General features: G+C 71.7%; 49 protein-coding genes and 1 pseudogene (2 of these 50 running past the window's edge). 27 read left to right on the forward strand and 23 right to left on the reverse strand.

Annotated features, from left to right (window positions below; translation table 11 throughout):
• Positions 1 to 55 carry the 3' portion of a sigma-70 family RNA polymerase sigma factor gene (locus AB0B86_RS11220; protein WP_357401886.1) on the forward strand. Its footprint begins 524 nt before the window's first position, so only the last 55 of its 579 coding nucleotides appear in the window; its start codon lies beyond the left edge, outside the window; it ends in the stop codon at positions 53 to 55.
• 110 nt (positions 56 to 165) lie between these two features.
• On the opposite strand, the gene AB0B86_RS11225 is transcribed toward AB0B86_RS11220, so the two are convergent.
• Positions 166 to 5628, reverse strand: a complete 5463-nt coding sequence (locus AB0B86_RS11225; protein ID WP_357417556.1) for a carboxyl transferase domain-containing protein — start codon at positions 5626 to 5628, stop codon at positions 166 to 168.
• A gap of 523 nt (positions 5629 to 6151) precedes the next feature.
• On the opposite strand from AB0B86_RS11225, the gene AB0B86_RS11230 reads away from it, so the two are divergent.
• The gene (locus tag AB0B86_RS11230) at positions 6152 to 6889 is read left to right on the forward strand and encodes a cellulose binding domain-containing protein (protein ID WP_357401882.1); all 738 of its coding nucleotides are present in this window, start codon (positions 6152 to 6154) and stop codon (positions 6887 to 6889) included.
• Between the two features lie 73 nt (positions 6890 to 6962).
• On the opposite strand, the gene AB0B86_RS11235 is transcribed toward AB0B86_RS11230, so the two are convergent.
• Genes AB0B86_RS11235 through AB0B86_RS11245 form a run of 3 tightly spaced genes read right to left on the reverse strand, consistent with a single transcriptional unit; the run spans position 6963 to position 10921 of the window.
• Positions 6963 to 7619 carry a response regulator transcription factor gene (locus AB0B86_RS11235; RefSeq protein ID WP_357401880.1) on the reverse strand — a complete coding sequence of 219 codons (657 nt, stop codon included), beginning with the start codon at positions 7617 to 7619 and terminating at the stop codon, positions 6963 to 6965.
• Positions 7616 to 8911, reverse strand: coding sequence for a histidine kinase (locus AB0B86_RS11240; protein ID WP_357401878.1), 1296 nt, complete (start codon positions 8909 to 8911; stop codon positions 7616 to 7618). Before AB0B86_RS11240 ends, AB0B86_RS11235 begins: the two co-directional genes overlap by 4 nt.
• A gap of 42 nt (positions 8912 to 8953) precedes the next feature.
• Positions 8954 to 10921 (reverse strand): serine hydrolase domain-containing protein, encoded by a 1968-nt coding sequence (locus AB0B86_RS11245; protein WP_357401876.1) that lies wholly within the window; start codon positions 10919 to 10921, stop codon positions 8954 to 8956.
• A gap of 316 nt (positions 10922 to 11237) precedes the next feature.
• On the opposite strand from AB0B86_RS11245, the gene AB0B86_RS11250 reads away from it, so the two are divergent.
• The gene (locus AB0B86_RS11250) at positions 11238 to 11936 is read left to right on the forward strand and encodes a hypothetical protein (RefSeq protein ID WP_357401874.1); all 699 of its coding nucleotides are present in this window, start codon (positions 11238 to 11240) and stop codon (positions 11934 to 11936) included.
• Here AB0B86_RS11250 and AB0B86_RS11255 read toward each other — a convergent pair.
• Positions 11933 to 13300 (reverse strand): serine/threonine-protein kinase, encoded by a 1368-nt coding sequence (locus AB0B86_RS11255; protein WP_357401872.1) that lies wholly within the window; start codon positions 13298 to 13300, stop codon positions 11933 to 11935. The two genes, AB0B86_RS11250 and AB0B86_RS11255, sit on opposite strands and share 4 nt — an antisense overlap.
• Positions 13301 to 13329: 29 nt before the next feature.
• On the opposite strand from AB0B86_RS11255, the gene AB0B86_RS11260 reads away from it, so the two are divergent.
• Complete coding sequence (locus AB0B86_RS11260; protein WP_357401870.1) at positions 13330 to 13905, forward strand: RNA polymerase sigma factor; 576 nt, start codon at positions 13330 to 13332, stop codon at positions 13903 to 13905.
• Positions 13906 to 13944: 39 nt separating this feature from the next.
• Here the strand turns inward: AB0B86_RS11260 and helR are convergent, their stop codons facing one another.
• Both helR and AB0B86_RS11270 read right to left on the reverse strand, forming a co-directional pair.
• A complete protein-coding gene (gene helR, locus AB0B86_RS11265; protein ID WP_357401868.1) occupies positions 13945 to 16074 on the reverse strand; it encodes an RNA polymerase recycling motor ATPase HelR in 2130 nt (709 codons plus the stop codon).
• A 152-nt stretch (positions 16075 to 16226) separates the two neighbouring features.
• Positions 16227 to 16607, reverse strand: a complete 381-nt coding sequence (locus AB0B86_RS11270; RefSeq protein WP_357401866.1) for a YccF domain-containing protein — start codon at positions 16605 to 16607, stop codon at positions 16227 to 16229.
• A 164-nt stretch (positions 16608 to 16771) separates the two neighbouring features.
• On the opposite strand from AB0B86_RS11270, the gene AB0B86_RS11275 reads away from it, so the two are divergent.
• Positions 16772 to 17365 (forward strand): hypothetical protein, encoded by a 594-nt coding sequence (locus AB0B86_RS11275; RefSeq protein ID WP_357401864.1) that lies wholly within the window; start codon positions 16772 to 16774, stop codon positions 17363 to 17365.
• A 130-nt stretch (positions 17366 to 17495) separates the two neighbouring features.
• On the forward strand, positions 17496 to 18092 hold the full coding sequence (locus AB0B86_RS11280; RefSeq protein ID WP_357401862.1) for a hypothetical protein: 597 nt from the start codon (positions 17496 to 17498) through the stop codon (positions 18090 to 18092).
• 8 nt (positions 18093 to 18100) lie between these two features.
• Here AB0B86_RS11280 and AB0B86_RS11285 read toward each other — a convergent pair whose 3' ends face one another.
• The 6 genes from AB0B86_RS11285 to AB0B86_RS11310 form a co-directional block, all read right to left on the reverse strand.
• The gene (locus AB0B86_RS11285; RefSeq protein ID WP_357417560.1) at positions 18101 to 18841 is read right to left on the reverse strand and encodes a cellulose binding domain-containing protein; all 741 of its coding nucleotides are present in this window, start codon (positions 18839 to 18841) and stop codon (positions 18101 to 18103) included.
• 74 nt (positions 18842 to 18915) lie between these two features.
• On the reverse strand, positions 18916 to 19296 hold the full coding sequence (locus AB0B86_RS11290; protein ID WP_357417562.1) for a DUF742 domain-containing protein: 381 nt from the start codon (positions 19294 to 19296) through the stop codon (positions 18916 to 18918).
• Positions 19274 to 19723, reverse strand: coding sequence for a roadblock/LC7 domain-containing protein (locus AB0B86_RS11295; protein ID WP_357417564.1), 450 nt, complete (start codon positions 19721 to 19723; stop codon positions 19274 to 19276). The genes AB0B86_RS11290 and AB0B86_RS11295 overlap by 23 nt, the downstream gene beginning before the upstream one ends.
• Complete coding sequence (locus tag AB0B86_RS11300; protein ID WP_357417566.1) at positions 19720 to 21675, reverse strand: nitrate- and nitrite sensing domain-containing protein; 1956 nt, start codon at positions 21673 to 21675, stop codon at positions 19720 to 19722. The genes AB0B86_RS11295 and AB0B86_RS11300 overlap by 4 nt, the downstream gene beginning before the upstream one ends.
• A 40-nt stretch (positions 21676 to 21715) precedes the next feature.
• Positions 21716 to 24283, reverse strand: coding sequence for a LuxR C-terminal-related transcriptional regulator (locus AB0B86_RS11305; protein WP_357417568.1), 2568 nt, complete (start codon positions 24281 to 24283; stop codon positions 21716 to 21718).
• 5 nt (positions 24284 to 24288) lie between these two features.
• Entirely contained in the window at positions 24289 to 25545 is a 1257-nt protein-coding gene (locus AB0B86_RS11310) for an Hsp70 family protein (RefSeq protein ID WP_357417570.1), read from the reverse strand.
• Positions 25546 to 25841: 296 nt separating this feature from the next.
• Here AB0B86_RS11310 and AB0B86_RS11315 point away from each other — a divergent pair, with 296 nt between their 5' ends.
• The 4 genes from AB0B86_RS11315 (at position 25842) to AB0B86_RS11330 (ending at position 34283) form a co-directional block, all read left to right on the forward strand.
• Positions 25842 to 26717, forward strand: coding sequence for an IniB N-terminal domain-containing protein (locus tag AB0B86_RS11315; RefSeq protein ID WP_357417573.1), 876 nt, complete (start codon positions 25842 to 25844; stop codon positions 26715 to 26717).
• A gap of 103 nt (positions 26718 to 26820) precedes the next feature.
• On the forward strand, positions 26821 to 28668 hold the full coding sequence (locus AB0B86_RS11320) for a dynamin family protein (protein WP_357417619.1): 1848 nt from the start codon (positions 26821 to 26823) through the stop codon (positions 28666 to 28668).
• Positions 28665 to 30125, forward strand: coding sequence for a hypothetical protein (locus tag AB0B86_RS11325; protein ID WP_357401848.1), 1461 nt, complete (start codon positions 28665 to 28667; stop codon positions 30123 to 30125). The genes AB0B86_RS11320 and AB0B86_RS11325 overlap by 4 nt, the downstream gene beginning before the upstream one ends.
• A gap of 228 nt (positions 30126 to 30353) precedes the next feature.
• Positions 30354 to 34283: a ThuA domain-containing protein gene (locus AB0B86_RS11330; protein WP_357417576.1), complete on the forward strand. Its 3930-nt coding sequence runs from the start codon at positions 30354 to 30356 to the stop codon at positions 34281 to 34283.
• A gap of 55 nt (positions 34284 to 34338) precedes the next feature.
• Here the strand turns inward: AB0B86_RS11330 and AB0B86_RS11335 are convergent, their stop codons facing one another.
• A complete protein-coding gene (locus tag AB0B86_RS11335) occupies positions 34339 to 34749 on the reverse strand; it encodes a hypothetical protein (RefSeq protein WP_357401844.1) in 411 nt (136 codons plus the stop codon).
• An 86-nt stretch (positions 34750 to 34835) separates the two neighbouring features.
• On the opposite strand from AB0B86_RS11335, the gene AB0B86_RS11340 reads away from it, so the two are divergent.
• Positions 34836 to 35183, forward strand: a complete 348-nt coding sequence (locus AB0B86_RS11340) for a PadR family transcriptional regulator (protein WP_357401842.1) — start codon at positions 34836 to 34838, stop codon at positions 35181 to 35183.
• Positions 35180 to 36262, forward strand: coding sequence for a hypothetical protein (locus AB0B86_RS11345; RefSeq protein ID WP_357401840.1), 1083 nt, complete (start codon positions 35180 to 35182; stop codon positions 36260 to 36262). Before AB0B86_RS11340 ends, AB0B86_RS11345 begins: the two co-directional genes overlap by 4 nt.
• Positions 36263 to 36287: 25 nt before the next feature.
• On the opposite strand, the gene AB0B86_RS11350 is transcribed toward AB0B86_RS11345, so the two are convergent.
• Positions 36288 to 36752, reverse strand: coding sequence for a septum formation initiator (locus AB0B86_RS11350; protein WP_357401838.1), 465 nt, complete (start codon positions 36750 to 36752; stop codon positions 36288 to 36290).
• A gap of 102 nt (positions 36753 to 36854) precedes the next feature.
• Between AB0B86_RS11350 and AB0B86_RS11355 the strand changes: the two genes are divergently transcribed.
• From AB0B86_RS11355 to AB0B86_RS11365, 3 genes are read left to right on the forward strand one after another with little or no spacing between them, the layout of a single operon-like run.
• A complete protein-coding gene (locus AB0B86_RS11355) occupies positions 36855 to 37550 on the forward strand; it encodes a response regulator transcription factor (protein ID WP_357401836.1) in 696 nt (231 codons plus the stop codon).
• Positions 37547 to 38836, forward strand: coding sequence for a HAMP domain-containing sensor histidine kinase (locus AB0B86_RS11360; RefSeq protein WP_357401834.1), 1290 nt, complete (start codon positions 37547 to 37549; stop codon positions 38834 to 38836). Before AB0B86_RS11355 ends, AB0B86_RS11360 begins: the two co-directional genes overlap by 4 nt.
• A 28-nt stretch (positions 38837 to 38864) precedes the next feature.
• A complete protein-coding gene (locus AB0B86_RS11365) occupies positions 38865 to 39419 on the forward strand; it encodes a DUF5872 domain-containing protein (protein WP_357417578.1) in 555 nt (184 codons plus the stop codon).
• Positions 39420 to 39428: 9 nt separating this feature from the next.
• On the opposite strand, the gene AB0B86_RS11370 is transcribed toward AB0B86_RS11365, so the two are convergent.
• Positions 39429 to 40310, reverse strand: coding sequence for a LysR substrate-binding domain-containing protein (locus AB0B86_RS11370; protein WP_357401830.1), 882 nt, complete (start codon positions 40308 to 40310; stop codon positions 39429 to 39431).
• A 100-nt stretch (positions 40311 to 40410) separates the two neighbouring features.
• On the opposite strand from AB0B86_RS11370, the gene AB0B86_RS11375 reads away from it, so the two are divergent.
• The 3 genes from AB0B86_RS11375 (at position 40411) to AB0B86_RS11385 (ending at position 42196) form a co-directional block, all read left to right on the forward strand.
• Positions 40411 to 40860 carry a GNAT family N-acetyltransferase gene (locus AB0B86_RS11375; RefSeq protein ID WP_357401828.1) on the forward strand — a complete coding sequence of 150 codons (450 nt, stop codon included), beginning with the start codon at positions 40411 to 40413 and terminating at the stop codon, positions 40858 to 40860.
• A gap of 118 nt (positions 40861 to 40978) precedes the next feature.
• On the forward strand, positions 40979 to 41521 hold the full coding sequence (locus AB0B86_RS11380) for a PepSY domain-containing protein (RefSeq protein WP_357417581.1): 543 nt from the start codon (positions 40979 to 40981) through the stop codon (positions 41519 to 41521).
• A gap of 243 nt (positions 41522 to 41764) precedes the next feature.
• Complete coding sequence (locus AB0B86_RS11385; RefSeq protein ID WP_357402391.1) at positions 41765 to 42196, forward strand: cold shock domain-containing protein; 432 nt, start codon at positions 41765 to 41767, stop codon at positions 42194 to 42196.
• A 13-nt stretch (positions 42197 to 42209) separates the two neighbouring features.
• Here the strand turns inward: AB0B86_RS11385 and trxA are convergent, their stop codons facing one another.
• The 3 genes from trxA to AB0B86_RS11400 form a co-directional block, all read right to left on the reverse strand.
• Complete coding sequence (gene trxA, locus AB0B86_RS11390; protein WP_357401824.1) at positions 42210 to 42557, reverse strand: thioredoxin; 348 nt, start codon at positions 42555 to 42557, stop codon at positions 42210 to 42212.
• On the reverse strand, positions 42527 to 42919 hold the full coding sequence (locus AB0B86_RS11395; protein WP_357401822.1) for a MerR family transcriptional regulator: 393 nt from the start codon (positions 42917 to 42919) through the stop codon (positions 42527 to 42529). The genes trxA and AB0B86_RS11395 overlap by 31 nt, the downstream gene beginning before the upstream one ends.
• A gap of 132 nt (positions 42920 to 43051) precedes the next feature.
• Complete coding sequence (locus AB0B86_RS11400; protein ID WP_357401820.1) at positions 43052 to 44353, reverse strand: chitosanase; 1302 nt, start codon at positions 44351 to 44353, stop codon at positions 43052 to 43054.
• A 216-nt stretch (positions 44354 to 44569) separates the two neighbouring features.
• Here AB0B86_RS11400 and AB0B86_RS11405 point away from each other — a divergent pair, with 216 nt between their 5' ends.
• On the forward strand, positions 44570 to 45184 hold the full coding sequence (locus AB0B86_RS11405) for a hypothetical protein (RefSeq protein ID WP_357401818.1): 615 nt from the start codon (positions 44570 to 44572) through the stop codon (positions 45182 to 45184).
• A gap of 49 nt (positions 45185 to 45233) precedes the next feature.
• On the opposite strand, the gene AB0B86_RS11410 is transcribed toward AB0B86_RS11405, so the two are convergent.
• Entirely contained in the window at positions 45234 to 46856 is a 1623-nt protein-coding gene (locus AB0B86_RS11410; RefSeq protein WP_357401816.1) for a glycoside hydrolase family 43 protein, read from the reverse strand.
• A gap of 248 nt (positions 46857 to 47104) precedes the next feature.
• Here AB0B86_RS11410 and AB0B86_RS11415 point away from each other — a divergent pair, with 248 nt between their 5' ends.
• The 6 genes and pseudogenes from AB0B86_RS11415 to AB0B86_RS11440 form a co-directional block, all read left to right on the forward strand.
• Complete coding sequence (locus AB0B86_RS11415) at positions 47105 to 48400, forward strand: extracellular solute-binding protein (RefSeq protein WP_357401814.1); 1296 nt, start codon at positions 47105 to 47107, stop codon at positions 48398 to 48400.
• 52 nt (positions 48401 to 48452) lie between these two features.
• Positions 48453 to 49451 (forward strand): sugar ABC transporter permease, encoded by a 999-nt coding sequence (locus AB0B86_RS11420; RefSeq protein WP_357401812.1) that lies wholly within the window; start codon positions 48453 to 48455, stop codon positions 49449 to 49451.
• The gene (locus tag AB0B86_RS11425; protein ID WP_357401810.1) at positions 49448 to 50284 is read left to right on the forward strand and encodes a carbohydrate ABC transporter permease; all 837 of its coding nucleotides are present in this window, start codon (positions 49448 to 49450) and stop codon (positions 50282 to 50284) included. Before AB0B86_RS11420 ends, AB0B86_RS11425 begins: the two co-directional genes overlap by 4 nt.
• A 54-nt stretch (positions 50285 to 50338) precedes the next feature.
• Positions 50339 to 51385 carry a LacI family DNA-binding transcriptional regulator gene (locus AB0B86_RS11430; protein WP_357401808.1) on the forward strand — a complete coding sequence of 349 codons (1047 nt, stop codon included), beginning with the start codon at positions 50339 to 50341 and terminating at the stop codon, positions 51383 to 51385.
• 56 nt (positions 51386 to 51441) lie between these two features.
• Entirely contained in the window at positions 51442 to 51855 is a 414-nt protein-coding gene (locus AB0B86_RS11435) for a hypothetical protein (RefSeq protein WP_357401806.1), read from the forward strand.
• Positions 51856 to 52155: 300 nt separating this feature from the next.
• Positions 52156 to 52269: pseudogene (locus AB0B86_RS11440) on the forward strand (arabinofuranosidase catalytic domain-containing protein); the annotation flags it as partial.
• 128 nt (positions 52270 to 52397) lie between these two features.
• On the opposite strand, the gene AB0B86_RS11445 reads toward AB0B86_RS11440, so the two are convergent.
• Entirely contained in the window at positions 52398 to 53753 is a 1356-nt protein-coding gene (locus tag AB0B86_RS11445; RefSeq protein WP_357401803.1) for a PHB depolymerase family esterase, read from the reverse strand.
• Positions 53754 to 54198: 445 nt separating this feature from the next.
• On the opposite strand from AB0B86_RS11445, the gene AB0B86_RS11450 reads away from it, so the two are divergent.
• The gene (locus AB0B86_RS11450; RefSeq protein ID WP_357401801.1) at positions 54199 to 56259 is read left to right on the forward strand and encodes a cellulose binding domain-containing protein; all 2061 of its coding nucleotides are present in this window, start codon (positions 54199 to 54201) and stop codon (positions 56257 to 56259) included.
• 50 nt (positions 56260 to 56309) lie between these two features.
• Here the strand turns inward: AB0B86_RS11450 and AB0B86_RS11455 are convergent, their stop codons facing one another.
• The gene (locus AB0B86_RS11455; protein ID WP_357417585.1) at positions 56310 to 56783 is read right to left on the reverse strand and encodes a hypothetical protein; all 474 of its coding nucleotides are present in this window, start codon (positions 56781 to 56783) and stop codon (positions 56310 to 56312) included.
• A 231-nt stretch (positions 56784 to 57014) separates the two neighbouring features.
• Here AB0B86_RS11455 and AB0B86_RS11460 point away from each other — a divergent pair, with 231 nt between their 5' ends.
• On the forward strand, positions 57015 to 57440 hold the full coding sequence (locus AB0B86_RS11460) for a hypothetical protein (protein WP_357401797.1): 426 nt from the start codon (positions 57015 to 57017) through the stop codon (positions 57438 to 57440).
• 75 nt (positions 57441 to 57515) lie between these two features.
• Here AB0B86_RS11460 and AB0B86_RS11465 read toward each other — a convergent pair whose 3' ends face one another.
• Positions 57516 to 57671 carry the end of a M14 family zinc carboxypeptidase gene (locus AB0B86_RS11465; RefSeq protein ID WP_357401795.1) on the reverse strand. The gene runs 2649 nt beyond the window's last position, so only the last 156 of its 2805 coding nucleotides appear in the window; its start codon lies off the right edge, out of view; it ends in the stop codon at positions 57516 to 57518.

Here is a 57671-nt window from a genome sequence, read left to right on the forward strand (position 1 = left end):
CGTCGCCGCCTGGCAGGCCGACACCGACCCGAGCCACGAGCGACGAACCGGCTGAGGCCGCCTACTCGACGGGCAAGCGTCGCCATCCCGGTCGCGGTCGTCGAGCAGGCGCCGCGCGGAGATCCGCGCGGCGCCCTCTCTCGTCCCGGTCCGGTCCCGCCGCCCTTACCCCAGCCGGGCCTCGATGGCCTCGATGATGCGCGGACGTAGCTCGGCGGCGCGGATGACGGCGTCCACCGAGCCGACCTCCACGGCGCGCTGGATGTTGTGCACCCTGTCGAACTCCGTGGCCACCTCGCCGAGCTTTTCCGCGCGTACCGACGCGCGTAGTTCGTCGAGTTCCGCGGTCAGCGCGGCGCGTTCGGCGCCAGCCACGGCGGCGGCGCGCGCCTCCAGGTCCCGCACCCGGAGGTCGGCCGCCGTACGGGCGTTGACGTCGGCGGAGAACACCACAGCGGCGGCGGGTGCGCCACCGAGCACCGACGCGAACGAACCCTCCAGGGCGAGCACCGTCATGTTCGGGTTCAACGCCTTCGAGAACACCACGAACGCACCGCCGTGGTAGCGCGAGATCACACAGAAGACGATCGGCCCGTCGAAGTTGACGATCGCCCGACCGATCTCGGCGCCGTACTCCAGTTGCAGCTTGCGCATCGACTCCGGTGAGCCGTCGAAGCCGGACAGGTTCGCCAGCACCACCAGGGGCCGGTTGCCGCTGGCCGCGTTGATCGCCCGCGCCGCCTTCTTCGACGAGCGGGGGAACAGCGTGCCCGCCGTGTAGGTGTCCGGGCCGTCGGTGGGCGGGAAGCCGTGCCGCGGCACCGACCGGGACTCGATGCCGAGCAGGCACACCGGGATGCCACCGAGGTGGATGTCCTGCACGACAGCGGTGTCCGCGTCGGCCATGCCCGCCCAACGCTCCAGCACCGGGTGGTCCTGGTCGGAGAGGGCCCGCATCACCGTACGGATGTCGAACGGCTTCTTGCGGTCCGGGTTGTGCGCGACGGAGAAGATCTCCCCGACGGTACGGAAGGCGCTGCCCGCCACGTCGTGCGGGAAGTCGGAGATGTCGCGGTCGGTGGGGTCGGTGGTGACCGCCCGCCGGGGTGCGTCCTCACCGGGCGCGACGTACGTGTGGTCGTAGTGCGACATCACCACGTCCCGCGCGGCCGTCAGGTTCGGCGCCCAGTACTGCGCCTGCCCGTTCGGCCCCATCACCCGGTCGTAGCCGCCGATGCCGAAGTTGTCCTCGGCGGACACGCCACCGGAGAAGTCGAGCGACTGCTTGCCGGTGAGCACCATCGCCGAGTCCGGCGTCATCACCAGGATGCCCTTGGTGTGCATGAGCATCGTCGCCTCGGCGTTCCAGTACGGCTGCGCGCCGACGTTGATGCCCGCGACCACGATGTTGATCTCACCGCCGGCCTGGGTGAACTCGACGATCCGCTTCAGCGCCGCGGCCACCCAGTCCATGTTCTCCGTACCGGTGGTCATCGAGATGCGTGCCCCGGCGGAGAGCGCCCACCACTCCAGCGGCACGTTCATCCGCTCGGCGAGGTCCAGTGCGGCGATCACGCGCCGGCACTCCGGCTCCGACAGGGCGCCCAACGCCTTGGTCGGGTCGCCGAGCAGCACCACCCGGGTGACGCCCTGCGGGTGCCGCTCGGTGCGCGTGGTGACCACCCCGGCCACGATGGCGGCGCTGTTGCGCCCCTTCGGCCGCTGCACCGGCACCAGCACGTGCTCGTCGTCGAGGTCGTGCTCGACGAAGTCGCCGAGCCGGCCGGTCAGCTCGTACGGGTACACGGTGTTGCGGCTGCTGGCCCGGAGCACCTTGAGCCGGTACTCGTCGAGCGGCTCGATCGGCTCGACCGGCGGCTCGCCGACGGCCAGCTCCGCGCCGCCCGCGGCGTCGAACGAGATCCGTACGGCGATCTTGGTCAGCTCGCCGGTGCGGCGGTCGCGCTGCCGCGCGATGAACAGGATCTCCTCCAGGCCGGCCCCCGCTGTCGTCGGGCGCACCCGCCCGGCGATCATCTCCATCTCCTCGCGGGTCAGCTCGCTCGGCGGCCACACGTAGACCACGATCCGGTTGGTGTTGAAGCGGGTCTTCGACGGCCGCAGCGACTGGGCGCGGCGGATCGAGTCGAGGCAGGCGGCGATGGCGTCCTCGGTGGTCGGCAGGGCGACCAGGCGGCCGTCCTGCTCGCGCAGTTCGGTCAGGTCACGCACCTGCGCGAACGCGACGAGCCGCTCGTCCGACCGGTTCTCGCGCGCCACGCACTGGAAGAGGTAGACCTCCTCGTCCGACGACGGCAGCCGGGTCAGGTCGAACTTGTGCAGCCGCTCCAGCTGCATCCGCTGCGCGATGTACGGGTGCAGGCCACGGATCAGCCGGTCCTCGGTCATCGCGTCGCCGGAGGGGCGGAAGGTGAAGTGGTGGTGCATGACCGCCCCGCCGCGACCGGCGACGGTGGTGGTGACCCGCCGGACCTGCGGCGGCAACGGGTGCGCGGCGACGACCTCGGCCAACGCCGCCGCCATCGCGTCGAAGTCCGCCGGCTGGTTCTCCCAGCCGAGGTAGATGTCGGCGTCGACGGCGTCCTCGCCGGTGGCCAGCTCGGCCAGGCCGCGCAGCGCGCCGCCAAGCGCGTCGAAGCGCACCGCGGCGGAGACCACACTGGAATCGGTGCGCCCGGCCACCACGAACGTGCAGCCCGCGACCTTCTGGGTACGCACGCTGGTGAGCGCCTTGTTGCCGTAGTAACGCCGGGTCAGCACCTCAAGCATCACCGCGTTGTCGAGGTGGTCGCGGACGAGCCGCTGGCCGAGCAGCCGGACCAGTGGTTCGGTGCTGCGGACCATCTCGGCGACGCGCTCGGCGCGGTCGGTCGCCTCCGGGTGGGCGTCCAGGTGCCGCAGGTGCCCACGGACCCCGGCGTAGACGCGGGCGCGGTTGCGGCGCAGCAGCGGCTGGGCGAACCAGGCGAACACCACGCCGCGGGCGAGGTCGGCGAGCGCGGGGAAGCGGACCTGCGTGGCGGCGATCAGCCGTTCCAGCGCGAGGCCGGCGGGTTCGCGGAGTGCCTCGTCCGGCGGGGTCTCCCGCAGCCAGGTGCGCAGCAGCGTCGCGACGACAGTGGCGTCGGCGGAGGCCCGTTGCTGGGCGAGGAAGATCCGGAAGACGGCGGCTTCGAGGGCCGGGGAACGCTCCAGGTCGGTGACACCGTAGTGGCCGAGCGCCTTGGCGAGCTTCGCCTGGAAGGCGTCCGGCAGCCCGGCCCGCTCGACGTCGAGGCTCTGCAGGTAGGTGTGGAAGTACTCCCTGGCGCTGTGCACGTGCGCGGCGCCGCCGTCCTCGCCGGTGGGCCGGTTGCGGCTCAACTCGGCGAGGTCGGCGAACACCTCGATCAGATCGAGTTCCGCGGCCAGCGGCCGGGGGCCCGCCTCGGTGGCGGCCCGACGGGCCGTGAGGTAGCCGTCGAGCACCCGACGGTCGTCGTGCGGGTCGACGTCGAAGCCGAGCAGCAGGCCGCGCAGGTTCTCCTGGCCGCGCCTGCTGCGCTCGCCTGCCGGCATGTCCTCGGCGGCGGTGGGCAGGTCCAGTTCGACGGCCTCGCCTGTCGGTCCGGCAGTGGTCTCGGCGGCCTCGTCCGCGAGCGGCTCCAGGCGCAGCAGCGGCGCACCCGCCTCCACCTGGCTGCCCACCGAGACGGCGCACTCCTTCAGGCGCGCCTTGAACGGCGCCCGCAGCACCGTCTCCATCTTCATCGCTTCCAGCACCAGCACCGGTGCGCCCGCCTCGACCTCGGCACCGATCTCCAGTGGCGTGGCGACGACAAGCGCGGGCATCGGGGAGCGCAGCACGCCGCCCTCGTCGCGGCTGACCCGGTGCGTGACGCCGTCCACCTCGACCAGGTGGGTCGGCCCGTGGGTGCCGGTGAGCAGGCGGTACCGGATGCCGTTGACGACGATCTGACCGGTGTGCCTGTCGAAGCGGTCCAGCTCGACGTCCGCGGTGCGCACGGCGGCGCCCGCCTCGATGCCGACCCGGAAGCGGTGCGCGCCGACCCGCGCCACGCGGGTGCGGTAGCCGACGCCGCGCAGCTTGAGGTCCAACGGTCGGCCGCTGGCGTGCTGCACCTGCGGGCGTCCCCCGGACGCCGTCGAGAGCAGCCGCTGGCGCTCGATGCGCTCGTCCTCCTCGTACGCCTCGATGGCGGCGGCGGCGAGCGCGACAGCGGAGTGTCGGTGCGTGACGAGTCGGCCCTCGCCGCGGACGCGGTCGATCCAGCCGGTGTCCGCGCTGGCGTCGATGACCTCGGGCTGGTCGAGCAGGTCGAGCACGAAGCTCTTGTTCGTCGCGCCGCCCTCGATGATCACCGTGGTGTTCGCCATCGCCCGCCGGAGCTTGCCGAGCGCCTCGTCGCGGTCGCGGCCGTACGCGATGATCTTCGCGATCATCGAGTCGAAGTCGGCCGGGATGGTGTCGCCCTCGCTGACGCCGGTGTCCACCCGGATGCCCGGGCCGCTGGGCAGGTCCAGCCGCGCGATGCGGCCCGGCGACGGCGCGAAGTCGCGGTCGGGGTCCTCGGCGTTCAGCCGCGCCTCGATGGCGTGCCCGCGCTCGGCCGGCGGCGCACCGTCGAGGCGTCCGCCGGAGGCGACGTGCAGCTGCGCCTTGACCAGGTCGAAACCGGTGGTCAACTCGGTGATCGGGTGCTCGACCTGCAGGCGGGTGTTGACCTCGAGGAATGCGAACAGTCGGTCGCCGGGGTGGTAGAGGAACTCGACGGTCGCCGCCCCCCGGTAGCCGACAGCGATGGCCAGGCGCTCGGCCGACGTCTTGAGTTCGGCGGCCTGGGCCGGATCGAGCACCGGCGACGCCGACTCCTCGATGACCTTCTGGTTGCGTCGCTGCACCGAGCAGTCCCGGACGCCGAGCGCCCACGCGGTGCCCTGCCCGTCGGCGATGACCTGGACCTCGACGTGCCGGGCGCCGGTGACCAGGCGCTCCAGGAACACGATGCCGCTGCCGAAGGCCCGCGCCGCCTCCTGGCTGGTGCGCTCGTAGGCGTCCACCAGCTCGGCCTCGTCGCGGATCACGCGGATGCCGCGTCCGCCGCCGCCTGCGGTCGCCTTCAGCATCAGCGGGTAGCCGACCTCCGCCGCCGAGGCACGGGCGGCGTCCAGGGTCTCCACGGCGCCACGGCTCCACGGTGCGACCGGCACGCCGACCTTCTCCGCGATCAGCTTCGAGCCGATCTTGTCGCCGAGTTGGCGCATGGCGTCCGCGCTCGGTCCGACGAAGGTGACGCCGATCTTCTCGCACAGCTCGGCGAAGGCCGGATCCTCGGCGACGAACCCCCAGCCGACCCATGCGGCGTCGGCCCCGGTCTCGATGAGCGCCCGCTCAAGCAGGGCGTGGTTGAGGTACGGGCGGGCGGAGGCCGGACCGAGGTCGTAGGCGATGTCCGCTTCGCGGACGAAGGTGGCGGTGCGGTCGACGTCGGTGTAGAGAGCGACGGTTTCGAGCCTTCTGCCGGTTTCCGCAGCCAGCTCGCGGACCGCGTGGATGAGCCGCATGGCGGCTTCACCTCGGTTGACGATGGCGACACGGTTGAACACCCGACTGACCCCTTAGCTAGACCTCAGAACTGCGTGCCGCGAGACGACGGCTCCCAGCAGTGATCACCCTTCCGGCTGGCGGCGGCCAGCGCTATGGCGCAACCACCGAACCCACCGTCGCTCAGTTGTAGGAAGTGCACAAAAGTTTTTGGCACCCGGCGCAGCCCATGCCTCGGCGGCAACCGTATCCGGACCGGGCACACCGTCACCTCCACCGAGCAGCCACTGACCGGTCCGTCCGGCACGAATTCGCCTCGCCCCGGTGTCGCCGGTGCGGGGCGGATTCGCGCACTGCCCGCCGCGGCCGGCCCGACGCCATCTCCTTGTATCGATGTTGGTCGAGTGCGATGCTGTGCTTCGGTAGTGCCTGGGAGCCAGCGCGCACCACAACTTCTCCGGCCCGCGGGGCGCACGAGGTGGCGTGGCCACCCGTGCCGGGCAGCCCTCGTCGGCAGCCGGACACCCGAGCGCGGCACCGGCCACCACCTCGGTCACCGGTGCCCGGCGAACCACGGAGGCACCGATGCTTCGCACCTTCCTCGCTGTCACGACAATGGCACTGGCCGGCTGGGCCGGGACCGCCGTCACCGAGTCGGCACCGGCGCCGGCGGCCATGTCCACACCCAGTCCCGTGCCCACGCCGGCGCCCACCTGCCCGCCGGCGATACCGATCACCGTCGGCGTGGCCGGGGTCACCACCACGAGCGTGACCATCTCGTATTCGATCTTCTTCCGGCCGCCCTGCGGCTACGACCCGCCGATGACCGTCAGCCTCTTCGCCAGCCGCGAGGACGCCCAGCAGTGGCGGGCGCCGGTGGCGTCGGCCGTCTCCGGGCCGGAGCGCACCGGCACTGTGACGATCGACCGGCTGACGCCCGACACCGAGTACTGGTACCGGTTCACCGACGTCGATGGCCGGCGGGATCCGTTCGTGATCGCGTCGACCAGGACCGCTCCGCTGACGTCGTGCCGGGCCACCGCCACGATCGACGCCCACTGGGGCAGTGGCTTCGTCGTCACGGCAACCATCCAGAACATCGGGAGCCAGCCGCTGGACCGGTGGCGCGTCTCGTGGCGGTGGTCCGGAGACGAGCGGATCGAGACGATCTGGGGTGGCGTGCCGGAGACGGTGGGTGCCGACGTCACGGTCCGCAACGCCACGTACAACGGAACGCTGGCTCCGAACGGTGTGGCGAGGCTCGGCCTGGTCGTGTCGACAAGCGTGGTGCCCGACGGGTTGACGCTCACCTGTATCGGGTGACCGACGGCCGCCCCGCTGTCGCCCCCGCCGCGACAGCGGGGCGGACCTGGGCCACCTGAACCGACACGGACCCTCAGCGGTGGACCACCCCGTTCTGGTACGCCCACACGACGGTCTGCAACCGGTCCCGTGCGCCGATCTTGCCCATCGCCCGCCCGAGGTGCGACTTGACAGTGCTGGTCTCGATGAAGAGCCGATCGGCGATCTCGACATTGGACAACCCCTGGGCGAGCAGCTCCACGATCTCGGTTTCCCGTGCGGTGAGCTGGTGGGCCGCCGCGGCGTCCGAGCGGGGCGCCGGGGTGCGCCTGGCGAACTCCGAGATCACCCGGCGGGTGACGGCCTGGTCGACGAGGCCGTACCCGCCGGCGAGCTTACGCACCGCCTCGATGAGGTCGTCGGGCTCGCAGTCCTTGAGGATGAATCCGCTGGCACCGGCCTCCAGCGCGCCGAAGACGTACTCGTCGAGGTCGAACGTCGTCACCACCAGCACCGCCGGTGGCGGTGCGGTGGCGGTTGCGACGATCTGTCGGGTCGCGGTGAGCCCGTCACCGTGCGGCATCCGGACGTCCATGCAGATCACGTCGGGTTGCAGCCGACGGGCCAACTCGACGGCGGCCGTACCGCTCGACGCCTCCGCCACGACCTCGATGTCCCCGGCCTCTTCGAGGATGACGCGGAAGCCGGCGCGCACGACCGCCTGGTCGTCGACGAGCATCACTCTGATCATGCCGGGGCCTCTCCGTTGGGCTGCGACGCGACGGGATCGTTTGTCGGTAGCGTCACGGTGACCGACCAACCACCGGTCGCGGTCGGGCCGGCCGCGAACGTCGCTCCGATCAGCTGCGCGCGCTCGCGCATGCCGACCAGGCCGACACCGCCGGTCCGCGCCGCCGGCACGGTACGCCGGGCGGTGGGTTCGTTCACCACCTCCAGCGCCACCGAGCGGGGCAGGAAGCGGAGCACCACCCGCGCCACCGCACCCGGGGCGTGCTGGCGGACGTTGCTGAGCGACTCCTGCGCGATCCGGTAGAGCGCGACGTCGGCGATCGGCGAGACATCGCGTTGCCGCCCCTCGCGGACGAACTCGACCGGACCGGCGAGGGCGCCGACGGTGCGGACCAGATCGTCGAGCATGGCCAGGCCCGGCACCGGTGCGGCACCGTCGCCGCCCTCGGCTCCCGGGCGGCCACGCAGCACACCGACGACAAGTCGCAGGTTGTCCAGGGTCTCCTTGCCCTGGCTCCGGATCCAGGCCACCCCGGCCTTCGCGGCTGCCGGGTCCCGCTCGATCAATCGTTCGACAGCCGCCGCCTGCACGACCATGCCGGACAGGTGGTGGGCGGCCACGTCGTGCAGCTCCCGGGCCATCCGGGTGCGCTCCGCGCCGATCGCCCCCTGGATCTTCGTCTGCTGTTCCCGGATCGCCTCCTGGGCCCGTAGCTGGACCAACTCGACGTAGCGCCGGGACGTGGCCACGTACCTGCCGACGAATGTCGCGCTGAGGTAGGTCAGAGCGCTCGCGGAGAGGTACGTGACGGCTGTCAGCAGATCGGGGGTCACCATGAGGGCCGCCCCGACCGACTCGACAAGCACTGCCGCGCCGACGGCCAGCAGCGCGCGCCGCAACGGCAGCACCGACCCGATGGTGTACGCCACGACGAACGGTGCGATGCCCCGGACGGTCGCCTCGGGCAGTGAGACGCCGATGACTGGCAGTTGGAGGCCGACGACGAGCGCGAGGCAGAGCAGTGGGCGGACCCGACGCAGGCACAGCAGCATCGCCTGGACGCAGCAGACGGCGACGAGCAGCCACGCCCGCGTCGGGTCGAAGGACACCCCGTCCTGCGGTGCCACGAACCAGACAAGCACTGTCAGAAGGACGAATGTCGTTACGGTGAGCGCCACCGCGAGCAGACAGTCCCGGGGGAACACCCCCGCCACGCCGAGTCGGGTGAGCCGCCCGTCGAGCCACCTCATCAGTCGCGGCGGGCCGGGTTCGGTGCCCGTGTGGTCACTCATGCGGTACGCATCCTTGCTCCGGATCGTCCCGGGTCGGGCGGGTCAGTAGGAAATGCTAGGCGCGAGCAGCCGAAACTCCACGGCGAACCAGCCCGCACCGGCGAGAGCGAGCAGGAGCAGCGCGCTGCCGGCGATCTTCTGCCAGCCGACGTGGCGTCGGACGTCGTCGACCAGCCGGACGGCGGCGGGCAGCACGCCGAGCAGGCCGACCAGTTGCAGCACCTGCACGATGCGCAGGACCGTGCCGGGAACGTCCCGCAGGCCCATGATGCTGCTGACGGCCAGCACCCAGCCGGCGAAGGCGAGGAGCGTACCGGCGACGGCGACGCGGCTCAGGATCCGCGCGGTGCGCCCGGCCCGCTCGCGGGGGGCGCGACCGAGCCGGCGGCGGACGAGCGCGCCGATCGGCCAGGACAGGACGGTGAGCAGCAGCACGACTGTCGACCCGGCGAGCACCGGGACGGCCAGTGCGGAGCCGCGCGCGGGTGCGACAGGCAGCAGCGCGAACGCGGAGTCGAAACCGATCGCCTCGACCCGGTCGTCGGTCGCCCGCATGGCGATAGTGCGTTGGCCACCGACCTCGCGCCAGACCCAGGGCGACACCTCCTCGTAACGGGCCGGCGAGTCGGACAGCGGACCCGGCTCGAACAGCAACCGGTCGTCGTCGACGACGCTCACAGTCGTACGACCGACAAGGCCGATGGTGGTCAGGAAGTTGCTGCGCACGGCGCGTGAGGACTCGTACGTGCCAGCCGCCAGCGCGGCGTGCTCGGCACTGGTCGCCGGGTCGACGGCGGTGCTCGGCGGCCCGTCGTGGGCGGGGAAGTAGCGGTCGGCGAAGCCGTTCACCACCGACTGGCGAAGGTCGTGACTGGCGAGGGCACCGGAGCCGTTGCTGTTGAGGGAGAGGAAGATGCCGGCCCGGTCGTCGGGGTAGATCTGCAGGTGGGTGTGGAAGTACGTGGTGTCACCGCCGTGGCCGAGGATCCGGTGGCCGTTGCGGCTCTCGTCGAAGAAACCGAGCGTCATCCGGGGTCCGTCGGCCAGGGTGCCGAGCGATGTCGCGTCCAGTGCCGGGCGTTGCATCAACTCGCGGGTCGGCTGGTCCAGCAACGGTTCGAAACCGACAGTCTCACCGAGTTGGGCCAGCATGAACCGCGCCATGTCCGTCGCCGGGGCGCTCAGGGCGCCGGGCGGGGGAGTGCCGATGATCTCGAAGGGCGCGGCGGGTCCGTCGGAGGTGTCGTACCCCTTTGACATCCGGTCGCGCAGCGACGCCGGCAGGGGCTGCTCGAAGCTCGACGACGGCATGCCCGCCCGGTCCAGGATGTTGCGCTGCACGTACTCCTCGAAGCGCGTCCCGCTGACGCGTTCCACTATGTAACCGGCGAGCGCGTTGCTGTAGTTGGAGTACGCCGGGACCGTGCCCGGATCGTAGATCTGCTCCGGCGGGTCGGTCACCAGCGCCCGGCGCAGGTTGACGGCGTTGTCGTCGGTGCCGATGAGGCCGGCGATCCGCTCCTCGAAACCGGCGGTGTGCGTCAGCAGGTGCCGCAGGGTGACGGCTCGTTCGTAGCTTCGCGGCAGGCGGAAATCGAGGTACGTCTCGACGTCGGCGTCGAGGTCGAGTTTGCCGCTCTGCACGAGTTGCAGGACGGCCGTGGCGGTGACGAGCTTCGACACCGACCCCATCCGGAAGAGATGCCGGTCCGGGTCGACCGGCACGGCTCCCGCGCCGCCGTCACCGGTGTCGGCGTAGCCGTACCCCCGGGTTGTGATGATCTTGCCGTCGGCCACGACGGCGACAGTCGCGCCGGCGATGCCGGTGCGGTCCAACGCGGCCGGCAGCAGGCCGTCGAGCCAGGCGTTGGCGTCGGTGTCGGTCAGGGCCGGGCCGGTGCCACCCGGGCCGGCGGGAGCGGCCGGAGTGTCGACGGGCGGGGCGGGACTGTCGGGCGACGCGCCGCAGCCCGCGGTGCTCACCGCGACGAGGGCCGTGGCCGCCAGCATCGCGCCGAGTCGGACGATAGTTGCCGTGGGTCGGGGCGAGTGCTGTCGAAGAACTGTGCGAAAGCGCATGTCTGCCGGTGCCTTCCCCGGCGACCGGGTGTCCGGAGCGGGTCCGGACGGCGTCACCCGATGCCGTGACACCAGCCTGTTCGACCGGACGCGCCGAACCATCTGGCGCGGGACGGCAATGCCTCTACGACCTGAGGAGGAGGGCCGGGTGCACCGACGGTCAAAAGATCCACGCTCGATCCGTGAACCAGCGCCGGCCCCGGGGTATCGAATCCGGTGACAGACCCCGCAGAGGAAAGGACCGCCCATGCGCGGAAAACTGCTTGTCGGTACGGCGCTCACCGTGACGTTCGTGGCCGGCTGCACGACGTCGGTCGACCGGGTCGGCGGCGACGCGGCGCCCGCCGGCTCGCCCTCCGGCAGCGCGAGCCCGTCGGTGTCCACCGCACCGACGACCGCCAGCTCGGGCGCGCCGACCACCGGCAGCCCGACCCCGGACGCGCCGGGCACCAGCACCTCCGGGCCGGCCGCCCAGGTGAGCGAGATCAGGCGGACCGACTGGCCCAACGCGGTGATCCGAAAGCTTGACTTCTGTGGCGAGTCCGACGACTCCGTGGCGTTCCGCAACGGGTCCAACGGGTTCGACGTGCCGTGCCGGATCCTGCCGGCCGGCGCGCGGCCGGTGTACGGCGAGTTCATCGTCGAGGAGCCGGCGAACGCGCCGTCGACCGAGGACGCGCTCGTCCTCGTCGAACTGGGCAACCCGAACGCCGCGCGACGCCAGGCGCTCGTGCCCGTGCAGCTCTCGGACAACGGCCGGGGACGGTACGCGTGGCCGGTCATCAAGGGAGACGCGCCCGGTTCCTCCGGCGCCCAGGTCATGACGTTCGTCTCGTACCGGCTGGTGGGCCAGAACGTGGAGGCCACCGTCCGCCGACTCGACGGTGGCACCGAGACCCGCCGGTGGCGCAAGGCCGACGGCAGCGGGAACTGGGAACGGTACTAACCCTGGGTGGCCGTCGCGCCGTCCACCAGTAGCGTGTCCAGGATCTCGTCGGTGCGATCGGCGCCACCGGTCTGTCTGACCTGGACGTAGACGCCGACAGTGGCCCCGGCCGCGATCAGGGTGACCTCACTGAAGGACGTCGCGGTGTCGGCGCACCGCGTCCAGCGCCGGGCGCTCCCGCGGAGGCTGCCGACCGTGATCGTGCGGTCGGCAGCACGCGTGCAACCGGGGTGGTCGGGCAGTGTGGGCTGGACGGCCGTGCCGGTGAGTGCCGGGCTCACCCCGACGAACACCCCGGAGGTAGGACTGTCCACGTCCGCCCAGACCGCGAGGTCCGGCCCGACGAGCAGGCCGGGGGCGTGGCCGCCGGGCAGACCGACCACCGCCGGCCTCCAGCCGCCGTCGCGCAGCTGCCGGGCCCAGTCGTCGGGTACGGCGACGGCGACGGTGCCTGTCACGTCGCGTACCCGGGTCCAGCCCGGTGGGGTGGCGGCGGCGGTGGACGAACCGGCAAGGACCAGCGTCGTGGCCGCCGCGCCGACGGTGCCGAGGGCCCGGCGGGTGCGTCGCAGCGCCGGCCGGCCCGGACGCGTCCGGACGGCGAGCAGGCCCTCCAGCGCTGTGGCGTACGCGGCAGCGGTGGGCCAGCGGCGGTCCGGATCGCGATGCAGGGCCCGACGGACCACCCGCTCGACAGTGGACGGCACGTGCGACGCCGCCTCCATCGGCTGCCCCGGTGGCAGGCCGGTCATCATGTGCTGGGTCAGGGCACCGATCGCGTACACGTCGGCGCGGGCGTCCAGCGGGCCGCCCGCGACGAGCTGTTCCGGTGCCATGTAACCGGGCGTGCCGGCGACAAGCGTGAACCCGGAGGCGTGCGCGAGCGCCTTCGCCAGCCCCAGGTCGGCGACCAGCACCCGGCCTCCGGCGGCGGTCGTGTCGAAGAGGACGTTCGAGGGTTTGAGGTCGCGGTGCAGCACCCCGTTGTCGTGCAGGACGGCCACCGCCCTGGCGATGTCGGCGGCGGTCCGCAGCGCCTCGCGTACCGGCATCGGGCCGTCGGCCAGCCGATCGGCCAGCGTGCCGCCGCCGGCGTACGTCATCACCAGGTATGGCCGGCCGTCGGGCAGCTCGCCGATGTCCAACACGCGGACCAGGTGGTCGGAGTCGACCTGCCGCATGAACCGCGCCTCCTGGCGGAAACGGGCCCGGATGTCGGCCCGCTGCGACCAGTTCTCGGCGAGCACCTTCACGGCCACGGGGGCCTGCAACTCGTCGTCGTACGCCAGCCACACTGTGGCGAACGCACCGGCGCCGACCGGGCGGGCGACGCGGTACCTGCCGATCTGCGGCGGGATGGACACGGCCGTATTATCCGGCAACCGGAGCTGCGGTGTCGCACGAGCGGGGGAGCGCGGTGGTGGAGGCGTCGTCGATCGAGGAGTTGGCCCGCCGGGCGGCGACCGGCGACAGCGCGGCCCTCGACGCGTTGCTGGCCGCGATCGGTCCGCGGGTCCTTGACCAGTGTGGTCGGTTCCTACCCTGCCGGCAGGACGCCGAGGAGGCGGCACAGGACGCGTTGCTGCAGGTGGCCAGGCACATCGGGCGATTCGAGGGTCGGTCGCTCTTCTCGACCTGGCTGCACACCGTGGTCGCGAACTGTGCCCGGCAGACCTATCGGTCACTGCGGCGACGGGCGGCCGAGCGCCCCGGCGCGCTGCTGCCCGTCGAGGTGGTCGACCCGCGCACGACGAGCGTCATCGCCGGGTCGCGTCTCGACCTGCTCGACGCGTTGGACCGGCTGGAGGCACACCGGCCGGAGTTGGTGACGGCACTCGTGCTGCGGGACCTGTGCCAGCTGGACTACCAGGAGATCGCCGGGCAACTGGGCATTCCGGTCGGCACACTGAAGTCCCGGATCCATCACGCCCGCCGGCATGTCCGCGAGTCGTTGCGGGGCGGGGAGTAGGCGCGTCCGCCCGCCATGGAGGTGACCCGTCGCACGCCCTCAGGATCCGGTCAGGATGACGAGTCGCTGGGTCGCCCGGGTCATCGCGACGTAGCGGTCCACCGCACCCTCGACGCCCGTGCCGAACGCGTCCGGGTCGACCAGGACGACCAGGTCGAATTCGAGGCCCTTTGCCTGCTCGGGGCTCAGCGATCGGACGCGCGGCGTGGGCCGGAACGCCGGGTCGCCGATCACGCAGGCGGTCCCCTCGGGGTGCTCGGTGAGCCAGGCGTCGAGGATCGCGCCCAGCTCGGCCGTCGAGCCGTGCCGGACGGGGAGCCCGTTGCCCCGGATGGAGGTCGGCACGTTGGCGTCCGGGAGCACGGCCCGGATGACCGGCTCGGCCTCCGCCATGACCTCCCGCGGGGTCCGGTAGTTGATGCTCAGCGAGGCCAGGCTGATCCGGTCGAGCCCGATCCGCTCAAGGCGTTCCTGCCACGACTCGGTGAACCCGTGTCGGGCCTGCGCGCGGTCACCGACGATCGTGAAACTGCGCGACGGGCACCGGGCCAGCAGCATCTGCCACTGCGCGTCGGTCAGCTCCTGGGCCTCGTCCACGACGATGTGCGCGAACGGGCCGGCCAGCAGGTCCGGGTCGGCGGCGGGTGCCACCGACTCGTCGGCCAGGGCGTCGCGCAGGTCGGGCTGGCGCAGCATCGTCAGCAGGCCCTCGCCGTCGTCGTAGGCGTCGGCCGCGAGCAACTCGTCGAGCACCCGGGCCCGGTGCTCGCGTTCCACAGCGGCGACGCGGTCGTGGCGCTGCGGGCGTCCCGACGCGTCGCCGAGGCGCCGCCGGGCCGCGTCCAGCAGCGGCAGGTCGGACACGGTCCAGGCCCGGGGGTCGTCGCGCCGCAGCTTGCGGACCTCCGCCGGGCTGAGCCAGGGCGCGCAGGTGCGCAGGTACGCGGGCACCGACCACAGGTCCCCGACCAGGTCGGCCGCGTCGAGCACCGGCCAGGCGCTGTTGAACGCGGTGCGCAGCTCCCGGTTGCGGGACAGCGACCTGAGCAGCACGTCGTCCGGCTCGTCGCCGTCGTACCTGCCGACGAGGATGGTGAGCAACTCCGCCCAGATCTCGTCGCGTGCCTCGTTGTGCGGGGTGCCCGGCCCCGGCGCCTGGAACGCGTCGGCCCAGTCGTCGGCGTCCAGCCGGATGTCGGCCTCGTCGGTGCTGACCGTCATCGGTGTGACAGGCGGGTCCTCGTAGAACCGGACCGCCGCGTCGATCGCCCCGACCAGCTCCGCCGAGGACTTCAGTCGAGCCACCTCCGGGTCGGCTTCGACGATCGCCGCGTCGCCCTCCTCGACGAGGTCGCGCAGGGTGCAGGTCTGCACGTCCTCCTCGCCGAGGTTGGGTAGCACGTCGGCGACATAGGCCAGGTAGGGCTGGTGCGGCCCGACGAAGAGCACCCCACCCCGGCGTTGACCCAGGCGGGGGTCGGCGTAGCGCAGGTAGGCGGTGCGGTGCAGTGCGACGACTGTCTTCCCGGTGCCCGGACCGCCGTCCACGACAAGCGCGCCGGCCGATCCCGCCCGGATGATGGCGTCCTGGTCGGCCTGGATGGTGCTGAGCACGTCCCGCATCCGGGCGGATCGGGCGCCGCCCAGGCTGGCGATGAAGGCGGACTGGTCGTCGAGCGCGACGGCGTGCCCCACGAACCCGTCCGGGGTGAAGACCTCGTCCCAGTAGTCGCTGATCCGGCCGCGGGTCCACCGGTATCGGCGTCGGCTGGCCAGGCCCATCGGGTTGGCGTGGGTCGCGCCGAAGAACGGTTCGGCGGCGGGGGAGCGCCAGTCGAGCAGCAGCCGCCGACCCGTGCTGTCGGTGAGGCCACGTCGCCCGACGTACACCGGCTCGGGGTCGTCCGCGGCGACCATGTGGCCGAGACACAGGTCCAGGCCGTAGCGACTCAGCGCACGCAGGTGACCGGTCAGGCGGCGGATCTCCTCGTCCCGGTCCATCGCCTGCCGGCCCTTGCCGCCGGGCGCCCTGCGCTCGGCGGCAAGGCGCTCGGACAGCTCGGCGTTGAGCTGGTCAAGGCGCTGCGCCATGGTGGCGAAATGCCGCTCGTCGCGGGCGACAAGCGTCGGGTCGGCTTTGCGGGAGAGGTGCCCGGGGAGGTCGAACACGGAGGTAGGCGAGGAATTCAAATGATGACTTCCATTTCGGCAGATTCTGGCCTCGGCCGACGATTTTGCGGCACGACCCGGGCCTTGCCGCAAGCCCCCCAGTGCGCTATACGTTAGAAGTGGCAGAGGTCAGGTGACCTCGAATTTCGTGCTCAGGGCGCGTCGACGACCTCGCGGCCGAGCGGCCAGAACGCCGCCGGCACCAGCTTGAAGTTCGCGATGCCGAACGGGATCCCGATGATCGACACGCAGAGGGCGATGCCCGCGACGATGTGGGACAGCGCGAGCCACCAGCCTGCCAGCACCACCCAGAGGATGTTCGCCAACCCGGATGCCACGCCCGCGCCGGGCTTCGGCACCAGGGTGCGGCCGAAGGGCCACAGCGAGTAGACGGCGAGGCGGAGCGACGCCACCCCGAACGGGATGGTGACCACCAGGAGGAAGCAGACGAGCGCGGCCACGCCGTACCCGACCGCCAGCACGATGCCACCGCCGAAGATGAGCCACAGCACATTCAGTACGAATCGAATCACCACCCCAGCATGAGCGATGCCCGCCACCCGGTCGCGCGAGCGGTGATGTGGGGCCACCGCGAAGGTGAGCGCTTGTCAGGCCCCGTCATTATGATCATGGGTCGGTGGCGCGGCGGGCTGACGGCGACGGAGGCTGGCGGCAACTACAAGGAGAAGCGAAGACAATGGATGTGAAGACGTACGCGACGGCCGCCGACGTGTGCCGGCGACTCGTGGGTCGGCTCCCCGACGATGTCCTCGGCTCCGTGGGGGACTTCTACGCCGCGGGTGAGTCCTACCTGGCCGACGCCACCCTCCTGCTCGGCCTGGCGCACTACGGCGTCGGGATCACCAGCGAGGAACGGGCACTGCTGCGCACCTTCATCGGCGAGCCCGACGGGCCCGACCTGGCCGACGTGCCGGCCATCGGGGAGGTGCCGCCGTTGCCGTACCGGTTCAGCGTCGACGGCCCCACTGACGCGCCCGACCCGGTTCCGGCCGACACCCTCCTGTCCGTCCAGGCCCCCCGCCACCACGGCCGCAGCCTGCACCGCGCCTGGCGGACGCCACTGGACGGCGCACCGGACGCGGCGGCCTGGACATACGTGCTACTGGTGGCCGAGGATGCGGATGAGCTCTCGGTGCACTCGGGCGTGATGTCGACACTCTGGGTCGAGCTGCGCCAGAAGTGGCCGGTGGCGGTCACCGCCGCCGACTCGCCACGGACGCCGTACCAGGAGGCCGCGCTCGCCGCCGCCCGACCGATCTGGCCCGCCTGAGGGACGCTCTGACCGGTCAGCGCGCCGGCACCGAGGGTCCGCTCGGTGGAAAACCTGACCCGGAACCCAGGGCTCGTCGAGGGATCTTCCCGGAGGTCGACGGGGCGCCGACGACCAGATGATGACCTGCATGAAACGTGCTGCGCTCTACGTGATCGCCGGACCGGTCGGTATCGCCGCCTACGGCCTGGTCCGCCTGTGGGGTAGGTCCGACGGTCTGTACGGCCCCGGGTTCGACTGGCAGGCGGCGCATCTGGTCGCGCTGGCCGGCATGGTGTGCTTCGTCCCGGGGGTGCTGGCGCTGTCCCGTCTCCTGCCCCGCAGCCCGTGGCGCACCGGGGTGGTGACCCTCACGATGGTGGGGCTCGCCGCGACGGTCGTGCAGTTCGGCGCGGACATCGTGGAGGGCCTCCTGGCCGCGGACCGGGCGGAGATGTCGGCGCTCGGCGCGGACTTCAAGGACATCCCCGGCGTCGAGGTGGCCTTCTACGACGTCGTACCCCAGCTCTTCTTCCTCGGCCTGGTCATCCTCGCCGGCATGCTCGCCGCGAAACGGCGGCTGCCGTGGTGGAGCGCGCCGCTCCTGCTGGCCGGCATCCTCCTGCCGGTCGTCACTCTCGACCTGCTACCCGTCGCCGGCCTGGCCATGCTCGTGGCCCTCGCACCGGCGCTGCCGGCCCTGCGGCAGCAGGCAGACCGGCCCGAGCCGGTCACCACCGTCCGCTGAGGATCAGCTCAGTTCGGCAGGCCGGTGCAGGCGGCGCCGTCGATGACGCACGACTCGGGGGCGGCGCCGGCGGGTGCGCCGTTGACCCGGAACGTCACCCGGACCGACGCGCTGCCGGGCACCGGGCCGGTGCTGCCGTCCGGCACGAACGTCCACACCGCGCCGTCGTGGCTGACCCGCGCGCCCTCGACCGCGCTTACCCGCAGCGTCTCCCGGGGGAATGTGAGCACCAACGTCCACTGTGGTGACGGCAGCTGTCCCGGGTTGGTGATCGTCACGGCCGCGTCGTAACTGAGCAGCGCGGTGTCCTCGATGGCGAAGTCGGCGAGCAGGGCGGCCGGTGTGGCCACGGCGGGCGAACCCGTCGCCGGGGGCCCGGTCGTGGCACTGACGGTCGGTGCGACAGCGGTGACCGAGGCGGCTGGCGGGGGAGCGGCCGGCGGCGGGTTGGTGGCCGCCGGTCGTGCCTGTGCCCGGGAAGTGCCGGCCGGTGGTGTGCCCACCTGATCCACCGACAGTGGCGGGTCGAGCGTCACCGGTGCCAGCTTCTCCGGCGTACGCAGCACCCCGGCGACGAGAACAACTGTCGCTACCAGCACCCCGAGCACCGCGACAACGGCCACCCAGGTGAGCCGCGAGACGCCGGCCCGACCGCTGAGCACCCGGCGGGCAGCCGTGGCGAGCGCCACGATCCGGTCCAGCAGGATGATCGCCACGGTACGGCGTGGCTGGGGTGGTGTCGCCGGCACTGCCTGTCTCCCCTTCGGTTCGTCGCCGGATGCCCGCCCGCGCTGCGTGCGGGTCGCGGCTGACCCCGGCCCGGTCACAGGGCGCGGAGCCCGACGAGGATCGCCTCAAGCAGATCCTCGGTCGGCAGATCCGACAGCATCGGTGGGTCGTGCGTCTCGATCAGTCCGGTCGCGAGCAGGTCACCGAGCAGCACCCGGACGGTCCCCAGCGGGAGGTCCAGCTCGGCGCCGACCTCGGCGACCGACACTGGATGGTGGCACAGCTCGACGATCCGCGCCTGTTCGGGGAAGAGCGGGGTGGGCGGCGTGGCCGACCGCCGGGCGACGACAAGGGTGATCAGGTCGAACTGACCTCGGGCGGGAGTGGTACGCCCGCCGGTCATCGTGTACGGCCGGGCGACCGGGCCCGCGTCGTCGTCGTACCACGCCTCGTCAGCGGTGCCGCTGCTGTGCACCGGTGTCCCCGATCGTCGCGGCGGAGGCGGGCCCCAGCGTGATCGGCAGGTGCCGTTCGGCCTGCCCCACGAAGAGCGCCACCTCGTACGCCATGTCACCCACCTTGACGTCGTCGCCGGCGATCCGCACGGTGAGGATGGTCCCGTTCGGGATGGTGGCGACGAACAGGAAGGCCCGGGCCATCTGCACCACCACCTGTCGCAGACCGCCCGCGTCGCAGGTCCGGGTGGCCGCCAGGCCCAGCGCGATCAGGCCGGCGACGACGCCGGAGATCTGCTCGGTGAGCTTCGTCTCCACCTGCCGGGAACCGCCGATGGGCAACCCGTCCGGGGAGAGCACGACGGCGAACTCCGCGCCGTGCACTCGGTCGACCAGGCGGTCCAGGGCACCGGTCAGGCCGTCGTCGGTGACCACTGCGGAGGTCATGGGTGTCTCCTCGCTGCTCTGGCGACCGGTATCTCGACAGTGTCGAGTCCGGTCCTGCCGGGTTCGGGGCCGGTTGGCCCGGTCTGACGGACCCGCGTCGGCAACGCGCCGTCGCCGCTCGGGGCGGGCCGGTTGGTGCTCTGCTGCGCCGGCGGGTACGGGGTGGGTGGCGCGGCGGAGGGCCGGCGGTCGGTGTCGGGCACCGGAACCAGGTGGGCCGGCAGCAGCACTACCGCCGCCGTCCCACCGCGCCGGCTCGGACGCAGCGAGACGTGGGCGCCACATCGGTGGGCCAGTACGGCGACTGTGTACAGGCCGGTGGGGCCATCGGGTGCAGCCGCCGGCGGTCTGGCGAGCAGGTCGTTCGCGTCGGCAAGCGCGGCGGCGTCCAGGCCGGGCCCGTCGTCGACGACCAGGACGGCGCACCCCTGCGCGCGGGGCTCGCCGCTGACCCGGACCGTGGTGTCCGCCGGGGAGCAGGCGAGCGCGTTCTCGATCAACTCCGCCAGCAGGTGGACGACGTCGGTGACGGCCGGGCCGGCGAGCGACCACGGCCAGTGCGGCGCGATCAGGACCCGGTGGTAGTCCGGCACCTCGGCGACGGCACCGCGGGCGACGTCGAGCAGCGGCACCGAGCGCCGCCAGCGGCGGGCCGGCCTGGCCCCGGCGAGGGCGATCAGCTTCTCCACGTTGCGCCGGACCCGGGTGGCCAGGTGGTCGAGCTGGAACAGCTCGCTGCTCTCCTCGGCGGACCGCTCCCGGCGCTGCATCCCGTCCAGCAGATCGAGCTGATCGCGCAGCAGTCTCTGGTTGCGGCGCGTGACCCGCAGGAACAGCTCCCGGTCGGGGCGGTCCGGCTCTGCCCCCACCTCCCGGTCGGGGCCGGCCGGCTCTGCCCCCGCGTCCGGGGCCGGGACCGGCGCGTCGACGACCGGCCGGGTCAGCTCGGCGGTCAGCCGTCGGACGGTGCTCGCCCAGTTCAGCAGGAGCACGAGCACGACGATGAGGCCCAGCCCCACCACGGCGCCGGTGCGGGCGACGACCACGGCGGCACCCGGCGTGGCCCGTTCGACGCTGCTGCGGGCGGTGCTGGTCACCAGGGTCTGTAGCGCGCCGAGGGCGGTGTCCGCAGCGGCCCGCCAGCCGGCCCTGGTGGTCCCGGCCAGGGCGTTGGCGGTGTCCGCCCGCACCAGCCTGTCCTCCAGGGCGATCAGCCCGGCGAACTGCGGGCCGCTCGCGATCCGCTGGTACTCGTCCGGCCCGTCGGCGGGCAGCCCGGCCGCCGCCGCCGTCCGGGCGAACCGCTGGTTGTCGACGAGTTCGGTAAGCCGGCGTCGGTCGTCCGGGTCGAGTCGCTGGGCGGCCAGGGCCGCGCTGACCAGGGTGTCCTCCCGGGCGAGCAGCTCCCGGGCACCAGCCAGCGCGATCACCGCCCGACTGTCGGCGGCCAACCTGCTCTCGTACGCGCCCCACTCCGGGCCGTACACCCGGAAGGCGACGTCGACGACCTGGTCGTACCTGTCGGCCGCGGCGGCCCTGTCGAGTTGCCCGGCGTCCACCTGGGACCGGATGGTGCTCAGGCCGTCGAGCCGGCGGATCAGTTCGTCGGCCCGGTCGCGCACCTCGCCGGCGGTGAGCAACCGGATGTCGCGGCCCGCCGCGAACCGGCGCAGCTCGCCGGCGGCCCGGTCGGTCACCTCCCGCGGCCCGACCAGCGCGGTCGCCGTCGGCCCGGCTCCGGCGAGCGTCTCGGCGCTGGCCCGGCGCTCGGCCTGCAGGCTCAGGATCAGCCGGTCGATGGGCTGGCCGAGGGTGTCCGCCAGGGCCCGCACACGCAGCAGGTCGAGGGCGTCCTGGCTGGTCAGGTAGGCCGCGTACGACCAGAACGTGACAAGGACGACGGTCAGCACGACAAGCCTGGTCCGGAGAAGCCGGACCTCGCTGGGCGTCACGCGTCGCCCCGCTCGCGGCGGTGGACCCGGCGTGGACCCCTCACCGGGTCGCCCGCTGCGGCCACGGCTGCCCGGCCGTGTCGCTGGCCCGGTCGGCGACGACGGTGCGCAGCAGAGCCAGCAGCTCGGTGCGGTTGGCGCAGTTCAGCCGGTTGCGCATTCGCGCCACGTGGTGTTCCACGGTCTTCGCCGAGATGAACAGCCGGTCGCCGATCTCGCGGTAGGTCAACCCGGCGAGCACCAGCTCGGCAACCTCGTACTCACGGTCGCTGAGCCCTTGCGGGGCGGGGTCGGCGACGCGGGTGGCACGCTCGGTGGTGCGCGTCGTCGCCGGCTCTCCGTGGCCGCCGGGCGGTCGCCCCTGGAGGGCCCGCGCGCACTCAAGCAGGGTGGTCATCGCCCGCCGGTCCGCGGTGCGGATGGCGGCCTGACCGGCCAGGCGGGCACCGTCCCAGCGCAGTCCGGTGTCGTGCAGCGCTCGGGCGGCAGCCTCCACCCGGGCCGGGTCGACGACACCCCTGAGCACCTCCACCCAGCACTCCGCGGCGGCGGCGATCACCGCGGCGTACCGGCTGTGCTCAGCCGCGGCCAGCAGGGCCGCGACGTGTTCGTCGGCGACGGCCGGCGCCCCGGTGAGGATCGCGGCGTGCAGGCCACTCCAGCGCAGCGGCACGCTCCACAGTGGCGGGTCGCCGAGCCGGCCGAGCAACGCGTGCGCCTCCCGCAGGTACGGTTCGAGTCGGGCCAGGTCACCGAGGCGCGCACCCGCGATGGCCAGCTCACCCAGCGGCAGGAGCGTGAACAGGTCGACGGGGTGCCGGACCACCGCCTCCAGCGACTGCCCCCAGCCGCGCTTGAGTGCCGCAAGGTCGCTCGTGCGGCGGGCGATGCCCATCCGGATCGCGGCGGCGAAGAGCAGGTCGCGTGACTCCAACTGCCGCCCGTCGAGCGTCACCGCGGCGAGCTGCTCGGTGGCGGCGCGCGTCTCACCCCGGACCATCAGGATCCACGCCTGCAACAGCCGGTGGCGCCGGGCCATCAGCGGACCACCGACACCGGCGTCCAGGGCACGGTGCAGCACCTGCTCGGCGATCTCCAGCTCACCACAGTGCACGGCGGTAAGCGCGGCGAGCGCCGCCGGGCTGTCCGGGAGCAGGGCCGCCCGGCCGTCCGGTTCGAGCAGCGCGGCGGCCTGTACGAGCGCCGAGAGTGCGGCGGTCGGCGGGCCGCTGACGCTCTCGCGTACCCCGGTGGCCATCAGCCGGGCGGCGCTGGCGTGCAGGGTCGGCGGTTCGCCGGGCGGGTCACCCGCCGGTGGGTCGGCGGTGGCGGCCAGGTCTCCGGTGGCGAGCCCTCCGACGGTGGCGAAGGCGAGCGCCGAGGCGGTGCCCGACCACCGGTACAGCTCCACGCTGCGGCCGACGTGGCCACGGTGCGCCAGGGCTGTCGCCGCCACGACTGCCGCCTCGGAACGCTCGGGCGGGGCGGCGGTGGCCAGCAGCCGATCGGCCAGTCGCAGGGCGTCGTCGAGGTTGCCGGCGAGCGCGGCGGCGAGTGCCTGCTGCGCGCTGGCCGGCTGCCCGGCCGCGGTGGCGGCGGCGAACAACTCGGCGGCGAACGCCGGCTCGTCGGTCAGGGCCTCGCCGGCCGCTGCGGCCAGCGTCGAGGCCGGGCAGTCGCCGAGCGCGCCGGCCGCGAGCAGCGAACGGACCAGCGGCAGCACCGCGGCACCGCGAGCGAGCTGCAACTCGGTGAGCCGGCGCCACACCGCGGTCCGGTCGGTGGTGGGGCTGAGCGTCGTGACCGCCTGCCGGACGATCGGCGCGAGCCGGCCGTCGGCGCCGAGCAGCCCGGCCGCCCGCGTCGTGGCGATCAGTTCGTCGACTGCCGACGGGTCCACGCCCAGCAACGCGGCGAGCATGTTCGCCGGCAGCGGGCCACCGGCCGCGACCGCGAGCAGCAGCCGGCGTACGGCGGCGGGCTGCACGTCCAGGTCGGGCCCGAACTCCGCGACGGCGGACCGGGGCGGGCTGGCCACCGGGCCGGTCGGGGTCTCCGCGCCGGCCAGGCCGCGGGCCAGCCGTTCGACATCCCGGGGTACGCCCGAGGTCTGCGTGTGGACGAAGTCCACAAGGTCGTCGCGGCGGCCCAGCTCCGGAGTGGCGGCGAGGTAGCTGGCGGTCTGTTCCCTGGTGAACGGGGTGAGCAGCACCGCCTGCCCGTCGCGCCGGAGGGAGTCGACAAGCTCGCTGAGCGCCGCCGACCGGGGCCACGGGCGGTGGGCGACCACCAGGCGGTGCCGGCGGGTGCCGTGCAGACGCAGCAGCACCTCGATCCGTGCGTCGTCGAGCAGGTGCGCGTCGTCGACAAGCACGAGCGTGTCGGGGCCGACCGGGTCGTCGGGCTCCGGGGTGGTCGTGCGGACGGTGATCCCGGCCCGCTGGTGGGCCCGCGCCAGCTCGGCGAGGAGGGCGGTCTTGCCGTGGCCGCCGGGGCCGGCGATGCCGACGGCAAGGGGGCCGGTCGGGTCCTGGGCGACGGTGTCCAGCAGGGTCTGTGGCCCCCGGTCCAGGGTCAGCCCCGGTGCGGCGAGGTCATTCATGATCATTGGGGTCATCCTTCGCGTCCCCGGCTGCGGGCCAGCGCCAGGCGGGACGGCTTCGGCAGGTCAAGTGGGAGGACCCGGACCGGCGGCCGCGGTGGCGGATCGCCCGGAACGGTGTCGTGGTGGGGGTGGTGCGGTGCCGGGATGGTGGCCCGCCCGGCGCTGCGCACCGGGTCGCGTGCCGGTGCCGGCGGGCGAGGGCGGGGCGACACCACCTGGGCGGCGGCCAGCGCCGCTCCGGTGGCGGCGGTCAGCTGCGAGTCCGGTTCGACCTCGACGGGCACCGGGAGGGCCGCGCTGATCAGCTCGATGACGAGCGGTACGCGGGCCGAGCCGCCCGCCAGCAGGACCCCGTCGAGCTGCGTCGACGTCAGGTCGGCGCTTCGTACCACCCGCAGCAGAAGCTCGACTGTGGTCTGCACGATCGGGCGGATCATGTGTTCGAACTGCGCCCGGGTCACCGGTATCCGGGCTGGGCCGCTCGGCAGGGTCAGCACCACGTCGGCCGTCAGGTCGACGGTCAGCGCCCGCTTGGCCCTGTCACACTCCCCGCGCAGCCCGCGCAGCGCGGCCTGGGTGCCGCGGCGTGCGGTGCTGGCCAGCTCCCGGGCCAGCACCGTCCGGGTGTGCCCGGCCAGCGCCTCGTCGAAGTCGACCCCGCCCACCGAGTCCAGACCCTGGGGCGTGCCGAACGTCTCGTAGGTGCCGCGCGGCGTGCGACGCACCAGCGCGGCCTCGAAGCTGTTGCCCCCCAGGGCGTAGACGGCGGCGGTGGTGCCCGGGAAGCCACGGGCCGCGTGGCTCTCGGCCACCGTGACAGTGCGCGGGAGCAGCGTCACGTGCCGCAGGCCGAAGTGCGACAGTGCCCGGTGCAGCACCTCCCGCCGGTACGGACGCCACCCCGCCGGATGGCTGAGCACGACCGCCTCGGCCGGGCCGCCCTCCAGGGCGTGCACCCGCTCGACCACCCACGCCGCGAGTTCCGCGGTCAGTGTCTGCGGGGTGCAGGCCTCGCCGCCGAGCAGCAGGGGCACGTCGTCGCCGATCCGGTGGACGAAGTCCCGGGTGGTGCGGCTGCCGTCGTCGGTGGGCGGCTCGCCGACGTGCAGCGAGCCGTCCTCCGCCAGGCACAGCACCGACGGTACGACAGGGGAGCCGACGTGCAGCGGGACGGGCTCGGGACGCGTCCACGTCGTGCCGGTGCGCCGGGTGACCGCGGCGGCCGTCTTGGTGCTTCCGATGTCTATCCCGAGGACGTACGGCATCGTCTCTTCTCCCCCCGTGAGTTGGCCGGCCGGTGGCGATGGTGTCGGTGCTGCCGACGACCCACCCCGGGCGAACCCCGCGGGCTCCTACGTTCGTACCAGAGATCAGCCCCTGGTCGGGACCCTAATCTCGCCGGGACGGTTTCCCCCTGTCCCCCTAACGTACGAGGTCGTGGTGCCCCCGGTTCAACCGGGCTGGTTGCGGGCTGAGCCCCGATGCCCGGGTCGGGCCCGGGCAATAGCGTCACTGTCGACGTATGACACCCGGCGCCGCCACTTCCGAGGAGAACCGGCACATGGACTCGCACCAGACCCTCCACGACTTCGTGCTCGACCTGCTGACGAACCCCGACGCGCGGTCGGCATTCGACCTCGACCCCGAGGGTGCGCTGCGGGGGGCGGGGCTCACCGACATCACCGCGGCGGACGTGCAGGACGTCGTGCCGCTTGTCGTCGACTACGCGCCGGGGGCGGGTCTGGCGCCGTTGGCCGCACCGGTCGGGCAGCTCGACCTGGAGCCGCTGCTCACCGACAGCACCGATGTGGTGGGTCAGTTGCAGAGCGTGGCGCAGCAGATCAGCGTCACGAGTTCGCCGACCGGCGTGGACGTCAAGGCCGGCGTGCTCGGTGCCATCGCGGTCGCCCCGTCGACGGCCGGTGCCGGGGTGACGGTGCTGCCCGGCATCGGCCTGGGCGTCGGTCCGTCCGGCCTGGACGCCGACTTCGCCGGCGTCTCCGACGTGGCCTACACCCTCGACGCGGACGTGGTGCAGCCGGTGGACGCGGTCGCCGACCCGGTGCTCGGTGAGGTCACCGGCACCGTCGGTGACCTCGGTGGCACCGACCCGAATCTGATCGGCGGCGACCTGACCGATGGTGTCCTCTCCGGCGCCCACGGTCAGCTCGGCGGGGTCGTCAGCTCCCTGGGTGTCGACGACACCCTCGGCGGGCTGGGCCTCGGGCACGGCGGCGGTGTCGTCGGCGGTGTGGTCCCACCGCTCGACGTGCCGTCGACGGTGGACGGCGTGACGCACCAGGTGGACAGCCTCCTCCCCGGTGTCACCGGCACTGTCGGTGACGTGACCGGCGGGGTCACCGATGGTGTGCTCGGCGGCGACTCGCACGCCTCGTCCGATCACGGGCTGCTGGGTATCACCGGCGGCCTGCTCTGACCCGGATCTCCGGGCGGAGCGGAGGGCCGGATCGCCTCGGGCGATCCGGCCCTCTCCGCTGCCTCTTGATAATTGAGCCGAAATCAGCACACTTGGTGCGGTGATGGCCGGGATCTGGTTGGACGTGCTGGACGACATCGCCCGCACGTGCAGTGCACACGGTCGTGGTGACCTGCTTCAGACGGTCCGGCAGAAGCGTGCCCAACTGCTGGATCCGACGCTGCGCGTCCTGGTCATCGGTGAGCCGAACCAGGGCAAGAGTCAGCTGATCAACGCGATCATCAACGCGCCGGCCTGTCCGGTGGGTGACGGCCGTACGACTGTCCTACCGACAGTGGTGCAGCACGCCGAGGCCCCGAGCGTCGCGGTCGCCCAGGCTCCGCCGTCCGCCCGGGGCGGCGCCGCCGTAACGGTGGCGGTCGAGCGAACCCCGGTGGCGCTGAACCAGGTCGGGGAGAGCGTGGCCGGCCTGGTCGGACGCCGACCGGGTGGCGGCCCGGCGTACGTCGAGATCGGTGTGCCCCGCGCACTGCTCGGCGCCGGACTGGTGCTTGTGGACACTCCCGGTGCCGACGAGGTCGGCGACATCGGCGGTGCCGCCTCGGTCGCCGCGCCCGCCCGTGCGGACACCGTGCTGCTGGTCTCCGACTCCACCCGGGACCTGTCGGTCGCCGAGCTGAACATGCTGCTGCACGTCATGCGGGCACATCCCAACGTGGTGGTGGTGCAGAGCAAGACCGACCTGGTGGCGGATTGGCGCGCGGTGGCCGACCGCAACCGGCAGCACCTGGCCGAGGCAGGCATCGCGGCGACGCTGATCCCGGTCTCGGCGGCGTTGCGACTGCGCGCCGCAGGCGCCGACGACCGGGGGCTCAACACCGAGTCCGGCTTTCCCGAGCTGATCGCCCGACTTCAGCGGGACCTGGCCGGCAAGGCCGACCGACTGGCCCGGGCCTCGGTGCAGACGGTGGCCCGGACGGTGGTGGAGCAGTTGGCCGCCCCGCTGCGCGCCGAGTTGGCGACCCGGGAGGCCGAGGAGCAGTCCGGGCCGATCTCCCGGTTGCACGCGGCGCAGCGGGAGGTCGACGAGCTACGCCGGTGCTCCACCCGCTGGCAGAACACCCTCAGCGACGAGATCGGCGATCTGCTCTCCGACATCGAGTACGACCTGCGTGACCGGACCCGGGAGATCCTGCGCACTGTCGACGAGGCGTTCGACACTGCCGACCCGTTGGTCGCCTGGGACACCTTCCAGGACTGGCTGGAGCGGAGCCTGGTGGAGGCGGCGGAGGCCAACCACGAGTGGCTGATCCAGCGCTGCGACTGGATCGCCCGCCGGGTGGCCGCCAACTTCAACAGGTACGGCTACGACGTGCTGCCGCCCTGGTCGATGACGATGCCGGAGGACATCGGGCAGCGGCTGCCGGAGTTGCAGATGCCGACGATCGACAGGTTCACCCCGGGCCAGAAGCTGTTCACCGGCATGAAGGGCTCGTACGGCGGGATGCTGATGTTTGGTCTGGCGACCACCCTGGCCGGCATGCCGATGATCAACCCGGTCTCGGTCGGCATCGGGGCCCTGTTCGGCGGCAAGAGCATCCGCGACGAGAGCAAGCAGTTGCTCCGTCGCCGGCAGGCGACAGTCAAGACGGCCATCCAGCGGCATGTCGACGACTTCTTCGTCCGGATGATCCGCGACTGTCGGGACACCACCCGGCAGGTGCAGCGGATGCTGCGGGACCACTTCACGGGGCTGACCGAGGAGCTTCAGGAGGCGATCGTCCAGTCGTTCCGAAGCGCCAAGCAGGAGGCCGAGACGGATGCGTCGCTGCGCGAGCAGCGGCACCGCGAGATCCGGCTGAAGATGACCCGGTTGGCGGCGCTCTACGAGCAGGCGCAGCAGTTGACCGGCGCCCAGTCCGCCCCGCTGCGGTTGGAGCCGCAGGCATGACCGTGGGTCTGCGCCTGGACGAGGCGGCCTGGGGGTTGTTGCACCAGGCCATCGACCTCTACCAGGGCCATCCACGGGCCGTGGGGCAGTTGCGGCACCAGGTCGCCCGACTGGAACAACCGCTGCGGATCGCGATCGTCGGGCCCTGGCGTTCCGGCAAGTCGACGGTGCTCAACGCCCTGATGGGCGAGGAGGTCGCGCCGGTCGAGCGGGCGGACGGGGCGTTCACCTGGTACGAGGACGGCGCCGAGCCGAGCGCGACCGCCTATCCGGCCGGTCAGCCTCCGCAGGAGTTGGCAGTGGTCAAGTCGGCGACCGGCCTGCGGGTGGATCTCGGCTGGGGCGCGGGCGACGTGCGCGACATCGTGGTGCGGTGGCCGACGCGGGCGCTGCGGCAGGTCACGCTCATCGACACCCCGGCGGTCACCGGCGCCGCCGAGCCGGACCGGGGGCCGGTGCTGGAGCGGGTGTTACGGGACTCGGACGCGGTGTTGTACCTGACCCGCGACGCCCGCGACAGTGATCTGCGGGTGCTGGAGTCCGGCCGGGACAGCGTGGTCGGGCAGGCCGCCCCGGTCAATGTGATCATGGTCTTGTCCCGGGCGGACGAGATCGGCGGAGGCCGGATCGACGGCCTGCTCACCGCCCGGCAGCTCGCTCGGCGGCACCACCGCGACCCGCGGGTGAACGCGCTGAGCGTGAACGTGGTGGCGTGCAGTGGGATGCTCGGCCTGGCGGGCCGGATGCTCGGTGAGTCGGATTTCGCCGCGCTTGCCACCATCGCCCAGGTGCCGCGGGCCGAGCTGGACGCCCACCTGATCTCCGCCGACCGGTTCCTCAATGGTGAGCTGCCGGTACGGCTGGAGACCGAGGTACGGGCCGCGTTGCTGGATCGGTTCGGGATCTTCGGCGTCCGGCTGGCGAGCACCCTGGTGCGCAGTGGTTTCGACAGTCGGGTGAAACTCTCGGCGGAACTCATTCGGCGCAGCGGTCTGACCGAGCTGCGGGAGTCGGTGACCCGCTGTTTCATCGACCGCGGTGACGCCCTCAAGGCCCGGTCCGCGCTGGCGGCGGTCGAGACGCTGCTGCGGACCGAGCCCATCCCGGGTGCCGCGGAGCTGACCGGCGCACTCGAACGGATCCTCGCGGGTGCGCACGAGTTCCGCGAGCTGCGCCTGCTTGTCGCGCTGCGCAACGCCCGGCTCGGCTTCGACGCGGAGCTGGCCGCCGAGGCGCAGCGGCTCGTCGGGGGTGACGGGGTGGGCCTCGCGGCCCGGCTCGGTGTCGAGCACGAGGCGACGGTGCAGCGGCTCTGGGAGGTTGCCACCGACGCGCAGTGGCGGTGGCGGGACCGGGCCGAGGACCCGTTGCTGCCGCTGGCGCAGCGGCGCGGGGCCCAGGTGGTCGTCCGCAGCTGCGAGGGGATGATCGCCGAGCTGGTGGCGGGCGGCCGCTGAGCTGACGGCGGTCCGGCGCAGCAGGCTCGCCGGTCGCTACCGCAGCCCGAGAACCGTTATTCGATCATGCTCGACACGGTTGTCCCTGACCTGCGGAGATAACGCTCTCACGGATCGCGGAAGAGGCTTGACGCGCCGGTGGTCCGGACGCCACGATGCATCCACACACATCGCTCCCTCGCCAGGCGTGATCGGCGCACGCCGTCCTCGCACCACGAAAGGACAACCGTGCGCAGATCCCTGAGAGCGTGGCTCGGCGGCGCGCTGAGCGCGCTTCTGGTGGCGGGCGGCATCGTCGCCGCCGCACCCACCGCCAGCGCCGCACCCTTCACCGTGCTGGTCTTCAGCAAGACCGCCGGATTCCGGCACGGATCCATCGCCGCGGGCATCACCGCCATCCAGCAGCTCGGTGCCGCCAACGGTTTCACCGTCGAGGCGACCGAGGACGCGGCCCAGTTCAGCGACGCCAACCTCGACCGGTTCGCCGCGGTGATCTGGCTGTCCACCACCGGCGACGTGCTCAACACCGCGCAGCAGGCCGCGTTCGAGCGCTACATCACCGGCGGCGGCGGCTACGTGGGGGTGCACGCCGCCTCGGACACCGAGTACGACTGGCAGTGGTACGGCGGGTTGGTCGGGGCGTACTTCGCCTCGCACCCGGCCGAGCAGACCGTCACCGTCAAGGTCGCCGACCAGGTGCACCCGTCCACCGCGACGTTGCCGCAGCGGTGGAGTCGGTTCGACGAGCTGTACAACTACCGCACCAACCCGCGGGGCAGCGCGCACGTGCTGGCCACCCTGGACGAGAGCACCTACACCGGCGGCAGCATGGGCGCCGACCACCCGATCTCCTGGTGCCAGAACTACTCCGGCGGTCGCGCCTGGTACACCGGGCTGGGCCACACCGACGCCTCGTACACCGAAGCGAACTTCCGCCAGCACCTGCTCGGCGGCATCCGGACCGCCGCCGGGGCGGTCGACGCCGACTGCGGCCCCACCGTCAGCAGCAACTTCCAACAGGTCGAGCTGGCCAGGGGTGCGGCCGAGACCGGCGAACCGATGAGCCTCACCGTCCTGCCCGACCGGGGCGTGCTGCACACCTCGCGCAACGGCGTGATCCGGCACACCGACGCCGCCGGCAACACCAAGGTCGCCGCCACCCTGCCGGTCTACACAGGCGACGAGGAGGGCCTGCAGGGCATCAAGGCCGACCCGAACTTCGCCACCAACCGCTGGGTGTACGCCTACTACGCCCCACCCCTCAACACCCCCGGTGGCGGTGCACCGGCCACCGGCACCCCTGCCGACTTCGCCGTCTGGGACGGCGTCAACCGGCTGGCCCGGTTCACAGTGAACGCGGACAACACCATCAACCTGGCCAGCGAGACGCTGATCCTCACCGTGCCGACAAGTCGGGGTATGTGCTGCCACGTCGGTGGCGACATGGACTTCGACGCCGCCGGCAACCTCTACCTGTCCACAGGGGACGACACCAACCCGTTCGACTCGGCCGGCTTCACCCCGATCGACGAGCGGGCCGGCCGCAACCCGGCCTCCGACGCCCAGCGCACCTCGGCGAACAGCAACGACCTGCGGGGAAAGGTGCTCCGGATCAAGCCGAGCGCGGCCGGTGGCTACACCATCCCGGCCGGCAACATGTTCGCCCCGGGCACCGCGCGGACCCGCCCGGAGGTCTACGCGATGGGCTTTCGCAACCCGTTCCGAATGAGCGTGGACAAGGCCACCGGCATCGTCTACCTGGGCGACTACGGCCCGGACGCGGGCACCGCCGACCCGAATCGGGGACCGGCGGGCAACGTGGAGTTCGCCCGGATCGACCGGCCCGGTTTCTACGGCTGGCCGTACTGCACCGCCCGCAACGACGCCTACAACGACTACACCTTCCCGTCCGGGCCGTCCGGGCCGAAGTTCGACTGCGCGGGCGGGCCGGTGAACAACTCGCCGAACAACACGGGCATCACCCAGCTACCGCCGGCCATCCCGGCGTGGCTGCCGTACGGCGGTTCCGGCTCGCCGCCGGAGTTCACCGGCGGCGGCCTGTCGCCGATGGGCGGCCCGGTCTACCGGTACGACCCGAACAACACCTCGCCTGTGGCGTTCCCCGAGTACTACGACGGGACCTACTTCGCCGGTGAGTTCGGCCGTCGCTGGATCAAGAACATCAAGCTCGACGCGTCCGGCCAACCGCTGAAGATCAACCCGTTCCCGTGGACCGGCACCCAGGTCATGGACATGGAGTTCGGGCCGGACGGCGCGCTCTACGTGCTCGACTACGGCACCGGCTGGTTCAACGGCGACGCCAACTCGGCGCTCTACCGCATCGAGTACGCCCGCGGGGGCAGAGCGCCGATCGCGAAGGTGTCGGCCACCCCGACCAGCGGCACCGCGCCGCTGACTGTCGCCTTCTCCTCGGCCGGCACGCTCGACCCGGACGGTGACCCGTTCAGCTACGCCTGGGACTTCGACAACAACGGCAGCACCGACTCGACGGCGGCGAACCCGAGCTTCACCTACACCACGAACGGGACCCGCAGCCCGACGCTGACGGTCCGCGACACCACCGGCAAGACGGCCACCGCGAGCGTGGTCGTCACGGTCGGCAACAGCGCCCCGGTGGTCACCGTGAACACCCCGTTGAACGGGCAGACGTTCTCCTTCGGGGACGCGGTGCCGTTCAGCGTCACTGTCACCGACGCCCAGGACGGTACTGTCAACTGTGCCCGCGTGAAGGTGAACTACGTCCTCGGCCACGACTCGCACGGCCACCAGCTCGGCAGCGCGCAGGGCTGCACCGGGGTCATCCAGACCACCGCCGACGGTGAGCACGACACGGCGGCGAACATCTTCGGCGTCATCGACGCCGAGTACACCGACCTGGGCGGGGGCGGCCAACCGGCGCTGACCACGCACACCCAGGCGGTGCTGCAACCCCGGGTCCGGCAGGCCGAGCACTTCGGTGACTCGTCCGGCGTGCAGATCGTCTCCGGGGCGGCCGGGCACGGCGGCGCGGCGGTCGGTTACATCGACAACAACGACTGGATCTCGTTCCGCCCGTACCACCTGACCGGCGTCCAGTCGTTCAGCGCCCGGGTCGGCGCCCCGGCCGGCGGGGGCGGCACGCTGGAGTTGCGGGTCGACTCGCCGACCGGGCCGCTGGTCGGCTCGGCCACCGTGGTGCCCACCGGTGGGTACGCCAATTTCGCCACCGTCACCGGCGGGGTCACCGCCCCGACCGGCACCCGGACCCTGTTCCTGGTCTTCAAGGGCACCGGCCCGTGGTTCGACATCGACGAGTTCACCCTCTCCACCAGCCCGGGTGGCCCCGGACCGGACCCGGACCCCGAGCCGGGGACCAACCTGGCCCGGGGCAAACCGGCACGGGCGTCCAGCTTCGAAGGTGCGTACGGCGCGGCGAACGCGTTCGACGGGGTGGCCGACACCCGATGGGGCAGCGCCTTCAGCGACCCGCAGTGGATCGACGTGGACCTCGGTGGCACGCACTCGCTCAGCCGGGTCAAGCTGACCTGGGAGGCGGCGTACGGCAGCGGGTACCAGATCCAGACCTCGACGGACGGGGTCACCTTCACCACTGTCCGCACGGTGACCGGCGGCGACGGCGGGGTGGACGACCTGACCGGCCTCACCGGCTCCGGCCGGTACGTCCGGCTCCTCGGCACCGCCCGCGGCACTGCGTGGGGCTACTCGCTCTATGAATTCGAGGTGTACGGGAGCGCCGGCGGCTCGACCGGCGGCAACCTGCTGCTCAACAAGCCGACGACGACATCGAGCAACGAGGGAGCCGACGTCTCCGGCGCCCAGGCGGTCGACGGCAGCCTCACCACCCGCTGGTCGAGCACCTTCTCCGATCCGCAGTGGATCCGGGTCGACCTCGGCAGCCCCACCGCGATCGGCCGGGTCACGCTGAACTGGGAGGCGGCGTACAGCAGCGCGTACCAGATCCAGACCTCGAACGACGGCACCACCTGGACCACAGTGAAGACGGTGACCGGCGCCGACGGTGGTGTGGACGAGCACACCGGGCTCGGGGCCAACGGCCGTTACCTGCGGATCTACGGCACCGCCCGGGGCACCGGGTACGGCCATTCGCTCTGGGAGGTGCAGGCGTACCAGAGCTGAACCAGCGCCGCTGACGTGGCCGGCACGGGCACCCCGGGTCGGCCACGCCCGGCGCTCACGTGCTGGGCGTCGGCGCGGGCGTCCGGGTGAACGGCCAGGGGTACTCCCCGAACAGGTTGGTGCACGCCGACAGCAGCTGTTTCCGCGCGGTGGCCACCCGTTCGGTGGCGGGGCCCGTGTCGACTGTGGGGTCGTTCAGCACCCAGAGGTCGCCAGCTTCCTGGGCGGCCGACCCCAGCCGCTTGCCAGCCTCCTGGATGCCGCTGTCGGTCGACTCGATGGCGCGCGTCGCAGTGCCAACGTCCTCCATGGGCGGGTTGTTCTTCTCGATGGAGTAGACCACCCGGGTGCACGCGTTGGCGGCGGCCTTGTCCGCGGGCGTGGTGGAGCTGGGCGTGGGGGAGGGCGACTCGGCGGGCGAGCAGCCGGCCAACAGCAGGGAAGCGACAAGGAGGGTGCGGATCACGGCAAGGAGACTAACCGTCACCGGGTCGGGAACCTCGCTGGCCTGACCTCATTGCATATACCGTTCATCGGTATATTCTCATTCGCATGACTGACAGTCCGCTCCGGGAACCGACGTTCCTGGTGCTCACCGCGCTCGCCGAGGCGCCCAAACACGGATACGCGGTCATCGAGGACGTGCTGCGTATCTCCGACGGCCGGGTGCGGCTGCGCGCCGGCACCCTCTACGCGGTCCTCGACCGGCTCCGCGCCGACGGCCTCATCGAGGTCGAGCGGGAGGAGATCGTCCAGTCGCGACTCCGCCGCTACTACCGGCTCACCGCCGTGGGCGCGCGCCGGCTCGCCGACGAGGCGTCCCGCCTGCGACACCACGCCGAAGCCGCGCGCACCCGGCTGCGCCGCGGCGGCCTGCTTGCCGACGGGGGTGCGGCGTGAGCGCCGACGACCTGGAACGCCGCTACCGGCGGCTGCTGGCGGTGTATCCGTGGGAGCACCGCCGGGTGTACGAGGACGAGATGATGGCCGTGCTGCTCGCCGAGGCGCGGCCGGGGCAGCGGCGACCGGCCGCCGCCGACGTGCGGAATCTCCTCGGCGCAGGCCTGCGGGCTCGGCTGCGGGTGGGCGCACGGGGGCTCACCACGTCGACCTGGTCGGACGCTTCGGCGGTGACGGGCCTGCTGGTCGGGCTCGTGCTGCTCGCCCTGGCCGGCACGGCAACACTCGACCAGCTCATCCACCCCCCGAATCTGCCGCCCGAGTACCAGCCGGGCGGCCCGGACCTCGTCGACTGGCTGCGCGTCGCCGGTTGGGCGGGCGTCTGCGCCGCGGCGCTGCTCGGGTGGCGTTGGCTGGCCGCCGGCCTGGCCTGGGCCGGGGTGCTCGGTTGGGGCGTGTTCGTCGCACCCGAGGCCGGTGCCAACCCGACGTACGTGGTGGACACCCTGCCCCAGTTCCTCCTCGCCGTGGTGGCGGCCGGCGCGCTCACCGTGCCGGCGCCGCGCCGCCGGGCGGTCGCGCTGCTGGGCGTACGCCGGCTGGTGGCGCTGCTGCTCGCGCCGGCCGCGATGGTGGCGCTGCTGGTGCTCAACCGGGTGACCAGTCCCGCGTTCGACTTCGTCGGTGACGAGGGCGTGTCCTACCACGTCTTCTACGGCCTCGAGGCGAGCAGCGAGCTGGCCGTGTGGCTCTTCGTCGCCGGCCTGGCGGCGGCCGCACTGGCCATGCTGGTCGCGCTCGCCAGGCTCCACCCCGGGGTGCGCCGGCGGATCGTCGTCCTGCTCCTGCCCGTGGCGACCCTCACCCTGGTGATCGACAGCGCACTCGCCGGGTGGGCCACCTCGACAATGAACATGGGGCACGTCATCCCGCTGGTGCCGGTGCAGTGGGCGATGCTGCTGCTCGCCCCACCGGTGACCTTCCTGGCCGGCGCACTGCTCGTCCAACGCCGAGAGGAGACCCTGCGGATGGTCGCCCTCGGCCGGGACGCGGACCGCGAGCAGCCGGTGGACCTGTAACGCGACGCTCGGGCCGGTGGTCACGTCAGTCGTCGGCGACGGCCACCGGCTCCGAGCCGATGCAGCGCACCTTCAACTCGTACTCGCCTGTCGACCCCGCGAACGTGACCTCGACGTCGTCGTCCGGTCCCCGGTCCACGTCGCGAACCCGGTAGCCCTGGGCGGGCGCCCAGGAGACGAGGCGTACGCCGTCGGCGGCGCACTCGGCCACTGCCGTGCCGCCGTTGGTGGCGAACCCTCGACGGACCCCGGGGCTGGCGCTCGCCGCGGTGCCCGGCGGGCCTGCGGTGGCCGTACCGGTGCCCGTGGTGCCGGTGGGCACCGGCTCCGGCGAGGCGAGCGCCCGTTCGATCTCCGTCGCGCTGCGCACCCCGCCCGGGGTGCCGGTGATGCTCTCGCCGACCAGCCGGATCGCGCCCAACCCGATCAGGGTGGCCACGGCGACAGTGGCGACCCACCCGGCGGCGACGAGAATCGAACGACGGCTCATCCGCTGACTATCCCCGATCCGTCCTTGTCGTTGGCACATCCGGACGCTAAGGCAGGGTTAACGTGCGCCGCGCAGTCGCCGGTAGCGGTTAGCCTGCCAGCTGTGGCCCGCCTGCTGCTCATCGAGGACGACCTGACGATCCGCACCCCGCTGATCCGGGCGTTGCGGGAGCGTGGGCACGCGGTGGCCGCCGCCTCGACAGCGATGGCCGGGCTCCGCGACGCCCTGGAGGACCGGCCCGATCTTGTCGTGCTCGACCTGGGTCTGCCCGACCTGGACGGCCGCGAGTTGTTGCGGATGCTGCGCGCGGTCAGTTCCGTGCCGGTCATCGTGGCCACCGCCCGCGACGACGAGGCGGAGATCGTCCGGGTGCTCGACGCGGGGGCCGACGACTACGTGGTGAAGCCGTTCACCGCCGCGCAGCTCGACGCCCGCGTCCGGGCGGTGCTGCGGCGGGGTCCCGCCGGCGCGGACGGGTCGGACCCGTCGCTCGTCGTCGGCGGGCTGCGCGTCGACCCCCGGTCCCGACAGGTCACCCTGGACGGGACTGCTGTGGAGCTGACGCCGCGCGAGTTCGACCTGTTGCACCACCTGGCCGGCCGCCCCGGCCAGGTGGTGACCAAACGTGAGCTGCTCACCGAGGTCTGGCAGATCCCGTACGGCGGCGCGGACAAGACCGTCGACGTGCACCTGTCCTGGCTGCGCCGCAAGCTGGGGGAGAACGCCCAGCAACCGCGCTACCTGCACACAGTGCGCGGCGTCGGAGTGCGTCTCGAGGCACCGGCGGCGCGGCCGTGAGGGCCCGGCTGGCACTGCTCGTCGCCGCCGTCAGCGTGCTCACCCTCATCGCGTTCCTGGTGCCGCTGGCCCTGCTGGTCCGCACCGTCGCGGAGGACCGGGCCACAGTTGCGGCCACCGCCGACGCGCAGAGCCTGGTGCCGGTGGTCGGCACCGCCGACGCGACGACGATCCGACTCACCGTCGAGCAACTCGCCGCGGAATCCGGGCGAGCGGTGAGTGTCTTCCTGCCGGACGGGTCGGTGCTCGGTGCGCAGACCCCCCGCACGCCGGCGGTGGCGCTGGCCGCGCGCGGGCAGAGCCTCACCGGGGAGTCGGCCGCCGGTCGGGAGGTGGTCATCGCCGTGCAGGGGCGGGCGGACGGCACCGGGGTGATCCGGATCGTGGTGCCGCGCCACGAGCTGACCGCCGGCGTCACCCGGGCCTGGTTGGTGCTGGCCCTGCTCGGGGTGCTGCTGGTGCTGATCGGTCTGCTCGTCGCCGACCGGCTGGCCCGTAACCTGGTCCGGCCGATCAGCGACCTGTCGGCGGTGTCGCACCGGCTGGCCAACGCCGAGCTGGACGCCCGGGTCACTCCGGCCGGCCCGGCCGAGCTGCGCGAGGTGGCCGGTGCGCTCAACCATCTCGCCACCCGGATCCAGGTGCTCCTGGTGCAGGAACGCGAACAGGTCGCCGACCTCTCGCACCGGTTGCGTACCCCGCTGACGGCCTTGCGGCTGGAGGCGGAGTCGTTGCGGGACCCGGACGACGCCGCCCGGATCACCACCGCGGCCGACGGCCTCGAACGGGCGGTCAGCGGGCTGATCCGGCAGGCCCGGTGGCGGCACTCGCCGACGGCGCAGCCGGCCACCTCGGACGCGGCGGCGATCGTCGCCGACCGGGTCGCGTTCTGGTCGGTGCTGGCCGAGGACACCGGGCGGGCAGTCACCCTCGACCTGGCGCCCGGCCCGCTGCCGGTGGGGGTGCCCGCCGACGACCTGGCGGCGGCAGTGGACGCCCTGCTCGGAAACGTCTTCGCGCACACCCCCGACGGGACGCCGTTCGCCGTCCAGCTCGGCCGCGACGCGGGGGAGGTGGTCCTCACCGTGGCGGACGCCGGCCCGGGCCTGCCGGTCGGGGCGGTTCGGCGGGGCGCCAGCGCGGCCGGGTCGACAGGTCTCGGCCTGGACATCGCCCGGCGTGCCGCGCAGGCCGGCGGCGGTCGCCTGGAGTTGCGGGCCGGCCCGACGGGCGGGGCGCAGGTGCTGCTGCGGCTGCGTCCACCGACGCCGCGGCGGGAGGCATAGGCGCGGCGGTGCCGGGTAGCTGCCAGCCATGGCACGGTATACGAAACCCGAGCTCAGAGAGCAGATCAAGGAAGAGGTAAAGGCCTCCGACAAGGGCGGCAGGACGGGGCAGTGGTCGGCGCGTAAGTCGCAGCTTGTCACTCAGGAGTACAAGAAGCGCGGCGGGGGATTCCTTGGCGCAAAGGACGAGCGGCAGAAGTCGCTCCAGCGCTGGGGCAACGAGAAGTGGCAGACGAAAGAGGGCGACACCCGGGCGCGCAAGGGCGGCACGACAAGTCGTTACCTGCCCAAGAAGGCCTGGGAGGAGATGTCGGAGAGCCAGCGGCGCGCGACCGACACGAAGAAGCGGGCCGCATCGCGGTCCGGCAAGCAGTACGTCGCGAACACCGGGCCGGCGAAGCGGGCGCGTCGGGACGCCACCACGGCCGGCCGGATGTCCGAGATGTCGGTCGCCGAGGCGACCAAGCTCGTGCGTGGCCTGGACACGCGGCAGCTCAGGACCGCGTTGCGCAACGAGCATGCCGGCAAGGACCGCAAGACGCTCGTCCAGCGGCTCGAAGCGGAACTCAATCGGCGCGGTTAGCCGACCGGGTCAGGCAGTGCCAGGCGGCGTCCCGAAGCCCGTCGACGTGATCCGGTCGTCGTCGCGACGGCGCAGGATCTGCACCTCGGTGGTGGCCTCGGAGCCGGTCAACGGCAGCACGTCCACCGATGCGGGCACGACGGCGGCGATGCTCGCGGGCGCGATCGTCACCCCGAGGCCGGCCGCGACCAGGTGCGCCACTGTCGTCCAACTGCTGGCCTCCTGGACGATGCGTGGGGTGTACCCGGCTTCCAGGCACGGCCGGAGATTGCGCTGGTAGGCCCGCTCGCTGGCCACCCGTGGGAAGAAGACGAAGGGGTCGTCGCGCAGTACCGCCGCGTTGATCGCGGGCTCTCCCACCTGCGGGTGATCGCCCGGCAGGACGGCGACGAAGGTTTCCCTGGCGAACGTGGTGCCGACCAGGTCGTCGTGGTCGTCCGGGTCCCGGACCACGCCGAGGTCGACCTCGGCGTTCAACAGCCGGTCGACGATGTGCGCGGTGTACGCCTCGTGCAGGCGTAGGTGAACGGCCGGGTAGCGCTCGCGGAACCGACGGATCGGCCCGGCGAGCCCGAGCTGGATCGCCGAGCTGACGAACCCGACGTCGAAGCGTCCCTGCTCCCCGCGCCCGATCCGGCCCGCCTCGTCCACGTCGTCGGCCACGGCGGCCAGCACCCGCCGGCACCGATCCAGGTACGCCTCGCCGGCCGGTGTCAATGCCACCGACCGGGAGGTACGGACGAACAGCGGCGTACCGATCATCGCCTCGAGTTGGCGGATCTGCTGCGACAGCGGCGGCTGGGCCATCCGCAGTCGTAGCGCGGCCCGGCCGAAATGGAGCTCCTCGGCGACGGCGACGAAGTAGCGCAGGTGGCGTAACTCGGGATCCATACTCCAAGGATACGAATGAGCCCGAACAAGATATTGGACGTTCGAATGGCGGCGGCCGGAGAATCGAACCATGAAGCCGAGCACGCTTACCGTCACGTCCATGACGACAGCCGCGGAGGCCGAGGCCTTCCGCACGCTGAACCTGGAATGGATCTCCCACTACTTCACAGTCGAGGAGTCGGACCGCAAGACGCTCGACGATCCGTTCACCGCCATCGTCGACCCGGGTGGCGACGTGCTGATCGTGCGCGACGGTGGGGAGATCGTCGGCTGTGTCGCCCTGATCCGCTACTCGGACGACGTCTTCGAGCTGTCGAAGATGACTGTCGCCCCGGTGGTGCGCGGCAAGGGCCTCGGCCGTCAGCTCATCGCGGCGGCGATCGAGCGGGCCCGCCAGCTCGGCGCGACGACCCTGTTCCTGGGCAGCAGCACCAAACTGGCGAACGCCGTGCATCTCTACGAGAGTGCCGGCTTCCAGCACGTCAGTCCGGACCAGATCCCACTGCCGCCGTACGCCCGCGCCGACGTCTTCATGCGGATGGCGCTCTGAGCTGGTCCCACCACCGACGCCGGCACGGCTTAACCCGGCCTTAGCGTTCGGACAGCGCGGTGCTATCCCGGTTCACCCGATCCTCAGAGGCGACAACCGAGGAAAGGTGGACACCACGATGAAGCGCACCAATCTGCTTCTGGCGACGGTCGGCGGTTCGGCGGTGCTGGCGGTGGCCGGGGTGGCGCTGGGCGTCAACGCCGCGGACGACGGGCGGACGGTCGGCACGGCACTCGCGGCGGCCACCGTCGCCCCGACTGCCACTGACGCGCCGGAGGGCGGCGCGACCACCGCCGCGCCGGGAACCAGCGGTACGCCGTCGACCAGCACCCCGTCGGGTACGCCGTCGAGCGGTACGCCGACCACCGGCACCGCGCCGGCGGGCAGCGCGGTCGACGAGAAGCGCGCTGGTGAGATCGCACTCGCCAGGGCTGGCGGCGGCCAGATCGTCGAGGTCGAGGCCGAGCAGGAGAACGGCCGACCGGTGTGGAGCGTCGAGATCGTCGCTGGCGACACCGAGCACGAGGTGGACGTCGACCGGGACAACGGTTCGGTGGTCAAGGCCGAGCAGGAGCCGGTCGACGACGACGACGACGACAACGACGACGACGACGCGGACGACCGGTCCGACGACGATGACGACAGCTCCGACGACGACTGACACCAGCCGGCGGCGCCCCGACCGGATTCACCATCCCGGTCGGGGCGTCGCCGTGTGGGCGCCCGGCTGGACGGGTGGGTCCCAACCCTGGCTGGGCGGTGGGTGCAGCTTGCGGCCGGCGTTGACCCGCGACACCGCCGGCACCGCTGCGGTGACCTGTTGCTGCCGGTCGCGGTGGGTGTTCCGGTACCGTGGGTGAACACTGTCGAGGTCTTCGGTTGAGTGGTGGAGTGGGTCGTGTCTGTGTGGGCGGCGGGTAAGGTCATCCGATTTGACGAGGCGCGTGGCTACGGCTTCATCGCGCCGTCGAAGGGCGGCGAGGACATCTTCGTCCACGCCAACGATTTCGGCGAGCAACGGCATCTCGTGCATCCCGGCATGCGGGTGGAGTACCAGGTGGAGGCCGGTGACCGGGGGCTGAAGGTGGCGTCCCTGCGGATCGTCGAGCCGGTCGCGGCGTTCCGGCCGGAACGGGTGCCCGACGTCGCGCCGGCGCGGACCGGGCAGACCGGTGAGGACGACGGCATGTGCGACGTCCTGTCGCCGCGCGAGTTCAGCTACGAGGTGACGGAGTTGCTGATCGAGCGGGTGCCGACGTTGACCGCCGCCCAGCTCGCCGCGATCCGGCAGTCGCTCGTCGAGCACGCCCGGTCACACGGTTGGGTCGAGAGCTGAGCCGGCGTGCCGGTCACAGCCCGGCGTGCATGGTGAGGCTCTGCCGCAGGTGCAGTTTCGGCCTGGACCCGACGATCGAGCCGACGACCTCACCCCGACGGAACACCAGCAGCGTCGGCAGGGACATGACGCCGTAGCGCCGGGTGGCCTGCGGGTTTTCGTCGGAGTTGAGCTTGGCGATGACCATCCGGTCGCCGAATTCCCCGGCCAGCTCGACGAGGCTCTTCTCGATCATCTTGCAGGGCGGGCACCACTCGGCCCAGAAATCGACGACGACGGGCCGGTCGCTGGCCAGCACCAACTCGGCGAACGTGGGGTCGGTGACGGTGATCAGGGTGCTGACGGTCGTCTCCTGGGGCATGTTGTCTCCCGGTGTGCGATGGCGTGGGTGAGCTGGGTGCGCAGCTGCTGACGGACCGCTGCGAGCCGGTCGAGGTAGTCGTCGACCTCGGCGAGCTTGCGCCGCAGCACCAGCACGGAATCGGGGCAGACGTCGCCGGAGGCGTTGCCCGCCCGTAGGCAGGCGACGAACGGACGGACGTCGTCGAGGCCGAAGCCGACGTCGAGCAGCGCCCGGATCTCCCGGACCACCCGCAGCTCCGCCTCGTCGTAGACGCGGTAGCCGTTGGCCGAGCGCTGCGGGCGTACCAACCCGTGGGCCTCGTAGTAGCGCAGCGTCCGGGTGCTCGTCCCGGCGCGTTCCGCCAGCTCACCGATCAGCATCACGACCCCCTCGACCAGCCCGTCGCGACCAGGCTAAACCTTGTCGTCAGCGTCAAGGCAAGGTCGCGCCCGGGGACGGCTCAGGGCGCCGCGAGGCGGCGCCCTGAGCGTCGGTGCGTGCCGGTGGGGGTGCTAGCCGATGCGGAACTGCTCGCCGTAGACGGCGAACGTCAGCGGCGTGTTCAGGTTGAGGTTGCCGTTGTTGAGGAACACCCGCTGGGCCGTGTCGACGCGGGAGGTGTCCGAGTGCGCCTCCTCCTTGCGCATCTCGATGACCCGCTCGTCGAGGAACGCGTTGAGCCAGGTCCGCTCGTCGCCACCCTGGGCCGGGGGCTTCGCGCGGGCGAGGGCGCGGCTGCGGATCTGGCGCATCCCCTCGTACCCGTGCATGACCGCCGCGTCGTAGTAGGCGAACTGGCCGAGTGCCCGTACCCCGTCGTTCTTGCCGTCGCGGACCGACGGGTTGAAGTAGACCCGGTCCCGCTCGGCTTCCTGGGCGGCCCGGAACACCGAGTCGTTGGCGGCGGTGCGCCAGTCGCGGGGGAAGTTGGGGTCGAGGCCGGCGTGTGAGGAGGTGCCGTTGACGGCACGCAGCGCCGGGAGGTAGCCGGCCAGCACGTTGCCCGGCTTGGTGTTGGTGTACGCCTGGACCAGTTCGAGCATGTCCCCGGTGCCGGAGCAGAAGCCGATGATGCCCGCGGTGTAGCCCCGACCGTCGCCGATGTCCTCGATGTAGGAGAACTGCGCACGCCAGTCGAGCGAGGAGTTCTCCGCCGCCGAGACGAGCTGCATGGCGACGTCCTTCTTCGCCGGGTCGTCCAGGTTGGTGCCGGCCGGGACGGTGGCGGTCGGCGTGGGAGTGGGGGTGCCGCCGCCGGGAAGGGTCCACTGCTGGTTGGTGGTGCCACCGCAGGTCCAGATCTGCAGTCGGGCGCCGTTGGCGGTGCTCCGGTCGGTCACGTCGAGGCACTTGCCGGAGGCGGAGTTGATCAGGGCACCACCGCTGGCGGCGGTCCACTTCTGGGCGCCGGTGTTGTTGCAGTCGTACAGCTGGATCTTGGCGCCGTTTGCGGTCGACGCGGCGGTGACGTCCAGGCACTTGCCGAGCGCCCGGATCGAGGCGTCGCTGTTGCCGACCGTCCACGTCTGGGCCGCGCTGCCGTTGCAGTCGTAGAGCTGCACCGGCGTGCCGTTGGCCGGGTTGGCGCCCGCGACGTCGACGCACTTGCCACCGAGGCCGGTGATCGGGCCGGCGGTCGCGGCGCTGGCCGACGGCAGGCCGTAGCCGACCGCCGCGACGCCGGTCAGCAGGGTGCCAACGACGTAGGCGGCTGTTCTCTTGCGCACCATGGTGTTCCTCGGGGAAGGGGCGGCGTGCCGCCGGCCGGTGGGTGCCCCGGCGCGACGATCGGCCCCGGCGGGCACCGCGAGCATCTGGAAACTGTATTAACAGATATCAGTGCGTCGGGCCGCCGTCAATCGACGACCGCAGGCGGTGACGACGCCTGTTCATCTCGTTGTCGGCAGGCGTTGTACGCGTGGACGGCTACCGGGATGCTCGCTGGCCGGACCGCCCAGTTAGATGGCGTGAGCAGTGCCGCATCCCGGGCGGAACGAACCGGGACGGCAGCGATACGCGAGGAGCGATACATGGCAGTCCACCTGCGCCGTGCCCGGTCTCTGGGGGCCACAGCCGCCGCCGTGCTCGCCGTGGCGGCGATGTCCGCCTGCGGCGGCGCCGACGGCACCGACCCGGTCGGCGCACCCACCGCCGCCGCGTCGGCCACTGCCACGCCGGCCGCCCCCGCGGGCCCGCCGGCCCAGGGCAAGATGCGCGGGTACGGCACGGTGCGGCAGCTCAGCGAGGCCGCGGACCTGGTGGTCCGGGGTGAGGTCGAGGCGACCGGGTTCCGGGTGGACGAGGTGCTGCGCGCGGCGGACGGATCGGCGGTCGCGGCCGGGACGCGGATCACGCTCGCCAGCCTGGATCGCGGCGTGGCGGACATGGCGCAGATGTCCGCGCTCACGGCGGGTCAGGTCGTCGTGCTCTACCTCGCCAAGGACCCGGCGGCCCCGACGTTCCGTACGCTCAGCGGCGACTTCGGGGTGTTCGACGCGGCCGGAGCCGACGACGACGCGGTAGTGGCGTCCCGCTCGCAGGCCATGGCCGTCAGCGGCTTGGTCACCGAGGACCCGGCCGCGTCCGGCCACGGTTTCCGCACCACGCTGGGCCAGCTCCGCAGCGTCGCTGCCCAGGTCAAGTAGGGCGACGGAAACGCGGACGGCACCCACCAGGGTGCCGTCCGCGTGCTCACTACTCGCGATAGGTGGCCAGGTCGAAGTCGGCGTACACCCCGTCGCCGCCCAGATCCTGCACCCACAGGCCGACGAAGGCTCCGGTGAAGCCCCACGCGGCCGGCTCGCCGTCGATGATCAGTGCGGCGTGCTCGTCGGACAGGATGGTCGCGTCCAGCTCGACCGGCAGTTGCTGCCAGCCGGCGCCGAGGTCGTAGTCGAAGCGCACCACCGGCCCCTCGAACACCGCCCGCAGACCGACCCGGGTGACCCCGCTGGCGTCGACGGTCAGCTCGGGATGCGGGGTGCGTCGCCCGTTGTCGGAGCTGAGCAGCTCCAGCACCGTCCGTCCGTCGTCGGCGCGGGTCAGGTAGAGGTGGTGCCAGTTGAGGGTGTTGTAGTAGGCGGTTATCCCGGCCAGCTGGCGGTGGTCGACCGGGTCGAACTCCACCACCGTCTCCAGCGAGCAGTGCGTCGCTTCGACCCGTCGCGCGACGAGGCTGGGGGCCTGTCGGCCGACAGGTGACTGCCCGCCGTGCACGCGCAGGTACGACGGGCGGGACCGTAGGTCGATCCAGTCGTCAGTGGCCGGCCGGCGCAGCGTCGACCAGCACAAACCCAGCTCGGGGGCGTCGAAGTGGTCGGTGTCGGGATCCGCCGGCCACGGGTGCGCGGGCAGATCCGGTGCGACCACCTCGTCCGCGGGCACCCCGCCGGGGATCCGGGGCCAGCCATCCGCCGGCCACTCGACCCGCTGGATCGCGGTCTCCCGGCCCAGCACACAACTGCCGAGCGGTGAGTAGGGGCGACCTACCAGGTGGGCCAGATACCACTCCCCGCCCTGGGTGCGCACCAGGCTGCCGTGACCGGCCTTCTGCAACCGCAGGTCGGGCCGGCCCACCGAGCTGAGCAGCGGGCCGTCCGGGTCCACCTCGTACGGCCCGAACAACTCCCGGGACCGCGCCACGGTGACCTGGTGCTCCCAACTGGTGCCGCCCTCGGCGGTGATCAGCCAGTACCAGCCGTCGTGGCGGTACAGGTGCGGGCCCTCGGTGACCCCGACCGGGGTGCCGGTGAACAGGATGCGGGGCCGACCGACCAGCCGGCGCGCGGCCCTGTCGTACTGCTGGATCTCGATGCCGCCGAAGCGGTCGCGGCCGGGTCGCCAGTCGGCGCTCATGCTCAGCAGCCAGCTGGTGCCGTCCTCGTCGTGGAACAGGGCGGCGTCGAAGCCGCGCCCGTGCAGTTTCACCGGATCGGACCAGGGTCCGGCGATGTCCGTGGCGGTGACCAGGAAATTCTGGGGATCCCAGTAGCCGCTGGCGAAGCTGGCCACGTCGCTGTAGACGAGGTGGAACTGCCCGTCGTGGTACGTCAGGTCGGGCGCCCACACTCCGTTGGAGTCGCCGCAGCCGCGCAGGTCGAGCAGGCGGCGGTCGGTGATGATCCCGCCCAGGGTGCGCCAGTTCACGAGATCACGCGAATGGTGCACACGCACGCCCGGATACCACTCGAAGGTCGAGGTGGCCAGGTAGTAGTCATCGTCGACGCGCAGGATCGACGGGTCCGGATGGAATCCGGCGAGGACGGGGTTGCGGATCGACCGGGCAGCGGTCACCACGTCAGCGATGTCGGTCGACACGAGGGCTCCTCTGGACGACTGTCTGGAACTTCCGGAAACTTGCGGTCCCGGATCACTGGAAGTCCTGCCTACGCTAGCCGGTCTTTTCGCAATAGGACAGAGGTCTTGACCGTTGCGGCCACAGCTCGTAGCGTGCCGGCCATCGACCGGTAATACCGGCGAAGCAATGAAAGTTCCGGAGATCCATAAGTCCCACCGCCGGCTCGGCCGGCGTCCGAGCACCCAGTGAGTCCCCGAAGGGATGGATCATGACTACGCACCTTTCCCGCCGAACGCTGCTCGGCCTCGCCAGTGCCGGCGCCGGCGCCTACCTGCTGAGCGCCTGCAGCGGCGACGAGAAGTCCAGCGACCCCAACGCGCCGCAGACCATCAACTGGTGGCACATCCAGAACACCGACCCGATGCTCCCGGTCTGGGCGGCCATGGCCAACGAGTACAAGGGCGCCCACTCGAACGTCACGATCGACATCCAGCCCCTGGAGAACGAGGCGTTCAAGGCCAAGCTCACCACCGCCACGCAGGCCGGTGACGTGCCGGACCTCTTCCAGTCCTGGGGTGGTGGCGTGCTCAAGCAGCAGGTCGACGCCGGTCTGGTCAAGGACCTCACCGACGACACGAAGGACCTGGTCGCCGGCATTCTGCCCGCCGCGATGGAGCCCTACACCATCGACGGCAAGGTCTACGGCATTCCGTTCGACATCGGCATGGTCGGGTTCTGGTACAACAAGGAGCTCTTCACCCGGGCCGGCATCACCGAGACCCCCACCACCTGGAACGGCGTGCTCGACGCGGTCCGCAAGCTCAAGGCCGCCGGCATCACCCCGGTCGCCCTCGCTGGCAAGGACAAGTGGCCGGCCCACTTCTACTGGTCCTACCTCGCGATGCGCATCGGTGGTGTCGACGCCCTGCAGAAGGCCGTGGACAGCAAGAACTTCGACACCCCCGACCTCGTCGCCGCGGGTGAGCGGCTGAAGGAACTCGTCGACCTGCAACCCTTCCAGAAGGGCTTCCTCGGCGCGGAGTTCGGCTCGCCCGACGGGCAGGCCGCCACCATGGGCAACGGCAACGCCGGCATGGAGCTGATGGGGCAGTGGGCGCCGGCGGTGCAGGCGTCCAGCTCCACCAGCAAGAAGGGCCTCGGCGACAAACTCGGCTTCTTCCCGTTCCCCTCCGTGGACGGTGGTAAGGGCGCCGCGACCGAGGTCTTCGGCGGTGGCAACGGCTTCGCCGTCGGTAAGGACGCCCCGGCGTCGACCGTCGACTTCCTGAAGTTCCTGCTCAGCGTCGAGAACCAGAAGCGCTCCGCGCAGACCAACGCGGTGAACCCGACGGTCACCGAGGCCACCTCGGCCATCAGCGACCCCAACAACAAGGCCGTCGCGGAGGCCCTGGCCAAGAACACCGGCTTTCAGCTCTACCTCGACCAGGCGTACGCGCCCGCACTCGGGCAGCAGATCAACGACAGCGTCGCGGAGATCATCGCCGGCAAGAAGTCCCCGGCGGCGATCGTCAAGGACATCACGCAGGTGGCAAAGACCGTCTGATCGTGACCCGTCATCCATCCGTAGCCGGCCGTAGAACCCGAGTGGAGCAGGCATGACCAGGCCATCGACCGTGTCGGACACGAGGCGCGGCGACTCGGCGACCGATCCGCCGGCACCGGGGCCGGGCACCGCGCGCAAGCGTGGCCGCCAGCCCCGGCCGGGCCGGGGTGGCGTCCTCGCCGTGTTCCTGGCGCCTGCCCTGGCGCTGTTCGTGCTCCTTGTCCTCGCCCCCATCGTGGTGGCCGGCTACGCCAGCCTCTACAAATGGAACGGCTTCGGACTGCCCGAGAACTTCATCGGGCTGGACAACTACACCCGCGCCTTCGGCGACCCGACCTTCCGCGGCGACCTGTGGCGCGGCCTCGTGCTGGTGGTGCTGTCCCTGGTCGTGCAGCTGCCGGTCGCGCTGGCCCTGGCCATGCTGCTCAACCAGCCACTGCGGGGTCGCGCCGCGTACCGGCTGATCTTCTTCGCCCCGTACGTGCTCTCCGAGGTCACCACGGCCGTGCTGTTCACCCTGGTGTTCTCTCCGAACCGAGGGTTGGGCGAGGGCGTAGCCCGGTGGTTGGGCTCTGATGCGGGCACCGTCTTCGCCGACCCGGACACCGTGCTGTACGCCGTCTTCCTGGTGGTGTCCTGGAAGTACTTCGGTCTCTACATGATGCTGTTCCTGGCCGCCCGGCAGGGCATCCCCAAGGAGCTGTCCGAGGCCGCGCTCACCGACGGCGCCACCGCCTGGCAGGCGTTCCGGCACGTCACCCTGCCCCTGCTCGGCCCGACGATCCGGATCAGCATCTTCCTGTCCGTCATCGGCACCGTCCAGTTGTTCGACATGGTCTGGGTGCTCACCGGTGGTGGCCCGATCCACTCCTCGGAAACCCTGGCCGTGACGATGTACCAGTTCGGCTTCAAACGTTTCGAGGTCGGCTACGCGAGCGCCATCAGCATCGTGATGTTCCTGTTGAGCCTCGTCTTCGCACTGTTCTACCAACGCATCGTGCTGCGTCGCGACACCGCGGGCGCGGTCACCACCCAGGGAGGCCAGCGATGACCGCCACGACGAGTCGCGTCCAGCGGACCCGCAGCGTCGTCCTGCACCTCGTCTGCATCGCCGTCGGCACGCTCATCGTCGTGCCGGTGTATTTCGGCGTGCTCGGCGGCTTCAAGGACAACGGCCAGCTGTCCACCAATCCGTTGGGCTGGCCCGATCCCTGGGTGTGGAACTACCTCGAGATCCTCAGCGAGGGCGTGTTCTGGCGGCAGCTCGGCAACAGTCTCCTCATCGCCGTGAGCAGCACCTTCATCGTGGTCGGAGCGGCGGCGATGGCCGCATTCGTCTTCGCTCGCTACGCCTTCCGGGGTCGCGAGTTCCTGGTGACCCTGTTCGCTATCGGTCTGATGTTCCCGTTCGCGGTGGCCATCCTGCCGCTGTTCGTCCTGCTGCGCGGTATGGGCCTGCTGGACAATCCGCTCGGTGTCATCCTGCCCCAGGCCGCCTTCGGGCTGCCGATCACCATCATCATCCTGCGCCAGTTCTTCCGGACCATCCCGGCCGAGGTCGAGGAGGCAGCTGTCCTCGACGGCTGTAGCGCCTTCGGGTTCTTCTGGAGAGTCCTGCTGCCGATGGCCCGTCCGGCCCTGGCCACCGTATCGGTGCTGGCCATCGTCACCAGCTGGAACAACTTCATGCTCCCGCTCGTCGTCTTCAGCGATCAGAGCTGGTGGACGCTTCCCGTCGGAGTTCAGGCGTTCCAGGGGCAGTACGCCGACGACACCGCACGGGTGCTGGCGTACGTGGTGCTGTCCATGCTGCCGGCCCTGGGCTTCTACGCCGTGGCCGAACGGCAGCTCATCGGCGGTCTGACCGGCAGCGTCAAGGGGTGACATCGCACCACCGCGAGCAGACCTGACGCTGCCCGCACGACGAAGGGAGGAACCGTGGGCACGGAGAACGGCCGAAACGTCACCATCGCCATGATCGCGCGGTTGGCCGGTGTCTCCGTGCCCACGGTCTCCCGGGTCATCAACGGACGATCCGACGTCGCCCCGGACACCCGGGAACGCGTCGAGGCGTTGCTCAACCGGCACGGCTACCGACGTCGGTCACCGGCCCGGCGTACCGACGCCGCTCTCATCGACCTGGTCTTCAACGACCTGGACAGCCCGTGGGCCGTGGAGATCATCCGTGGGGTGGAGGACGTCGGCCAGACCAGCGGCGTGGGCACCGTGGTGTCGGCCATCCACTGGCGCATCTCCTCGGCCAAGCAGTGGCTCGACAACATGCGTACCCGCTCCACCGAGGGCATCATCTTCGTGACCTCGATGGTGAACCCGCCGTTGCAGGCCGAACTGCGCCGCCTGCACCTGCCGGTGGTCATCATCGACCCGGCCGGCGTCGACCCGCAGGAGTCACCCACCATCGGCGCCACCAACTGGGCCGGCAGCCTGAGCGCCAACCAGTACCTGATCAGCCTCGGCCACCGCCGCATCGGCTTCATCGCCGGCCCACCGCACCTGATGTGCAGCCGGGCCCGGATGGACGGCTACCGGGCCGCCCTCGGCGCCGCGAACATTCCCCTCGACGACGACCTGATCCGTCCGGGCAACTTCTACCACGAGGGCGGCTTCAGCGCCGGTACCCAGTTGCTGGCCCTGCCCGACCCGCCCACCGCCATCTTCGCCTCGAGCGACCAGATGGCGCTCGGCGTCTACGAGGCGGTCCGCAAACGCGGGCTGCGGGTGCCCGACGACATCAGCGTGGTCGGCTTCGACGACCTGCCGGAGGTCCGGTGGTGCTCACCGCCGCTCACCACAGTTCGTCAGCCCCTGGCCGAGATGGGCATGCTGGCCGCCCGGACCGTGCTGCGACTCGCCGGGGGAGAGAAGACCGAAAGCCCACGGGTCGAACTCGCCACCGAGCTCATCGTGCGCGACAGTGCCGCACCGCCACGGCGGCCGGCACCGTCGGGGCAGTCCGGGTCGTGACGCCGACTAGGCTCCCCTGACATCGCCGGGGTTTCGTGGGGCATGGGGAGCTGACGATGGGGCTCGTCGAGTTCGGCCGTAACCAGTACGGTGCGGCCAGCATGATCAGCGGTGATCGGCGCTTCCGCGACCTCGCCTCGCAGCTCACCAGCGATGTCCAGAACTACGCCCCGGACTGCCTCGAACTGCTCCAGTGCATCGACGACGCGGCGTCCGGGCGTTCCGCCTGCGAGGAGTTCGAGGGCAACTCGTCGGTGGTCCGCTGCACCTCGGCCGGTGTCACTGTGGTGAGCTGCGGGCCGGTCCGGTCGGGGACGACCTACTCGGTCGACGAGGCTCGGACGGTCATCCTCGCGTACTTCGAATTCCTCGCCCCGGCCGCGCCGGACCGGGAGCGGCACCTGCGGACGTGGGAGCGGGAGCACGGCCGCCCGTTCCCTGGCCGGCACCTGCTGCGGCTGACCGACTGACCCCCTCAGACACTGATCATCGTCTATGGACATACGTGTCCTGTTAGCGCTAACGTGACGGACAGTCGTCGATTCTCGACTGGCTCCGGGCAATCGCGAGAGCGGTGACTCCTGGTCCGGAGCAGCCGACGGCGGCGTGGGGCGGACGGGTGGGGACGTGGCCGACGCGGGACGGCTACCGGGAGCCATCGGTCCCGGCCAGGTGGCCGGGTCGCGTCTGGTGGTCCCGCTGCTCAGAGTCCGGGCCCGAGCAGCGGGACACCACCCGGGCTGAGGCACACCCACCAACCACACCCCCTCGACTCCAACCAGAGCGTCGGCACCTTCTACGAGGGCGCGATGGTCGCGGGTTACCCGTCCGACGCTACCGAGAACGCGGTACAGGCGAACATCACCGTCGCCGGCTACCGCTGAGCCCGGGTGCCGCCGCCCCGCGCGGACGGCGGCCACGACCAGACCGGTGGCCCGGCCCGGGATCCTTCCCGAGCCGGGCCACCGGCCGGCCGAACACCAAACGGGGTACGTCGACGTCGGTAAACGCGTCAGCCTCTGGTCCACCGCTGGCTGTTCGAGCTGTTGCAGGTCGAGAGCACCAGCTGGGCGCCGTTGGCGGTGCCGGCGGCGTTGGGTGCGAGACACAGGCCGGACTGCACGCCGGTGACCGTCCCGTCGGTGTTGAGGTTCCACTGCTGGTTGGTGCCGCCGTTGCAGTCCCAGATGATCGCCCGGGTGCCCGACGTGGTCCCCGCGCCCTCGGCATCCAGGCACTTCGTGCCGTACACCTGGAGTTGTCTCGCGGCGGTCGGCGTCCACTGCTGGTTGGTGCCGCCGTTGCAGTCCCACAACGCCACCTGGGTGCCGTTCGTCTGCGACCTCGCCGGGACGTCCAGGCAGCGACCGGCGTTGACGTTGCGCAGCGGTCCGGCCGTGCCGCCCGGTGGCGGGGTTGTCGGGTTCGGCGGCGGTGTGGTGGGGCTCGTGCCGTCGAAACCGATGAACCGCACGGCCTGGGCCGCGTCGAACGGGATGGAGTGGCCGTACCCCTGGAAGCTGATGGCCTCCACGGGTGCCGTGCCGCCGGTGCCCCCGTAGCGGGTACGGGTGGCGCTGGCCTGCGGCGAGTCGGTGTAGGCGGGGGTCTGGGACACGCCGGTGACGTTTGTCCACTGCTTGATCTGTTCACCGAAGTTGACGTAGCTCAGCGTGGTGTCAGTGGTGCCGTGCCAGATCTGCACCCGGGGGCGTTTGCCGGTGTAGCCGGGGTAGGCGTTGCGCACCAGGTCGCCCCACTGTTGCGGGGTCCGCACGATGCGCCCGCCGGAGCACTCGCTGTTCCACTCGGCGCCGTTGGTGGTGGCGAAGCACCCGAACGGCACCCCGGAGGAGCTGAACCCGGCGTTGAACAGGTCCGGGTAGAGACCGACCATGACGTTGGTCATCATCGCCCCGGAGGAGAACCCGCCGACGGCGATCCGGTTGGCGTCGACCGGGTAGCGGCCCCGGACGTAGTCGACCATGGACTTGAGGCCGACGGGGTCGCTGCCGCCGTCGCGCCGCAGCGCCTGCGGGGAGGACACGTCCCAGCACTTGCTGCTCCGGGTCACCGACGGGTAGATCACGATGAAGCCGTACCGGTCGGCGAGGGAGCTGAGCCCGAAACCGGAGTGCACCGCCGGGCCGCTGCCGGTGCAGTAGTGCAGGGCCAGGAGCAGGGCCGGTTGGGCCGCGACCCGGTCCGGCACGTACAGGTGCATCTGGAGGTTCGTCGGGTTGGTGCCGAAGTTCGTCACCTGGGTGAGCGTCGCGGCCGACGCTGGGGTGGCGACCGTGACCACGGCCGTCATCGTCGCCAGGGCCGTCGCGAGCGCGGCGGCCAGCAGTGCGATCCTTGATTTCATCGGCGCTTCCTCTTGTGCTGGGTCGGGGACTCGGCGCCAGCACGAGGTGATCTGGTGGTGGTGCGGACGCGCGTCGTCCGCCGCGCGTCGTCGGCAGCCGCGGTCAGGTCCTGGTGCGACGCCCGCCTGCCCGGGGGACGTCGTCTCGCCGAGGCCGACCGGCGGGGGCTCTCCCGGCGAGCCGCGAACGCCGTTCGCCTCGACATCGACTGTGAGCGATAACATGCCGTTCGTCAAGCAGTGACGTATGACGTGTCGACAGGCGCGGGCTTGAGATTCCCGAGCCGCCCGTGACATTCTTGTGCGTCGATGAGCGGCCACGTGCGGGGCCGATGTCCGTCCGATGGGCAACCAGGATCCGGCACGGATGCTGGGGGACGGTGCGACGAGCGATGGACCGCCGAGAGCCATCCGTGCACCCACTCCCGCAAAGGAACCCCAGCCCATGCAGAACCAGACGAGGCGCGCGTCAGTGGTGGCCAGCGCGCTGCTCGCCGCGACCGCGCTCGCCGGCATCAACCCACCGACGGCCAGTGCGGCTCCCGACCCGGTCACCGTGACCGTCAACGCCCGCGCGGGGCTGGCGACAGTGCCTGCCACCGCGCTCGGTGTCAACCACGCCATCTGGGACCAGAACCTGGGCACCACGCAAACGTCGGACCTGCTGCGCGACGCCGGTGTGCAGATGATGCGCTACCCCGGCGGCTCGTACGCCGACATCTACCACTGGAAGGACCACACCGCGCCCGGCGGCTACGTCGCCCCGGGGACCGACTTCGACACCTTCATGGCGGCGGTGCGCCGGGTCGGCGCGCAACCGATGATCATCGCGAACTACGGCACCGGGACACCCGCCGAGGCGGCTGACTGGGTGCGATACGCCAACGTGACGAAGGGCTACGGGGCGCGGTACTGGACCGTCGGCAACGAGAACTACGGCAACGGCCACTACGGGTCCGCCTGGGAGGCGGACGACCATCCGGACAAGAGCGCGACACAGTACGCGAGGCTTGTCGTCGAGTACGCCGACGCGATGAAGGCGGTCGACCCGAGCGTCAAGGTCGGCGCGGTGCTGACCATGCCGGGCAACTGGCCGGACGGGATCACCGCCGGCAGTGACCCGGGCCCGTGGAACCAGACGGTGCTCTCCATCGCCGGCCCGAAGATCGACTTCGTGGACGTGCACTGGTACCCGGGCGGCACCGCCGCCGAGTCGCTGGCCCGCGTCAACCATCTCCCCGACGCCACCTACCTGCTGCGGCAGCAACTCGCCAGGTACGCCGGCGCGGACGCCGAGCGCATCGGCATCAGCTTCACCGAGTTGAACGTCGACGTCGGCCGCACCACCCAACCGGCCGCGCTCTTCCTGGCCGACGTCTACAGCGGGCTGCTGGAGAACGGTGTCTTCACCGCCCAGTGGTGGAACGTGCACAACGGCATGGGCACCGTGACGCAGGTGGCCGGTCAGACCGACTACGGCGACTTCGGGTTGCTCTCCAGCGGGGCCTGCACCGAGGACGGGTCGGTGTGCCAGCCGCCGCTGAACACACCGTTCGCGCCGTATTACGGGCTGAGCATGATGAAGCTCTTCGCGAAGACCGGCGACCAGTTCATCCGCGCCGGCACCGACGAGCCGTTGGTCACCGCGCACGCCGTGCGCCGCGGCAACGGCGACCTCGCGGTGCTGCTTGTCAACAAGGACCCGGACGCGGCGCATGACGTCACCATCGACTACGCAGGGTTCACCCCGTCCGCCGCCGCGCCGACCGTCGCCACCCTCAGCAACGGCGCCACCGGCATCGCCACCAGCCAGTCCGGCTCGGCGACCAGCCGGACGCTGCCGGCGTACTCGCTGACGACGCTCGTGCTACGCCCGGCGGGCGCGACCGCCGGCCTGCCCTCGGCGCCGGGCCAGCCCACCGCCAGTGACGTCACCGACCGGGCCGCGACGATCTCCTGGCCGGCAGCCACCCCGGGCCGCAGCCCAATCGCCAAGTACGAGGTGTACCGGCAGAACGGCGCGGTGAGCGAGCAACTCGGCGAGACGGCGGGCACCTCGTTCACTGTCGGCAACCTGGTGCCGGGCAGCAGATACACGGTGAACGTGCTGGCCCGCGACACCGCCGGCCGGGTGTCCTGGGCCTCACCACCGCTCACCTTCGCCACCGGCAGTCCCGCCACCAGCGCGTGCACGGTCCGGTTCACCACGGCCAACGACTGGGGTAACGGCTACATCGGTGGTGTCGAGATCGTCAACAACGGGACCAGACCGATAAACGGCTGGACGCTCACCTGGACCTGGCCCACCGGCTGGCAGCAGGTGAGCAGCGGGTGGAGCGCCACCTGGGAGCAGACCGGCACCGGCGTGCGGGTCACGCCCACCGACGACAACCGGCAGATCGCCGTCGGGAGCAGCGTGAGCGCCGGCTTCGTCGGCGCGTACAGCGGGCCGAACGTGCTGCCCACCGCGTTCACCCTCAACGGCACCGTCTGCGCGAGCGGCTGACCGCGGCGTGGTGCGCCGGCTGGCCCGTTCGCGCGGGGCCAGCCGGCCGGTCAGTCACCATCGCGGGACCAGTCCCGCGGTGGCACGACGGCGAGTTGGGGTTCGCCACGTATCGGTTCGAGTGCGTACAGGATCCGCAGGTTGCCGTCGGCCGCGGCGTCCTCGTCCGTGCGGACCCGGCCGGTGCTGCCGTCGGTGCTGACCAGCAGCCACCTGTCGGGATAGAAGCTGCCGTCGTCGACAAGCGCCCGGATCCGGAAGGCGCGGGCCAGCGCAACGGCCAGCTCGCGTTCGCCGAGCCCGGTGGCGTCGGCGAGTTCGGTGTCGCCGATCAGCACCCAGCCGAACTCCTCGTCGTCCTCGGGCGGCGTGAACATGGCGACGGGTCGCGGGTCGTCAGCCGAACGGTCCGCGATGCGCCCGACATAGATCGCCGCGGGCGCGATGCCGTAGTTGTCCGCGAGAAACCGCCGCAGCTCGGCTGCGCGGATCTCACCCTCGAACTGGATCTGGTAGACCAACACCCACCCCCGGTCGTTCTCGTGATGGCGGGCAACACCGTACCGGCATCGACTGCCACCTGGGGCCGGGTAGACCGTGTGCGCGACAGGCTGACGCTGCCGTCGGGTGGCCGGCCGGCCCGTTCGTCGGGCCGGCCGGCTCCCGGCCTCGATCCCGGCGACGGTGCCGGGGGCAGGGGGCCGCGCCAGTCCGGGGCGACGTCGTCGTGGCCCCCTTACCCGATAGTGAGAACCATGAGTTGGTGGCAACGGTCCCGCCCTGGCTACGCCGTCGACGGTGTCGAGCCGCAGCGCGTCGACGGCTGGGACGTCTTCGACGGTGACGCGTTGGCCGGGTCGCCCGTGGTGGCCGAGGCCGCCGCGCGCCTGCCGCAGGACCCGGCGCTGGAGGACCTGCCGGGCTATCTGGCCGTCTCCACCAGGGACGGCCGGGAGTGGACGCTGAGCTTCGACGACGGGAAGCTGGCCGTCTTCGGTCTGTCCCGCCCAGGCAACGACTTCTTCGAGCAGGCGTTGACGGCCGCCCCGTGGACCGAGTCGGTCGACCGCGTCGACCGCGAGGTCTTCCTGTTCAGCACGGCCGGGGTGCGGACGGCCGACGTCGTGCTGGCGTTCTGCGTCGACGTGTGTGGTGAGGTCTTCCGTCGACTCGCCGCATAGTTCCCGCACCCGCGCGCACGACGAAGCGCCCGTCCCCATGTCGGGGACGGGCGCTTCGGCGTACAGAGGGCTACGTCAGCCCACCACCGACCGCAGCGGCACTCGGGCGTCGCGCAGCGCGCGTACCAGATCCTTCACGAACGGGTGCTCGTCGGCCTGGAGCCCTCGCGGGTTCGGGATCACGACGTACGCCGAATCGTCCTTCGCGGACGCCTTCGCGTCGGCGGTGAA

The organism is Micromonospora sp. NPDC049047 (genome assembly GCF_040649135.1).
Lineage (GTDB): Bacteria > Actinomycetota > Actinomycetes > Mycobacteriales > Micromonosporaceae > Micromonospora.

Coding starts and splice junctions, on each gene's coding strand:
- AB0B86_RS11400 (WP_357401820.1), bottom strand. CDS start 44,353: ATGCTCGCGGTGCCCGCCGGGGCCGATCGTCGCGCCGGGGCACCCACC.
- AB0B86_RS11435 (WP_357401806.1), top strand. CDS start 51,442: ATGGGGCTCGTCGAGTTCGGCCGTAACCAGTACGGTGCGGCCAGCATG.
- AB0B86_RS11240 (WP_357401878.1), bottom strand. CDS start 8,911: ATGAGTGACCACACGGGCACCGAACCCGGCCCGCCGCGACTGATGAGG.
- AB0B86_RS11245 (WP_357401876.1), bottom strand. CDS start 10,921: ATGCTGGCGGCCACGGCCCTCGTCGCGGTGAGCACCGCGGGCTGCGGC.
- AB0B86_RS11340 (WP_357401842.1), top strand. CDS start 34,836: ATGACTGACAGTCCGCTCCGGGAACCGACGTTCCTGGTGCTCACCGCG.
- AB0B86_RS11395 (WP_357401822.1), bottom strand. CDS start 42,919: ATGCTGATCGGTGAGCTGGCGGAACGCGCCGGGACGAGCACCCGGACG.
- AB0B86_RS11295 (WP_357417564.1), bottom strand. CDS start 19,723: ATGACCTCCGCAGTGGTCACCGACGACGGCCTGACCGGTGCCCTGGAC.
- AB0B86_RS11405 (WP_357401818.1), top strand. CDS start 44,570: ATGGCAGTCCACCTGCGCCGTGCCCGGTCTCTGGGGGCCACAGCCGCC.
- AB0B86_RS11280 (WP_357401862.1), top strand. CDS start 17,496: ATGAAACGTGCTGCGCTCTACGTGATCGCCGGACCGGTCGGTATCGCC.
- AB0B86_RS11370 (WP_357401830.1), bottom strand. CDS start 40,310: ATGGATCCCGAGTTACGCCACCTGCGCTACTTCGTCGCCGTCGCCGAG.
- AB0B86_RS11365 (WP_357417578.1), top strand. CDS start 38,865: ATGGCACGGTATACGAAACCCGAGCTCAGAGAGCAGATCAAGGAAGAG.
- AB0B86_RS11325 (WP_357401848.1), top strand. CDS start 28,665: ATGACCGTGGGTCTGCGCCTGGACGAGGCGGCCTGGGGGTTGTTGCAC.
- AB0B86_RS11320 (WP_357417619.1), top strand. CDS start 26,821: ATGGCCGGGATCTGGTTGGACGTGCTGGACGACATCGCCCGCACGTGC.
- AB0B86_RS11375 (WP_357401828.1), top strand. CDS start 40,411: ATGACGACAGCCGCGGAGGCCGAGGCCTTCCGCACGCTGAACCTGGAA.
- AB0B86_RS11230 (WP_357401882.1), top strand. CDS start 6,152: ATGCTTCGCACCTTCCTCGCTGTCACGACAATGGCACTGGCCGGCTGG.
- AB0B86_RS11275 (WP_357401864.1), top strand. CDS start 16,772: ATGGATGTGAAGACGTACGCGACGGCCGCCGACGTGTGCCGGCGACTC.
- AB0B86_RS11315 (WP_357417573.1), top strand. CDS start 25,842: ATGGACTCGCACCAGACCCTCCACGACTTCGTGCTCGACCTGCTGACG.
- AB0B86_RS11420 (WP_357401812.1), top strand. CDS start 48,453: ATGACCAGGCCATCGACCGTGTCGGACACGAGGCGCGGCGACTCGGCG.
- trxA (WP_357401824.1), bottom strand. CDS start 42,557: ATGCCCCAGGAGACGACCGTCAGCACCCTGATCACCGTCACCGACCCC.
- AB0B86_RS11425 (WP_357401810.1), top strand. CDS start 49,448: ATGACCGCCACGACGAGTCGCGTCCAGCGGACCCGCAGCGTCGTCCTG.
- AB0B86_RS11415 (WP_357401814.1), top strand. CDS start 47,105: ATGACTACGCACCTTTCCCGCCGAACGCTGCTCGGCCTCGCCAGTGCC.
- AB0B86_RS11445 (WP_357401803.1), bottom strand. CDS start 53,753: ATGAAATCAAGGATCGCACTGCTGGCCGCCGCGCTCGCGACGGCCCTG.
- AB0B86_RS11235 (WP_357401880.1), bottom strand. CDS start 7,619: ATGATCAGAGTGATGCTCGTCGACGACCAGGCGGTCGTGCGCGCCGGC.
- AB0B86_RS11450 (WP_357401801.1), top strand. CDS start 54,199: ATGCAGAACCAGACGAGGCGCGCGTCAGTGGTGGCCAGCGCGCTGCTC.
- AB0B86_RS11310 (WP_357417570.1), bottom strand. CDS start 25,545: ATGCCGTACGTCCTCGGGATAGACATCGGAAGCACCAAGACGGCCGCC.
- AB0B86_RS11460 (WP_357401797.1), top strand. CDS start 57,015: ATGAGTTGGTGGCAACGGTCCCGCCCTGGCTACGCCGTCGACGGTGTC.
- AB0B86_RS11305 (WP_357417568.1), bottom strand. CDS start 24,283: ATGATCATGAATGACCTCGCCGCACCGGGGCTGACCCTGGACCGGGGG.
- AB0B86_RS11350 (WP_357401838.1), bottom strand. CDS start 36,752: ATGAGCCGTCGTTCGATTCTCGTCGCCGCCGGGTGGGTCGCCACTGTC.
- AB0B86_RS11250 (WP_357401874.1), top strand. CDS start 11,238: ATGCGCGGAAAACTGCTTGTCGGTACGGCGCTCACCGTGACGTTCGTG.
- AB0B86_RS11380 (WP_357417581.1), top strand. CDS start 40,979: ATGAAGCGCACCAATCTGCTTCTGGCGACGGTCGGCGGTTCGGCGGTG.